A 56310-nucleotide genomic window follows, 5' to 3' on the forward strand; every position below is an offset into this window, starting at 1 on the left:
GCCACGTGGCCCCGGCGATGCGCTTCGCGGTCGATGCCTACGTGAACTTCGCGCGGCGCGCGCCCTGGCAGGAGGCTGTCTGCTCGTCGCTCACCGAACTCTTTGCCCCCGAGATCCACAAGCAACGGCTGGCGAACTGGCCCGAACACTATCCCTGGATCGATCCGGAGGGGATGGCGTACTTTCGTGATCGGGTGAGCCAGGCGCGGCGCGACGTGGAACAGGGACTGGCGATCACGCTTGCCCATTTCACGACCCGGCCGTTGCAGGAACGGGCGCTGGAGGTGCTGCAGCTCAAGCTCGACATCCTGTGGGCCATGAACGATGCGATGGCGCAGAAATACGGAGTGGCTTCGTGACGCCGCCGAGCACTTCCTCCCGGCCTCGCGTCGGTACGGGCTTCCGCCTGCAGTGGGAGCCGGCGCAGAACGCGCATGTGCTGCTCTACCCCGAGGGCATGGTGAAGCTGAATCAGAGCGGTGGCGAGATCATGAAACGCTGCGACGGCGAGCGCAGCGTGGCGGCCATCGTCGGCGAGCTGGAGCAGGCTTTCTCGACCGGCGATCTGAGTGACGATGTGCTGGCCTTCATCGAACTCGCCGGCAAGCAACGGTGGCTCGCATGGGACTGATGCAACACGCACCGCCGGCGTCGCCCGGGCCTCCGCTGTGGTTGCTCGCGGAACTGACCTACCGCTGCCCGCTGCATTGCGTCTTTTGCTACAACCCGATCGACTTCGCGCGCCAGGAGGAAGAACTCAACACGGACGACTGGCTGCGGGTGTTGCGACAGGGGCGCGAACTGGGCGCGGTGCAACTCGGCCTGTCGGGCGGCGAGCCGCTCGTGCGCGACGACCTCGAGACCATTACGGGCGAAGCGCATCGGCTGGGCTACTACACCAATCTGCTGACCTCGGGCGTTGGCCTGACCGCGGCGCGCGCCGCGGCGCTGAAGGCAGCCGGACTCGATCATGTTCAGTTGTCCTTCCAGGATTCCACGAAGGAGATGAACGACTTTCTCTCGCACACGAAGACCTTCGAGCTGAAGAGCCGGGTCGCGAAAATCATCAAGGACCAGGGTTGGCCGATGGTGATGAACGTGGTGATCCATCGCATGAACATCGACCACGTCGATCGCATCATCGCCATGGCGGCCGAACTCGGCGCCGAGTATCTCGAACTCGCGAATACCCAGTACTACTCATGGGCGTTCCTCAACCGCGACCAGTTGTTGCCGACGCATGAGCAGTTGAAGCAGGCCGAGCGCACGACCGACCTCTGGCGGGCGCGGATGGGCGAGCGCATGCGCATCTTCTTCGTGGCGCCGGACTATCACGAGGGCACGCCCAAGCGGTGCGTCAATGGCTGGGGCAGCACCTTCCTCAACGTCACGCCGGACGGCACAGCGCTGCCGTGCCACACCGCGAAGATGCTGCCGGGCCTGAGCTTTCCCAACGTGCGCGAGCACAACCTGCGCGAAATATGGTTCAACTCCGAGGGCTTCAACCGCTATCGCGGCACTGGCTGGATGAAGGAGCCGTGCGTGAGCTGCGAATTCCGCGAGAACGACCTGGGCGGATGCCGCTGCCAGGCCTACATGCTGGCCAACGATCCGGCCGTTGCCGATCCCGCTTGCGTGAAGAGTCCGCACCACCATCGGGTGCTGGAGGCCGTCGAACGCGCCGGTGCCTTGACCTCGGCGCAGGCCGTGGAGCATCCGCTGGTGTTTCGCGAACCGGCCAACTCGCGCCGGCTCAGTGCCATCTCTTGATTTGAGAAGCGGCTTGGCGCCAAATGAGCGCCGCGTCCTGGCGCTGAGGTGCCAATTGAGTTCGCCCGCCAAAACAGGAGGTCGTCATGAAGCGTCGAGACTTCATCACCACCACGCTTGCAGCGCAAAATTTGCTGCTTGCTTCTTGCGCAAGCCCGACACCGCCCGACACCAGCCGCTCCACGAAAGCGCAAATCACGGTGCTCTACGACGCTTTCAGTAGAGATCCGGCGCTGCAGAAGGACTGGGGCTATGCCGCGTTCGTGGAGGTCGACGGGCGGCGCATCTTGTTCGACACCGGCAACAACGCCGACGTGTTGGCGAAGAACGCGGCGGTGATGGGCGTGGATCTCGCGAGGCTCGACTTTGTCGTGATGTCGCATCGGCACGGCGACCACATGGGAGGCATGGGCTACCTGCTCAGCGTCAATCCGAAGGTCAGGATCTACGCGCCCAAGGAAGGCTTCGGCGTCTATGGTGCCGACCTCCCGAGCACGTTCTTTCGCAAGGACGAGTCCTTGCCGGCCGCGCAGCGCTATTACGGCGGCAGGCCGCCTGACGTGATGCGCTTCGGAAGTGCTTGGCCGAAAGCAAATATCGAACTGGTCGACAAGCCCACGATGATCGCGCCGGGAATCCACCTGATTTCACTGGTGTCCGACAAGCCCGGCACGCTCGAGTTGCGCGAACTCTCGTTGGCGGTGGAGGCACCCGACGGCATGGTGATCCTGGTAGGCTGCTCGCACACGGGCATCGACAGGATCGTCAAGGCGGCTGTGGCGATCCAGCCGAAGATCCAGTTCGTCGTCGGTGGTCTCCATCTCGTGGTCGCCAAGGATCCGGAGATCGAGACCACCATCACGACGCTGCGGGACACGTTCAAGGTCGCCTATGTGGCACCAGGCCATTGCACCGGCGAACCGACATTCACTGCGCTACAGAAGGCCTTCGGTGAACGTTGTCTCTACGCGGGGCTGGGAAGCACGATCGCGTTGGGCGCGCAGCCTCTTGCGGCCGACAAAAGCGGACTCGCCGTGCCGACGGCGCTGACTGACGACGATCTGAAGAGTTACCGGACGTTGCTCACCGCCGGCGGCGAACGCCGAAGCGGACTGTTCGCCGACCTGCAACGAATGCCGACGCCAGGCGGCGCCTATCTCGGACAGTGGCGACGCAGCATGGTGGGCTGCTGTTGAGGCGGGTCTCGCTCCTCATTGTTCCAATTGCGCGCGTTGCAGACGCACGAACAGGATCGACGCATTGCGCCGGTGAAGGCTCTCGTACTGGTCCCAGCGCGCGAATTCCGGTAGTGCCGCCGCATCGGGAACCTCACTGAGGGCGGTGCCGGCGCGCAGCAATTCCTGCACGCGCACCTGCAGTTGAGCAAAGTAGCGAAGCTGTGCGTCGATGTCCCCGATGGATGCCGGAGGCCCGTGGCCGGGCACGATGACCTTGACCGGCAGCGCTCTCAGGGCCTGCAGCGCGTTCGACCAGCCTTCGAGATCGCCGTCCTGTAGGTCGGGGATGCGCCCATGGTCGAGCAGGCCGCCGGCGAACAGCACGCCGGAAGCCGCATCGAGCACTGTGACGTCGCCCGGGCCGCTGGAGTGCCCGAAGTACATCAACCGGAGGGGCCGGTCGATCACATCGATGCTCTGCGTGGCCTCGAATTCCTGGTCCGGCGTGAACATCACGGTGCCGCGCATCTCCTCCTCGCCGAGCGTTTCCTTGAGCATCTTGAGGCAGCGTTCGCAGCGCGACGCCATCAGCGCCGCGGCTTGGCGATGCATGAGGATCGGGATTCCGTGCTCGCGATAGGCGGCTGCGCCGAAGAGGAAGTCTTTCTGCGCGTGGGTGATCAAGACCAGCCGCACAGGCTTGTCCGTCGCGCTGCGAATGGCCGCCAGCAGCTGCTCGCCTTGACGATAGGAAGTGCCGGTGTCGATGGCCAGCACGCCGTTGCTGCCGACGATGAAGCCCGCATTGCCGACACGGCCCAGGTTGCGGGTGTCGACCCCGCCGGGCGCACCCTGCACCATGTAGACGCCGGCAGCGAGCGCCACTGGCTCTGCGACGGCGGGCGCCTGTGCCGCTCCGGACGCCGCACAGGCGGCGAGCAGCGTCGTGGCCGCTGCTGCGGTGATCCATGCGGCCAGCCACATGCGCATGCACCTTCCGGTCATTGCGCACGCCGGTACTTCAGCGTGCTCTGGAATCGCAAGTCGTGCGAGTCGATCACCTCGGCCTTGAGCTCGCCGTCCCCGCGCGGCAAGAAATAGAAGCGGAAGTTCGGGTTCTCGCTGATCGAGAAGTCGACATCTGCCGACATCACCAGCACCCCTGCGTAGCTGACGTTGACCTGCCGCACGAAGTACGCCGGCGTGTAGAGGCGGGAGACTTGATCCAGCGCCAGGCCTGAGTTGTTGGGATGGCTGATCATGAGTTGCGCGAGCTGCGGCTGGTTGTCCTCTGCATGGCCCTCGACGCTCAGTCTCATGCGGCCGAGGGTCGCGAGCGCCGCCTGCGCGTCCTTGCCGGGCGGCGCCGAACAGCCGCCCGAGGCCTTGACGAAGGCCGTCGCCATGTGCAGCCGGCCGTCGTTGGTTTCGGCAATCGCGCGCACGTGGGTGTACTCGTCGACGCGCACGCGCGTCTCGATATCCGCCCGCCCGCTTTGCGGCGTGAACTGGAAGATCGCCGAGATGGGCGAAGGGTTGTTGTCGATGATCAGATAGACCTTGTCGATGTAGCGCGTGGGCGTCTGCAGTAGCCGGGTGTGGATGGCAATCGGAACGATGGCGGCATCTTCGGCCCGCGCGGGCACGACCAGCGAAATCACATCGTCGCTGGCAGCGGCGATCGGCCGGGACTTGAACAGGCTGGCGCGCACCTTCTGCCACACGGGATTGGCCTCTGGGCTGTCGGCTGTCTTGATCTCCGCCCAGGCTCCGGTGCAGAACAGGCCCGCAGCGAGCAGCGCGAAGCTCGCTGCCGCGCGCATCAGGAAGCATCGGACGACCCAGCTTTTCATGGTCTCGACTTCTGCGGGCTGGAAGGCGATCGAGGCGGCGCCTCGGCGGTGGTGGGTGGAATATCTTCCCATTCCAGTTCCGCATAGGCGGCAGTGACGTTTCGACGATGAAAGCGTTCGCCAAGCAGCCAGTGCGAGCCGGCGGGAATCTTGATGCTGTCGACCGCCTGCTGAATCGTCCGATGGTCGTGGATGGCAGAGCGCGTGTCGCGCGCGAGGGCCTCCAGATAGCTCGCCTGCGTGGCCAGCACGGCCGACTCGTCGGTGCTGACGCTCCCATGGCCGGGCACGACGGTGTCGGCCGGTATGCGCGCGAGGTCCGCCATCACCGCCAGCCAGCCGCGAAGGCTGCCGTCGATCACGGGCAGGTGCTGCACGAACAGCAAGTCGGAGGTGAAGAGCGTGCGTGTGCGCTGGTCGTAGACCGTGAGGTCGTTGTCGGTGTGCGCCGTGGGCCAGGCACGCAGGGTAAGGACGCGATCGCCGAGGTCCAGGTCGAGCGACGTCTCCACCACCGTGTCCGGGTAGACGATCGAGGCGTGGGTGAGGCGAAGGCCGAAGTCGCGTTCCAGCGCGTTCAGGTAGTAGGTCTCGCGCGTAGCCAGCGCGCGGGTGAAACGCGCATGGGCCACGAAGTGCGGAGCCGTCGAGCCCGCGTTGACGAAAGCCGCATTGCCGAGCACATGGTCGGGGTGGGCATGCGTGTTGATCACCCAGCATATGGGCAGCGGTGTGGTGCGTTCGATCGAGGCGAGCAGCGCCCGGCCAACCGCCGGCGTGCCCCCGGTGTCGATCACTGCGACGCAACGCCGGCCGACGATGAAGCCGAGGTTGGCCACGTCGCCGCCGTTGCCGGGCCCCCAGTCCTCCAGCATGCCGGCATGCACGAACACGCCGGGCTTCACTTCGGTGATTGCCAGCACGGCCCCGGAGTCCGGCGCCGGCGCGGCTGCGCAGCAAGCGCCCAGCACCATCCCGGCAAGCAGGAGCGGCATCGAACGCGGGATGCCCGGCATGATGCAACTACTTCGGGCCGGCGGTGATGAAGCAGCCTTTCTCGGCCTTGGCCTGGAGCTCGCGCAAACGCTTGATCTCGGGCTCGTACGACGGCACGTCGCGGATCGCGCCGCCACGTTCGCCGCCGATGGACATGGCCTTGGTGATCGTGCTCATCGTCACGTAATCCTTGTACTTCACGGCGCTCGCGATGGCGTCGAGCGCGCATGAGCACTTGGACGTCATCTCGTACGTCGGCCCGGGGTGCGCGCGCATGCACTCCTGCACGTATTGCACCCGGTCCAGCGTCGGAAAGTCATTGACTGGAGTGGGGGCGGCGGCCATCGACAAGGTGCACCAGCCCAGCAGGGCGATTGTCGTGATTGATCGTTTCATGGGAGTTCCGTCAAGGTTGGCGCCCGGCGCCTTCGAGAAGCATCTCCTCGACCATCAATGGTGCTGCTTCGGCGGATTGCGCGTCAACCCTTGTGCGAATGCCGTAGAGGCCGCCCGGCACGGCGTCCGACAGCAGGAAGACGTAGGACTTGTTGGCCAGTTTCTCGAAACGCGGACGGTTTGGATCGTCGAGGTAGGGAGAGACGCTGATCTCTCGCACCGCCACTGGCTGCCCGCGATAGGGCAGGTTGACGTTGCGCACCGTGGCGCCCTGGTACACCGCCATGCGGATGCGCTTGCGAAAGTAGCTCGGCTGGCCCTTGGTCAGGCGTTGCATTTCGCGAATATCGCGTTCGAGGAAGTACAGGATCGCCGGGTTGCCTCGGGCGCTTTCCACCTCTGGCTGTTGCACAGCGCGGGCGCCGCTGAAGAACTCCGCGCGAACGGCGCAGCACTTGCCGTCGGGCTCCGCAGTCAGCAGAAGGTTGACCTTGTCGTCGAAGGGCTCTTCCAGCGTTCCGGTCTTGCGGAAGACGTAGTGCAGGGTGAGCGGCGGCCGCAGCTTGCCGAGATGGTCGTCCATGAAAATCGCCTGCTCGGCGACCGAGTAATCGGTCGCCGCGAAGGCCAGCCACGGCATCCCTAGGATCAATGCGAGCGCCAGTCTCAGCACGGGGTTTGCGTTCATCGGGAGAGGGAAGCGCTATTGCTTCGGAGGAACGTAAGAGTAAGAGGCGTCGACGACCGGTACGCCGTAGTCCTTCAGGATTGCCTGGATCTGCGATCGGTTGGATTCGATCAGGCCTTCGACCTGCTGTTTCCATTCGCGCTCTCCGTAGCGCACGCCCATGGCGATCTGATAGTCGAACTGCACACCGGGCTCGGACTTCAGCGGGACCACCGCGAGCTCGGGCGTCTTCACGCGCTGGGCGTAGTAGCCGGCAATCGGCCCCCAGACAATCGCGACGTCGATCTTGCCCGCCGCGAGGTCCTTTTCGATGATTTCGCCGGGGTATTGATCCGGGTCTGCGTTCATCACGGGGTAGGGAACGCCCTGGTCGACGAGCTTGTGTTTGGCGAGCCAGGCCGATGCGGGCGAACGGTCGTAGATGCCGATGCGCATCTTGCTCAGCTTCGCCGGATCGACCTTCAGGAAGTCCTCGCCCGATGCCACCTGGTCCAGGCCCTTGCCCTTCGGAAAAACCAGCGCGTACGTCGATCGGTAGTAGGGCTTGGTGGCGGAAACCTGGTCATATTCCGCGGGCACACCGATCACGATGTCGCAAGGATATTCCTGGCCTGGAAGCTTGAACTTCAATGTGTTCCGGATGAAGGCCAGGCGCTGCGGAAACGAGTAATAGATCACCGGGAGACCTAGCGACTTTCCGAACACTTCGGCGATCTTGTTCTCGATGCCCTCGCCCTTGACGTTTGAAAAGGGCAGGTTGTTCGGGTCCTGGCAGACGCGCAATGCGGTGCGTGCCGCCGGCGGATCCTGCGCGGCAGCGCCGGCCGTCAGCGCTGCCAGCCCGATGGCGATGGCGATGGCCGCGAGCATGCGTTGATGAGAGCCTGCGTGGGTCATTTGATCTCTTCGACCTTCGCGCGCGTGATTGCGCCGTCGGACCTGCCTTTGAGATAGGCGTAGAGCTGGTTGATGTTGTCCATGACCATCGGACTGTTGCCGAAGCTCTGCATCCCTTTTTCCAGCCGGCCGTTGGTCACGGTCTTGATGAAGTCCTCCTTCGACAGAGTCTTCAGGCTGATCACCAGCGACGGCCCGACCAGTCCTTCCTGGTTCGCGCCGTGGCAACGGTCGCAAGCGGCCGCTCGCCAGGCGCGGAAGCCCTTCATCGTCTCGCTGTCCACCTTGTAACCATCGACCACCTTGTACAGGGGCGGCTTGTCGTCGGAATGAGCAGCGCCCGACAAGATCAGCAGTGCGCCGGCGATAAGCAAAGCCTTCCTTGAACTCATGTTGCGAGATCCTTGTTTTCGTCTGAATGAAGAGATGGCAACCCGTCGGCTGCCATCTCCGGATCTGGCCCTACGGGCCTCTCACGTTCAGTTGCCGCCGGGGTTGCCGCCGGGCAGGGCGAACACGGTCAGGGAGCCTCCGAGTTCGGTGTACTGGTTGAGTTCCCTGTAGCCACCCACGGCGCCCAGGCCATCCTGGTCTTTCTCGAGGCCTGCGGCCATGCCGATGCCGGCCCAGCCACCGATGCCGGAGAACACGCCGATGAACTGCTTGCCCTTGTGCTCGTACGTGAACACGTTGCCGATGATGCCGGAGGGGGTCTTGAACTTGAACAGTTCCTTGTTGATGTTCTTCTTGTCCACGCACTTCAGGTAGCCCTCGAGCGTGCCGTAGCAGGAGATGCCGCCAGCCGTGTTGAGCGGACCGCTCCAGACCGAGAACTTCTCCGGATGGCTCTGCACGATCTTGCCGGTGCTGGCGTTCCAGGTGATGTAGTTGCCCATGCCACCGTGGCTGTTCGGAGCCGGATACATGGAGAGCGTGGCACCGACGTACGGTTGGCCTGCTGTGTACTCGACCTTGAACGGCTCATAGTCCATGCACACGTGGTTCGTCGGCACGTAGAAGAGCTTGGTCTCCGGGTCGAAGGCGGCCGGCTGCTGGTCCTTGGAGCCAAGCGCTGCCGGGCAGATGCCCTTGCTGTTGACGTCCGGTCCGTTCTGCGCGGTGGAGTACTTGGACACCACTTGCGGGCGGCCTGTCTTCATGTCGACCTTCGTGGCCCAGTTCACTTGCGGGTCGTACTTCTCGRCCACGAGCAATGCGCCGGTCACGCGGTCCAGCGTGTAGCCGAAGCCGTTGCGGTCGAAGTGCACGAGCGCCTTGGTGGGCTTGCCCTTGACGTCGATGTCGGCCAGGATCATTTCGTTGATGCCGTCGAAGTCCCACTCGTCGAAAGGCGTCATCTGGTAGGCCCATTTGGCCATGCCGGTGTCGACGTCACGCGCGAAGATGGTCATGGACCACTTGTTGTCGCCGGGGCGTTGCGAGGGGTTCCATGTCGACGGATTGCCGGTGCCGTAGAACACCGTGTTGAGGGCCTTGTCGTAGCTGTACCAACCCCACGTGGTCCCGCCGCCGAGCTTCCACTGATCGCCTTGCCAGGTCTTCAGCGACGAGTCCTTGCCGACGGGTGCCATCTTGCCGTCGGTCCAGGTCATGGTCTTGTCCGGGTCCATGAGCATTTCGGCATCGGGCCCGGTGCTGTAGGCCTTCCAGACTTGCTTGCCGCTGTTGATGTCGTAGGCCGCCAGGAAGCCCCGTACCCCCCACTCGCCGCCGCTGATGCCGGTGATGACCTTGTCCTTGAAGACGTGCGGCGCATTGGTGTTGACGGCGCCCAGCTTCGGATCCCCGTTCTTCACGGTCCAGACGACCTTGCCGGTCTTGGCATCGAGCGCGACGAGATTGCTGTCGGCCTGCTGGAGGAAGACCTTGCCCTCGGCATATGCGACGCCACGGTTGACCGTGTCGCAGCACATCTGCGGGATCACCGCCGGGTCCTGCTTGGGTTCGTACTTCCACACGATCTTCTGCGTGTCGAGATCGATCGCGAAGACCTTGTTGGGGAACGGCGAGTGCAGATACATCATGTTGTCGATGACCAGCGGCGAACCTTCATGCCCGCGCAGCACGCCGGTGGAGAAGGTCCACGCGACCTGCATCTTGCCGACATTGCCGGCGTTGATCTGCTTGAGCTTGCTGTAGCGCTGGTTGTACATGTCCCCAGCCTGCATCGCCCAGTTCTTCGAGTTGGCGATGTTTTTCTCGACATCGGCGTTCGCAAATGCCAAGGCTGGCAACGCGAGGAGCGACGGCGCCAAACAACGCCAAAGGCGCCCGTGGAAATGCCCGGAAATTCGCATCGAAGTCTCCTTGTTCTGAGCCACCAGAGTCGCCCGAACGGAACCTCCGACAGGGCGACTGCCGCACGACGCAATGAAGTCGGCGACGGCGCTAAATGCAAGATGCGCGCCCGCTCGAACGAGCCTGATGAGCGCGTCCAGCCGAGTGCCTCCGCGTTTGCCGCGGGCCCCTCTGGAGGGGCCATTCCTTTAGGGGCAAACCCTATTCGTGCATGCATCCGACAGGCCCGTTGCAACCTTGCCGAGGCTGTTTGCGGAACGACGCAGTGGTAGTGGCGAGAAACCGAAGTATCAGCGGGGGAACCAGGAGGGGCCGCTGCGTCGAAACTGTGGCAACCACTTTCGACACAGAGTGTTTCACCGTCAGGCGAAGCATCCCGAACCCTGTGCCATGCAGGGGCGCGACCCGCTTGCGCCGATGGGCGCGTGTATTGCATGCTCGAAGTTATTCATGCCACACACGCTCCCATCGACGACCATGTTGCGGACCACGGGCCTGACCAAGCGCTACGGCACTCGGGCGGCGTTGAAGAGTCTTTCGCTCGCGATTGGGTCAGGTCAGTTCGTGGCCCTGCTGGGGCCCAACGGCGCTGGAAAGTCGACGCTGTTCCAGGTGCTCACCGGGCTTTTCGCGGCGGACGAAGGCGAGGTCGAAGTCGCTGGTCATTCGCTGCGCCGGTCCGCGACCGCGGCGTTGCGCCACATCGGCGTGGTGTTTCAGCAGATATCGCTCGATCTGGATCTCAGCATTCGCCGGAACCTGCTGTTCCAGGCTGACCTGCACGGCCTGCCGCGGCGGCTCGCAGTGTCACGCATCGAGGTGGGCTGCGCGCAGCTCGGCATCGACGCCGACCTCGATCGCAAGGTGCGTGAACTGTCCGGCGGCAACCGGCGCAAGGTGGAACTCGTGCGTGCATTGCTGCATCGACCCTCCGTGCTGCTGATGGACGAAGCCACCGTGGGCCTGGACCCGAAGTCACGCCAGGACCTGATGCGCGCGCTCCATGCGAACGTGCAGGAGCGCGGAGTCTGCGTCCTGTGGGCAACGCACAGGGTGGAGGAAGCCGAAGGCGCCGATCGCGTATTGGTGCTGCACAAAGGGGAACTGCTGGCCGATGGCACGCCGTCCGAGGTGACCCAGGCGCTTGGAGAGCCGTCGCTGGAAGCGGGCTTCATCGCCCGCACGAGTTGACAGGTTGAATGCAACGCTGAACCAGATCAGGAGAAACACCGACATGAATGCAGTTGCCCACGTCCTGAAGCGCGCAGCGTGTTCGGTTGCGGCCGTGTGGTGCGTGTGCCTCTGCACGGCGGCACTGGCGCAAGGCACCGCCTATGTGTCGAGCGAAAAGGACCAGGCGCTCACGCTGATCGATCTGACGACCCTCAGCGTCAAGGGCACCATCCCTACCTGCAAGCGTGGGCGACACATCCAGCTCACGGCGGATCACCTCATCATGCTGGCCTGCAGCGATTCGAACGCCGCCGATGTGATCGACCCCGCGACGGGAAAGTCGGTGCGCCGCATTCCGCTGAGCGACGACCCCGAGGCCTTCGATGTGTCGCCGGACGGCAAGACCCTTTATGTGTCCAACGAGGACGAAGGCGCGGTCAGCTTCATCGATGCGGCGGACGGCAAGGTGCTCAAGTCGATCAAGGTCGGCAAGGAACCCGAAGGCGTGAAGATCAGCGCCGACGGCAAGACGCTGTACGTGACCTCCGAAGTCGCCAGCCTCGTGCACGTGATCGATGTCGCCAGCGGCACCATCGTCAAGAATGTGAAAGTTGGCAAGCGGCCGCGCCGCATGGCCTTCACCCCCGACGGCAAGGAACTGTGGGTCACCAACGAGCTCGATGCCAGCGTCAGCATCATCGACACGGCCACCCGCAATGTGGTGGGCGGCCTCAAGTTCGAAATCAAGGGTGCGCGCAGCGAGGACATCACGCCGGTGGGCATCCAGATTGCGCGCGACGGCAAGCGCGCTTATGTGGCACTGGGGCGCGCCAACCACGTCGCGTTCGTCGATGTGCCGCAGCGCAAGGTCACGAATCTCGTGCTGGTCGGCAAGCGCGCGTGGAATGTCACGCTCGACAAGGCCGAAGCCCGGCTGTATGTGGTCAACGGCCTGAGCGACGACGTCACCGTGGTCGATGTCGCAGCAGCCAGGCCGATCAAGAGCGTCCCCGTCGGCCGCGTGCCCTACGGGCTGGTGGTGGTCGAATGAAGAGGATCGCCTGCTCCGTCGGCGTGTCGCTGCTGCTGGCGGCCCCGGCGTCCATGGGACAGGCGAAAGGTGCCATCACCCCGCTGAAGGCAACGTTGATCTCGCCGAGTCCGGACGCGCGGCTCGAACGCTCGCGCGTCGAGCGACATTTTCTGGGCCACCCCGACGGCCCTGCAAGTGACGGCCTGGAGGTCGCGTTGGACGAAGGTCAGTTCGAGATCGAGGCGGTCGATGCCGCGGTCGCGCTGGCGAAGCAGTCCGCAGACTCGCTGGAGGCGGCACGCACCGTCGCGCAGGCGGCCGAAAAATCAGGCGCTGCGGTGATCGTGACGGATCTTCCTGCGGATTGGACGCTGGCCGTGGTCGACGCGGTGAAGTTGCCGGTGATCAACGTCGGCGACGCCGCCGATCGTTTGCGCGAGCAAGACTGCCGTGCGCGCCTGTTCCATATTCTCCCGAGCGAGCGCATGCGTGCCGACGCCCTGGCGCAAACGCTCGTGTCGCGCAAATGGAGCAAGTTGCTCCTGCTCGTGGGCCCGAGCGAGCAGGACCAGTTGCGGGCCGCCGCGGCGCAGGCTTCGATCAAGCGCTATGGCTTGCAGGTGGCCGCGACCAAGTCTTTCAAGCTCTCCGGTGACCCGCGCGAGCGCGACCTGGCCAATCCGCTCCTGCTGACAGCGGGCAGCACCTACGACGCCGTCTGGGTGGTCGACAGCGACGGCGAATTCGCGCGCGGCCTGCCCTACCGGATCGTTTTGCCGCGCCCGGTGGTGGGCGATGCAGGGCTGGTGGCGCTGGCTTGGCATGCGCAGTTCGAGCGCTACGGCGCGCCGCAGGTGTCGCGCCGGTTCGCAAAGGCGGTTGGCCGGCCCATGACCGACGTTGACTGGTCGGCCTGGATGGCGGGCAAGGCGCTCGTCGCAGCCGCCATCGCTGCTCCGAAGGGACCTGCCAGCGCCTGGGCGCAGGCGCTCGCCAAGACGCCCCTCGATGGCTCCAAGGGCACGAACCTGACCTTCCGTCCGTGGGATGGGCAGTTGCGCCAGACCGTGCTGCTCACCGACGGACAGGGCGTGATTTCGCAGGCGCCGGTGGATGGCATGCTGCATCCGACCAACGTGCTGGACACACTGGGCGCGGACGCCCCGGAGAAGCGATGCGAGACGACGCAATGATTCCGGTCGAAGGCGCCGAGGCAGCGCGTGCGCCGCACCGCGGCATCGCCCATGCGCTGCAGGCCATGCAGGCGATCGTCATGCGCGAACTGCTCAAGTTCTCGCAGCAGACCGGCCGGTTGGTCTCGGCGCTGGTCCGGCCGCTGCTGTGGCTGGCGGTGTTCGCAGCGGGTTTTCGCAACGTGTTCGGCGTCGCGATCGTCGAGCCGTACGACACCTATATCCCCTACGACGTCTACATTGCGCCGGGCCTGGTGGGCATGGTGCTGTTGTTCAACGGGATGCAGTCGTCTCTCGCGATGGTCTACGACCGCGAGATGGGCCTGATGCGGCTGCTGCTCACGGCGCCGTTGCCGCGAGCATGGCTGCTGTTCTGCAAGCTCTGCGCAACGGCGCTGCTGTCGGTCTTGCAGGCCTTGGTCTTCATCGTCGTCGCGACCCTGATCGGCACCGATCTGCCACTCTTCTCGCTGCGCGGGCTGCATGCCTTGCTGGCGCTGGTCTGCGGGGCACTGATGCTGGGTGCGCTCGGCCTGCTGCTGTCGGTGCACATCAAGCAACTCGAGAACTTCGCCGGCACGATGAATTTCGTGATCTTTCCGATGTACTTCATTTCGACTGCGCTCTACCCGCTGTGGAAGCTGCAGGAGTCGGGCGCTGAATGGGTCTATCAGCTCGCTCGCTTCAATCCGTTCACGCATGCCGTCGAATGGATCCGGTTCGCGTTGTATGGCAAGGACCCCGGCGAGGCACCCTGGATCGTGCTGGGTTGCCTGGCGGTGTTCTTCGTGTTCGCCTGCTGGGGCTACGACCCGCAGCGCGGTTTCGGCGGATTGACGAAGCGCGGCGGAGGCCCCACATGAGCGCCGCGCCGGACCGCTCCAAGCAAGCTCGCACCGCAGTGCGAAGCACGGAGGTTGCTGAATGAATACCGGCCGCCGCCGCTGGCTGCGCAGTGCGGGCGCGCTCGCGTTGGCTGCGCAGCCCATGGCGCGTGCGTTGGCCGCTGACGCCTTTCCGTCCCGGCCGATCACGATGTGGGTCCCGTGGGCCGCGGGTGGCGCGACCGATCTGTCGCTGCGGCTGCTGGCCGAACTTGCCGCGCAGTCGCTCGGCCAGCCGGTGGTGGTCGCCAACCGCGCCGGGGCCGGCGGCACGATGGCGATGCCAATCCTGCTGCAGGCCGAGCCCAACGGCTACACCATCGCGCAGATGCCGCAACCGGTCTTTCGCATGCCCTTCATGCAACAGGTCATCTGGGACCCCGTGCGTGACGTCACGCCGATCATCCAGATTTCGGGCGTCACTTTCGGCGTGCTGGTGCGCGCTTCCAGCCCGATGCGGTCGCTGCAACAGTTGTTCGACTTCGCCCGCGCGCGGCCGGGCGAGTTGAGCATCGCCACCAACGGCATCGGCACCACGCCGCACCTCGTGCTTGAAGCGCTCTTCACCGATCGTGGTCTGAGCTACATCCATGTGCCCTACAAGGGGACGGCCGAGCTAACCCTGGCAGTGGCATCGGGCCAGGTGATGGCGGGCGTCAATTCCTCGGGCTTCGCACCGGAGGTCGATGCGGGCCATCTGCGATTACTCGCAACCATGGGGCCGAAGCGCTCGCCACGCTGGCCGCAGGTGCCGACCCTGCGCGAACTGGGCTTCGATATCGTGGCGATGTCGCCCTACGGATTGGCCGGCCCCCGCGGGTTGCAGCCGGACGTGCTGGCCATCCTGCATGACAGCTTCAAGAAGGCGCTTTTCGACCCACGCTTTGCCGAGGACCTGGCAAAGTACGACCAGGAGATCGCCTACCTCGGCCCGGACGACTACGCGCAGTCCTGTCGCGAAGAGTACGCCAAGGAACGTGCGATCGCCGAGCGCATGAAGGCCCCGCGCGGCCCGGGTGGCTGAGTACAACCGTGGAGGACCTCGAATGGACCGAGACGATGGGGTGATGAGCGACTGGCGCCAGCGGGCGCTGATGCTCGAAGCCGAGGTCGCCAAGGCGGTGATCGGCCAGGCGCGGGCGATCCGCCTCATCAACACGGCCATCTTCGCGCGCGGCCACGTGCTGCTGCAGGGCGATGTCGGCGTCGGCAAGACAACGCTCCTGCGGGCCTTCGCGCAGGTACTGGGCGGCAATTTCGCGCGGATCGAAGGGACCATCGACCTGATGCCCAACGACCTGATCTACTACACCTACATCAGCGCCGAGGGCAGGCCCGCCGTCGAGCACGGGCCGTTGATCACGCACGGCGAGAGCCTCGCGATCTTCTTCTTCAACGAGATCAACCGGGCGCGGCCGCAGGTGCATTCGCTGCTGCTTCGGGTGATGGCCGAGCGCAGCGTGGCGGCGTTCAATCGCGAATTCCGCTTTCCGCACCTCCTGGTCTTTGCCGACCGCAACCGGGTCGAGCGCGAAGAGACCTTCGAGATCTCGGCCGCTGCGCGGGACCGCTTCATGCTGGAAGTGACCGTCGATGCACCCGCTTCCGATGCCGAACGACGTCAGTTGATGAGCGATCCGCGCTTTCACGACACGGACCGCCTGGTCGGCGGGCTGGCCAGCGGGCTGGTTGCCTACCAGGAGCTGAATCAGGTCTCGGAGTTGATCCAGCGCTGCGTGCAAGCCTCGGAGACATTGCAAACCTATGCGCTTGATCTGTGGCGTGCGACGGCGGCGCCCGCCGATTACGGCGTGCGCGTGCCGGACCTGGACACCGCGCGGTTGATGCTCGCGGGCGCCAGTCCACGCGGCATGAGCCTGCTGCTGCGCGGCGCCCGCGTTGCGGCCTGGCTCGACGGGCGCGACTACGTCACGCCCGAGGACGTGCAGGCGGTCTTCCTTGAGGCCGTCGCGCATCGACTGTGCTTTCAGCCGGTGTACGAGATGCGGCGCCAGGAGATCTCCGGGCCTTTGATCAGCGGCATCCTCTCAAGCGTGGCTGCACCGTAGATGAACTCGCCCCCAGTCTTTGCGCACTTCGTGTCGCTTCGCCAACCCCCTACCGGGGGCACTACCGGTGGCCCGGCGAAGCCGGTTCCACGGTATTCCTGTGCTTGGGCGTGAAAGGGGGCTTGATGATGCAGCGGGCTAAGGTGCAGGAACTTCATTACCGGGTCGGGGTGCCGGTATTGGGGCACTTTCCGGGGCATCACCGGAGTTCGCGTGGTGAGAGCGGCTTCGAGTTTCGTGGCCATGCGGGGCTGCTCGACGCACCGGATCCGCGTCGGCTCGATCTGCACGCGAGTCTGCGCGACCCGTTCGGCAACTGGATCGTCCGGGTCTTCAGTCAGCGCAAGGCGATACCTGTCGTGATGGTGGCGGACCTCTCGGCGTCCATGGGATTTGTCGGCACGCACCGCAAGCTCGATGTGCTGGCGGACTTCGTCGACAGTCTGGCCTGGTCGGCTTGGCGCACAGGTGACAGCTTCGGCTTCGTCGGTTGCGACGATGCGGTGCGCGAGGATGTGCTGCTGCCCCCCACGCGCTCGCGCGGCATGGGGGGCACGCTGGCGGGGACGCTTCGCAGGCTGCAGCTTCAAGGCCGTTCGGCCCATGGCCTGTCGATGGCGCATCGCCATCTCGGCCGGCAGCGTTCGCTGGTGTTTCTCGTCTCGGATTTTCATCTGCCGCTGCCGGAGGTCGATGCCGTCATGGCCTCCATGGCTCACCACGATCTCGTGCCAGTGGTGCTGTGGGATCCGCTCGAATTCGGCCTGACGCCGCGACGCGGCCTGGCGCAGGTGACCGACCCGGAATCCGGCGTCACGAAGTTGCTGTGGTGGCGTCCGGCGTTGCGCGAGAAGTGGCTGGCGGCCCACCAGCAGCGCCGCGATGCGCTGTTGGGGATCTTTCGATCGCACCGGCTCAAGCCGCTGTTCATCGATGGTGCCTTCGATGCTGACGCGGTCACGCGGCATTTCCACTCGTGAGCGCGATCCATGTCGATCTGGCGAATGCATCTGGCCCCACGCGGACTTTGCGCCGCGATGCTGGGCTGGCTCGCGTCGGCGGCCTGCGCCGTGGTGCTGCCGGGGCAGCTCAATGCCACCTTGAGCGAGCCGCGCGCCTTCGGCTACCAGATCGGGGACATCGTGTCGCGCACGGTCACGGTCGATGCCTCCGACGGCCTGGTGCTTGATGAGTCCAGCGTGCCGCAAGCCGGTGCGCGCGGCAACGCGCTCGAGTTGCGAAGCGTGGAGCAGCGCAGCAGCGTCGAGACCGGGGGACGGCGCCATGAACTGACGCTGGCCTACCAGGTGTTCCTTTCGCCGCCAGAGTCGCGCACCCTGGAGATGCCGGGTTTCACCTTGCGCTTCCAGGGTCAGCCGCGAGCGCAGGAGGTCCACGTCGAGGCCTGGCCGGTGACCGTGTCGCCGTTGGTGCCGGTGGACGTCTCGCCCCGGCGCGGCCTTGGTGAGCTGCAGCCTGATACACCCCCGCCGCTGATCGACACACGCTTCGCGCGTTGGCGCCTCATCGTCTATGGGATTGTCTCGCTGGTGCTGCTGGCCTACCTCGCCCATGTGTACATCGGCTTGCCGTGGTGGACGCGCGCGCATCGGCCGTTCACATTGGCATGGCGCGCGATGCATGGCCTGACGCCGGCGAGTTCCGATTCGCAACGGCGCGACGCGCTCAAGCATCTTCATGAGGCCTTGAACCGCACGATGGGGGAGGTCGTCTTCGAAGAGCGCGTCGATCGCTTCGTCCGTGCGCGGCCGCACTTCGCGCATCTGCGCGACGACCTTGTCAGGTTCTTCCGGCAGTCGCGTCAAGAGTTCTTCGGCAGTGAGACTCATGAGGGGAATCAAGTCCCGGCGCATGCAGATCGAAGCTGGCTGCTTGAGTTCTGCCGCCGTTGCCGCGACGCCGAGAGGGGCGCCCCATGAGCTTCGACCACGCCTGGCTGCTGTGGCTGTCGCCCCTGTCCGTGCTGCCGCTGCTGGCGCGGTCGAGCGGCGCGCTCGACAACGCCTGGGCCGCGCTCATGCCGCGGGACCGGAGCTCCGAACTGTTGGAGTGGGCGCTGCGCATCGTCGGCGTGCTGGCGCTCGCCGCCCTCACCATCGGCATGGCCGGCCCCTACTGGCCGGAGTACGACGTGGAGCGCATTGGCAAAGGCGCCGAGATCGTGCTGGTGCTCGATCGCAGCCGCAGCATGGATCAGGGTTTCGGCGGCGCGCGGCCTCCGCCCTGGGCGAAGGGCACCGGCCCGGCAGCGATCGATTACTACATGACCCAGATCAGGACGCGCGAGTCCAAGGGCAAGGTCGCGCGGCAGTTGTTGTCCGAGTTCATCGCCAAGCGGCAGGAGGACCGGTTCGGGATGATCGTCTTCAGCACGCTGCCTATCCGGGTGCTGGATTTCACGCAGAAGAACGAAGCCATCCAGGCTGCCATCGTGGCGGGCGACGTCGGCCGCGGGCTTTCGGAAACCAACATCGGCCTGGCGATGCAAGCGGCGCTGTCGTCTTTCATCGATCGGCCCTATACCGGCTCGCGCATCGTGATGCTGGTGTCCGACGGTGGCGATCGGCTCGACCCGCCAGCCCGTGAGCGCATTGCCTATCTGGCGCGCAAGCACCGTGTCGCGATCTACTGGATCTACCTTCGCTCCGCCAACAGTCCGGGCCTGGTCCTTGAAAAAGGCGAAGCGCCGGAGAACGTTGACGCGGTCCCGGAGTACGCGCTGCATCGCTTCTTCGAATCCCTTGGCAACTCGTACCGCGCCTACGAGGCCAGCGATCCCGAGGCCTTGAAGAAGGCCATCGAGGCAGTGAATCTTCTCGAAAACCTGCCAATCACCTATTTGGACACCGTGCCTCGGCGCGACCTGTCCGGACTGGTGCTCGGAGTCGCGTTCTGCTGCGTCCTGCTGCTGGCCGCAGCGAATTTGGCGGAGATCCGGCGATGGGCATGAACCGGCAGCGATGCACACGCGCGGTGCTGGGCCTCCTCGCGCTGGTCGCGGCCGCGGCGGCGATCGACGGCGCGCGTACCTGGCGCTTGCATCAGTGGAATGAATTGATCGTGTCGGGGCCGCTGCCGGCCGAAACCAGGGACATCCCGCCGCAGGTGCAATTCGCGCAGGCCTATGCACAGGCAGCCAGCGGTGCCGACGAAGCGGCCCTGCGTCTGTATCGCAGCCTCGAGAACGATTCGCCGCTTGGCCGGGCGGCGCGCTACAACAGCGCGAACCTGCTGATACGCCAGGCGGTGGTGGTGCAAGCCGGCACCGAACCCGGCAAGGCCATCGCGCTGATCGAGTTGGCCAAGGAGATCTACCGGGACGTGTTGCGCGTCGATCCTGGGCACTGGGACGCGCGCTACAACCTGGAGCGTGCCCAGCGGCTGCTCCCCGATCCCGACGAGATGGACGCCGCACCGCCCGAGAACCGGCGCGACTCCGAGCGTGCCGCCACCACGGTGCGGGGCCATTCGCCCGGCCTGCCATGAAGCCGTGGCAACGTTGGCGCGCCTCGTGGCGGCACAGCACCGACCGTTGGCTGCTCATGCTGGCGGCGCTGGCGCTGGCTGCAAGCCTGCTCGATCCGGCGGTGGTGATGGAGCGCCCGCTGTTCGATCATGTGATCGTGATCGACGTCACCCAGAGCATGAACGTCACGGATGCGGACATCGACGGCCGGCCGGCCTCACGGCTCGATTTCGTCAAGCACGCCTTGCGTCAATCGCTTCTGCAACTGCCGTGCGGCTCCAAGGTGGGCTGGGCGATCTTCACCGAGTACCGTGCGTTGCTGCTGATCGCACCCATCGACGTATGTGCAAATCTGAGGGAGCTGCGTTCGACCTTGGCGCAGATCGACTCGCGCATGGCGTGGTCCGGCAACAGCGAGATTGCCAAGGGGCTGCACAGTGCGATCGGCGTTGCGAAGCAGTTGCCGGACAAGCCGTCGCTGGTGTTCGTCACCGACGGGCAGGAGGCGCCGCCGCTGCACGCGCGCTACCGCCCGGCCTTCGACGACAAGCCTGGGGAGGTGCCGGGGCTCATCGTTGGCGTCGGTGACCTGCTGCCATCGCCGATCCCGAAGTCGGATCCCGAAGGTCGGCCCCTGGGCTTCTGGCGCGCCGATGAAGTGGCGCAGGGCGACCCGCGCAGCCAGGGGCGCGGCGCGAGCGTGCGTGGCGAAGCGCTGGTGGACGAGCAGTCGGCGCCGCCTGCGTCCACGCTCGGCGCCACGCCGGGACTCGAACACCTGTCGTCATTGCGGGAAGGCTATCTGCGCCTGCTCGCGAGCGAACAGGGCATGGTGTTCATTCGCCTGCAATCGCGCGAAAGACTGGCAGAAGCGTTGATGTCGCCTGCGTTGGCCAGGCCGACGCCGGTGCGTACCGGTGGGCGCATCTTTCTGGCGGGGCTGGCGTTCTGTCTGATGCTGGCGCGCTATGCCGCGCCGTGGCTGCGAAAGACGATGGTGTCGAAGAAATAGAACTCGGCGTCCAATGCCCACCGGATGTTCGAAGACTGGCGGAAGCCGTGCTGCTCGCCGGCGAAGAGCAGGTACTGCGCGGTGATCCCCTTCTGGCGCAGCGCCGTGACCATCAATTCGGTCTGCCCGGGCGGGACGATCTTGTCCTCGGCGCCCTGAAAGAACGCGACGGGTGCCGACAGGCGTTCGGCATTGCGCACTGGCGAACGCTCGAGATAGGCCTTGCGATCCGTGTACGGCGCGATCAGCCAATCCAGGTAGCGCGACTCGAACTTGTGCGTGTCCCGGGCGAGTGCCTCCGGATCGCTGACCCCATAGTGACTTCCGCCCGCCTTGAACATGCTGCGAACCGTCGGTTCTGCGCAGGTGAGGCAGGTCAGGGTCGTGAATCCGCCCGCACTGCTGCCGCTGACCACGGTTCGCGTTGCATCCACCCATTTTTTGTCAATGAGGTACCGGGCGGCGGAAGCGCAGTCGGCCGCATCCACGATGCCCCACATTCCATGCAGGCGTTCGCGGAATGCGCGTCCGTATCCGGTGCTTCCGCCGTAGTCGACGTCGACGACTGCGATCCCTCGGCTGGTCCAGAACTGCGTGCGCAAGTCGAGCGTGCGCGAGGCCGACGAAGTGGGTCCGCCGTGGCACTTGACCAGGAGCGGCGGCAATTCGCCGTCGGGCGCGACATGGTCGGCGTTCTTCGGCGGGTAGAACAGTCCGAACGCCGTCTGTCCGCCGGTTGTCGGAAACTCGATCGGCAAGGGGATGGAGAAATGCCGGTTTGTCGAGGGATCGTCTGCGACGGTGGTGGATTTCCGGATCGTGCTCACCGTGCCGCTTTGCGCGTCGAGCAGAACGATCGAGGCGGGGATGGTCGGTCCGCCAGCCTTGAAGGCCACCTTCTCGCCTCGGGCCCTCACAGAAGAAAACTCGGTGAAAGGCAGCTTCACTTCTGTCAGCTTGCCGCTTGCGAGATCCAGCAGAGCAAGCTTGCCGAGTCCTCCTTCGGTGTACGTGCACACGGCTTGGTCCGCCGATAGGAAGGCGTATGTCGACATCCCGAAAGTCCATTGGGCCCGACCGAATTCCGCCGCCATCGGGCAGACATTGACGCAGGCCCCGTGAGCTTCCGCTCGATAAATGTTCCACCAGCCCGAGCGGTCGGACACGAAGTAGAGCGTGCCATCCGGCGACCATTCCGGCTGGAACACCGATTCGGCTGGGCCGCCTGCAATCCGGGTCGGGTTCTCCACACCAGAACCGGTGAACTCCGCCACCCATAGCTCCGTGCCGACCCATGGCATGCTGGGGTGGCTCCATGACAGCCAGGCTAAGCGCCGGCGATCCGGACTGAGCCGCGGCGATGCGTAGAAGTCATCTCCCTCGACCCAGACTGTGCCGGCGCCGCCTGAGCGCAGGTCCACGCCCACGATTGTGTTGACGGCCTCCTTGTCCGGATTCCGATGATCCTCGCGAACACCGATCCAGAGATGGCTCGGGCGGTCAATCTGCCCGTCTGCGTATCGAAGTCCGGCGTCTGGATGGCCTGAGGTGGGGGCGGGGGTCAGAGGTACAGGGCTGCTGTCGTTGCCGCCGAGGCGATAAAGCCGCTGGTCCTTGAAGTTGCTGAAGTAGCTGACCTCTCCGGCAACCACGACCCCGGCACCGCCGTACTCGTGCACCCGCGTGCGCGTGGAAAAAGGCCGGGGCGTGACATCGATCGTCGTCCCGTCAGTATCGCGTCGAACCAAGACACGGCGGCCGGCCTCTTGCGGGCGGCCTTCGACCCAGTAGACATCGGTGCCGTCGAGCAGCACATCGACGAGTTCGACCGTGGCAGTCGCCACGAGCTCGGACGTGATCGAAGATTTCCAGGTGCCGAAGGGCGCTGTTGTCGGGCGGGGCATGGGAGACCTCGGGTTTGCCTCGCACTGTATAGCCGTAAGGGGGCACCCACATGGCAAGGCGCCCAGTGCGTACAGGTGTTGACCGATAGGGGGAGCCAAAAGGTGATCTGGACTTCCTCTAGGAGACACACCATGAACACAGCACACACATCGCTATCGGTGGCCGTCGCAGCCATCCTGGCGCTGGGATGCAGTTGCGCGACAGCTCAAACGGCCGCTGCGCCTGCTGGCAGCGGCGCTGCTGGTGGCAACGCTCCCACGAGAAGCGAAGGCACCAGTCCGCAGAACCCTTCCGTGAACGGCTACAAGGACTCCAAGCCCGACAACTCGGCTGGGAACAAGCAGCGCCCGCAGCAGGACACCACCGCCGCAGGTGCTTTGCCCAGCGACCCGACGAGCAAAGACTCGATGACCAAGGACAACCGGCCCAGACACCCCGCCGCGGACATGCAGAAGCCTGCTGATCCGAAGTGAACGGCGCAAGTGCTGACCGCAGATCAGGCAGAGGCCGATGCCAACAGAGACCCGGTAGACGAGCGTCTCCGCATGAAAGGCTAGGCGCAGATGAGCACCTTGCAAGCGCGGAACTGCTTGAGAGGCATCAAAGGTCAAGGCAAACTCGTCTGCCTCGGCCTCCATCTTCTTGCGGCTACCCCCGCAGCCGGCGACCTCCGCCTGCGAGCAAAGAAACTCTTCCTGCAACGCTCGGCGCACCAGAAAGTGACCCAGCTCATGCGCGTGGGTGAAGCGAATACGACCAGGCGACTTCAAGCTTTCGTTGTACAGAAGCGCCCACCGGCCATCTTCTATTTCAAACTTCAAACAGCCCGCCCTCGAAAGACCTCAGATTTGCCGCCTGAGCTTCGGGAATCTCCGCCCTGAGGCGAAGCTGACTGCCGACAGCCTTCGCTGGCTCGACCACGTCCACTCGAAATGGCGTCGTCTCACCGAAAGCTGCATCGAGGAGATGCGTCTGCCGGATTGCTTCCTTCGCAGGGGCAACTACTTCATCGGTGGATGCCATCGTCAGCCGCCTTTCTTCAGTGCCTCTAGGATCGCACGGAGTCTTTCCCTATCCCCGGGCTCGAGCTTGGTGTAGTTCCGAAAGAACTGTCGGTCCTTCAGGTCCTCTTCCGAATCTTCAATGCTGTCGTCCATGAAGAAGGCGACTTCGATATCCACTAGCCATGCGCCGACCGCGACTCACATCGGCTCGTGGTCTCGCGCTTGGCCGGTTCGCTGCAGGTGCCTAGCGTTGACATATCGGATCTATCTGAGGTGGAAGCCGAGGTCCCGGGACGGCAGAAACTTGTGTGCGGATAACCCGATCCTTTGCGACGTCGACTGTCTGGAGGGTTTTCAGATCCTTCGGACCAACTTAAGCAAGCTGGTTGGCCTGGTTCTGCCCCAGGCGCAGTAGCGCCATACGACGAAACTCACTGGGAGTGTCTCCGGTCTGCTTGCGAAAGAGCCGCCCAAAATAAGCTTCGTCGGCAAAGCCAAGAATGGCTGCAATCTGCTTGATGCTCGATGTCGAATAGGCCAATTCGCGCTGTGCCTCGTGAATGATTCTGGCGTTCAGCACATCAAGGCTGGACATGCCTAGCGTGTCTTGGCAAAGCCGATTGAGCTGGCCCGCGGTGATGCCGAGTTGCTGCGCGTACTGCGAGATCGGCAGGCGCTTGCGAAAGTTGGTGTCGACGAGCGCGCGAAATTTTTCGATCTGCGTCGACTTGCGCGAACGTGCGCGGCTGTCGCGGGTCTCGCCCGGACGCGGCGCGGCATAGGTGCTCAGGCGCTCGATCTGCACGAACAGCGCGACGAGCAAGGCGGTGCCCGCGGCGATGTGGCCCGCGGCATGCACACGCGACTCTCGTTCGACCGCTTCGAACAGCGGCATCAACGCCTGCGCGTGACGGGGCGACAGGGTCGTGTCGACAACAGCGGGTGTCCGGATGGTCGTCAGTAGCTCGGGCGAGGCGACCGCTGCGAGCGATTCCAGCGGGCGCTGCGCGGCGGTAACCACGGGCCCGTCGATGTCAGCGCTGAAATCGAAGCTGTGCACCGATCTGGCCGGCACGACGATCAGACTGCCGGGGCGAACCGCCCAGCGCATGTCGTCGATGAAGGTCTCGCCGCCACCGTGCTGCACATACAGCAGTTGAAAAAGTCCGCTGTGCACATGCGGCGCGATCTTGTAGTCATGCAGGCAGGAACGCTCGTGGATCTGCTCGTAGTGAACCTGGTTTTCCCAGGCCGGCTGCGCGTCCACGCCGTACAGCGCGTAGTTGGGAATGGTCGAGGACGGGTTTTCCCTTATCAAGGCATTCATGCATGAATTGTCCGAGTAATGGCCGCTTTTGTCGATTGAGCGGACAACGCGTCAAACCTACGATCCGGGGCAAATCATTCGGAGACACCTCGACGAACAAGCCGCATGCGGTGCTGCGGTCTCTTGCCTTGCATTTCGCGCGGCCGGAATTGTCGGGTGCTCCATGGAGCCCCATTCATGCAGTTTCCTCTTTCCGACGGTTGGTTGGGCTTGGCTCGCCGGGTCTGCGTTGTCACCGGTGCGGCCAGCGGCATCGGCGCCGCCATTGCGACAGAACTGGCCCGCGCAGGCGCCCACGTCGCGCTATTGGACCGCGACGGAGATGCCGTCGACGGTCTCGCGCGAACCTTGACTGCCGCCGGCGGCACCGCCGTCGGCCTGGCGTGCGACGTGGCGGACGAAGCTGCGGTGCAAGCTGCGGCGCAACGGGTGCACGACACGCTGGGACCGTGCGCCGGCTTGGTCAACAACGCCGGCGTGCTGCGCTCCTCGCCTCTTGAAACGGTCTCGCTGGACGCATGGAACCAGGTGCTGGCGGTCAACCTGACCGGCTACCTGCTGTGCGCCCGAAGCTTCGCGCCGCAGATGCGCGCGCAGGGCGGTGGCAGCATCGTGCACACCGCCTCCATTTCCGGCTTGAACCCGCAGACCGGGAGCGGCGCCTACAGCGCCAGCAAGGCCGGCGTGCTGTTGCTGTCGCGGCAGATGGCCGCCGAGTGGGGGCCGCAGGGCATCCGCAGCAACGCCGTCTGCCCCGGAATGATCCGCACGGCGCTGTCCGCCAAGTTCTATGAGGAGCCCGGTTTCGAGCAAAGGCGCGCGGAAGTGACGGCGAGCCGCCGCATCGGCGAACCCATCGACATCGCCAACCCCGTGCTGTTCCTGCTGAGCGATCGCGCGAGCTACATGAACGGCGCCGAGATGCTGGTCGACGGCGGCATGGACACCATGCTGATGGATCTGGTTCCGCGCCCGGGCTTCAACCAGAGCGCGGCAACGACCGAGGGAGTTTCCGCATGAACACGAGCGCCAACGAGATCCACTGCGATCTGCTGATCATCGGCGCAGGCGCTGGTGGGCTGTCCACCGCCATCACCGCCAGTAAGCACGGCCTGGACGTGATCGTGGTCGAGAAAGAGCCGGTCTTCGGCGGCACGATGGCTTTCTCCGGCGGTGTGCTGTGGGTGCCGGGCAATGCGGTGTCGGCGCGCGCCGGCGCGAAGGACGGCATCGACGCCGCGCGCACCTTCATGCGCCATGAAGCCGGCGCGCATTTCGATGCCGAGCAGGCCGAGGCTTTCCTTGAAGAGGGACCCGGAATGGTCGACTTCTTCGAGCGCGAGACCACGGTCAAGTTCGTGCCGACGCTCTATCCCGACTACCACCCGACGGCGCCGGGCGGCGTGGATGTGGGGCGCTCGATCCTCGCTGCGCCCTACGATATTCGCGAACTCGGCGAAGACATGGCCAGGCTGCGCCCGCCGCTCAAGACCATCACCTTCATCGGGATGATGTTCAACTCTTCCAACGCAGACCTGAAGCACTTCTTCCGCGCGACGAAGTCGCTGACCTCGGCCGTGTACGTCGCCCGGCGGCTGCTCAACCATGTCAAGGAACTGATCCTTTACCGCCGCGGCACCAACGTGACCAGCGGCAATGCGCTCGCGGCGCGGCTGGCCAGGTCGGCACTCGACCTGAAGATCCCGATCTGGACCTCGACGCCGGGCAAGGCGCTGATCCAGGAGAAAGGCGGCGTGGTCGGCGCCGTGGTGCAAAAGGACGCCAAGGATGTCCGCATCCTGGCCCGCAAAGGCGTGGTGCTGGCTGCGGGCGGCTTCTCGCACGATGTGCAGCGGCTCAAAAAGGCCTACCCCCATGTGGCAAGAGGAGGCGAACACGTGTCGCCCGTCCCCACGGGCAACACGGGCGACGGAGCATGCCTGGCCGAATCGGCCGGCGGCACCGTGCCGATCCGCTACCGGCAGGCGGCGGCCTGGATGCCGGTGTCGCGCGTGCCCCTGGGCGGCGGCAAGTTCGGCGTGTTCCCGCATCTGCTGGACCGCTACAAGCCCGGCGTCATCGGCGTGACGAGGAACGGCAAGCGCTTCACCAACGAATCCGACTCGTACCACGATGTCGGCGCCGCGATGATCGAGGCCTGCAAGGACCAGAAGGAGACGGCGGCCTGGCTCATCTGCGATGCGGCCACCATCGGGAAGTACGGCCTGGGCTACGCCAAGCCTTCGCCCATGCCGCTGGGCGGCCTGGTGCGCAACGGATACCTGAACAAGGGCCGCACGCTGGCAGAACTCGCGGCCAGCGCGGGCATCGACGCGGCCGGGCTGGAGGCCACCGTGCGTGACTACAACGTGCATGCGGTTCGCGGCGAAGACCCTGCCTTCGGCCGCGGCGGCAACGCCTTCAACCGCTACCTCGCGGACCCCGAGCACAAGCCCAATCCGGCGGTCGGCCCGATCGGGCAGGGCCCGTACTACGCGCTCAAGCTCTGGATGGGAGATCTTGGGACCTTCGACGGGATCCGCACCAGCGTGGCAGGCGAGGTGCTGCGCGAGGATGGCGAGGTGATCCCGGGGCTGTTCGCGGTGGGCAACGACCGCGCCAGCGTCATGGGGGGCAACTACCCGGGCGCCGGCATCACCCTGGGACCCATCATGACCTTCGGCTACATCACGGGACGCTATGTCGCGGGCGCCTGGACGCCGGCGTTGCGCACGGAGATCCCGGCCGTTGCCGGCCTGCGGGCGACGAGCGAAGCGAAGGTGGTGCGGCATGCGCGCTGAATCCATCCTCGACGCGCATGCGCTGCCCCTGGTGGACCATCGCATCTACACGATCGCGCTTCGCAAGATGCCCGAGTTCCTGGAAGTGTTCGATCGCCTCGCCATGCCCGTCCTGCTGGAGACGCTGGGCAACCCGGTGGGCATGTATGTGAGCCAGGTCGGCCCGCAGAATCAGTTCGTGCACCTCTGGGCCTATGCGAGCCTGGGCGACTACGAGGCGCGCTGCGGCGCGCGCGACGCCCATCCGGACTTCCCGGCCTACCTGCAGGCATCGGGACATCTCATCACTGCCCAGGAAACGCGGTTGATCAGGCGCGTTGCCATGCCCAGCGTCCGGGCGAAAGAACGCTGAGCGCCCGATGGAACCCATGAAGACAACGCAAGACCCGCGAAGGGGTCATGAATCGGTCGCGGTTGTGACGGGCGCTGCCGACGGCATCGGTTGGGCCGCCGCGCAGCGGCTGGCGGAGGAACACGCGCATGTCGTGCTCATCGACCTGCGGGAAGAAGTGGCGCGCGATCGCGCCGCGCAGCTGGGGGCCGCGCATCTGGGCCTGCGTGCCGACGTGACATCGGCCGACGATGTGGCCTCGGCGCTGGCTGCCGTGACGTCGCGCTTCGGCCGCGTCGATGTGCTGGTGAACAACGCGGGCATCGGCGAGCAGGCCGCGCCCACCGTGGAGCAGAAGGTCGAGCTTTTCGACCGGGTGCTGTCGGTCCACTTGCGCGGAACTTTCCTGATGAGCCGCGAGGCCGGGCGCACCATGCTGGCGCACGGCAGCGGCTCCATCGTCAACCTCGGGTCGATCGCCGCGTTCGGCGGCATCCCCTCGCGCAACGCCTACGGCGCGGCCAAGGCGGGCATCCTGGCCATGACGCGGGCGATGGCCTGCGAATGGGCGCGTCGAGGCGTGCGTGTCAACGCGGTCGCGCCGGGCTATGTCCGCACCGCGCTGGTGGAAGAACTGGAGCGCAAGGGAGCGCTCGACATCCAGGCGATCAACGCGCGCACACCCATGGGACGCCTCGCGGCGCCGGGCGAGGTCGCCGAAGCGATCGCGTTCCTCGCCTCGGCGCGGGCCAGCTTCATCACCGGCACCACGCTGCACGTCGACGGCGGCTGGCTGGCGCTGGGAGCACCCGAGTCGGCGCTCGCTGGCTGACCCGAATCACAAGAAGAGGAGAGACATGAAATGCTGACGATCAACATCTTCAACGGCCTGGTCTACGGCGCGTTGCTGACCGTGATGTGTTCCGGGCTGGCGCTGATCTACGGATTGCGCCGGGTGGTGAACTTCGCCCACGGCTCGCTCTACATGCTGGGCGCCTACCTGGGCTACAGCATCGCTACCTATAGCAACTTCTGGGTCGCGCTGGTCGCCGCGCCGGCGCTGATGGCGCTGCTGGGCGTGTGCCTGGACCGGTTCGGTTTTCGTCTGCTGCAGGACCGGGATCCGCTCACCGTGGTGCTCGTCACGTTCGGCCTGCTCATGATCATCGAGGACGCCGTGCAGACCCTTTGGGGCAAGGACAACCTGTCGGTGCCGGCGCCCGCGCTGCTGAGTACCTCGGTCGACCTGTTCGGCACGCCCGTGCCGGCCTACCGTATCGGCGTCATGGCCGTCGGGCTGCTGGTGGCGCTCGGCCTGACGCTGTGGATGCGCCATTCGCGTGCCGGGCTGTTCGTGCGCGCGGCCAGCACTGATCCCGCGACGACGGCCATGCAGGGCGTGAACACCGATGCGCTCTCTGCCACCGTGGTCGGCGTCGGCACGGCGCTTGCCGGGCTGGCCGGTGTCGTGGCCGCGCCGTTTCTCGCGCTGTCGCCCTCCATGAGCAGCGACGTGCTGATCGACTCCTTCGTGGTCGTCGTCATCGGTGGCCTCGGCAGCCTGTCCGGTGCATTCGCAACCGCGCTGGTGCTGGGGCTGATCCAGTCGATCGGTGCTGTCTACCTTCCCGACGCTTCGGCGATCCTGCCTTTCGCTCTGATGATCGCCGTCCTGCTGTGGAAGCCCGCGGGCCTGGCGGGCAGCCGCACCTGAGGAGCGCATTGCCATGACGATCTCCCTTTCCCGCATCGCGGCGTACGCCGCAGCCGCGCTGCTCGTGGGCGGCGCGGCTGCAGCGTACGCCGGTTCGGCCACTCTCCTGTCCCTGTTCACGCAGGCCGTCATCTTCGCCGTGTTCGCCCTGGGCGTCGGCCTTCTGTTGCGCCAGAGCGGACTGGTCAGCTTCGGCCACGCGGCCTTCTTCGGCTGTGCCGGCTACAGCGTGGCCGTGCTGTTGGAAACCCGTGTTGTGCCGGCGGAGGCCGCGATCGTGCTCACGCTGCTCGGCATTACCGCTGTGGCCTTCCTGCTCGGGCTGGTGTTCGTTCGCGTGCCCGGCATCGCATTCGGCATGCTGACGCTGGCGGTGGGCCAGATGCTGTTCCTCACGGCCGCCCGCTCGCGCGGCCTGACGGGCGGCGCCGACGGCATGAACATCAATTGGCCGAACACCTTGTTCGGTGTCTCGACCTCGGCGCTGACCGAGCCGCATGCGATGTTCGCGCTGTGCTGGTCCGTCCTGGTGCTGACCCTGACCGCGCTCACCCTGCTGCTGCGAGGGCGCTTCGGCGCCATCACCGAGGCCGTGCGCGACAACGAGGAGCGCGCCCGGTTCATCGGCATCCGCACCTTGCTGCCCAGGGCGGCGGTGTTCGCCTTGTCGGGCGGGGTCACCGCGCTGGCCGGCGTGCTCGCGGCGTTGAACACCGGCTTCGTCTCGCCGGAGAACCTGCACTGGAGCGTGTCCGGCGTCGCCTTGATGATGGTCGTGGTGGGCGGGCAGGGCGCGTTGTGGGGGCCGCCGCTCGGCGCGATCGTCTACTTCGTGCTCAAGGATCTCCTGGGCGGCTACGCCGACCACTGGATGGCCATCTTCGGCGCCGCGCTGATCGCCACCATCGTGTTCTCGCCACGCGGGCTTGTCGGTGCCCTGCAGCGCCTGGTGCGGCGACGGACCGGGACCTCCGCCGCCGCGTCCGCCGCTTCGCGCGGAACGGCATTTCGTTGAGGGCAAGACATTCATGACGGAACTGATACTGCAAGCCCGCGACGTGGCCATCCACTATGGCGGCGTGAAAGCGGTCGACGGCGTCGAACTGACGCTGGAGCCGGGGCAGATCCGGGGCCTCATTGGCCCCAACGGCGCCGGAAAGTCGACAGTGATCGACGCCATCACCGGACGCCGGCGGCTGACGCGCGGCAGCATCGCGCTGCAAGGCGAAGACATCACGACGCAGGGCGTCGAACAGCGGCGCCGACGCGGGTTGTCGCGATCGTTCCAGCGCACCAGCATCTTCGGCCAGATGCCGGTGCGCAAGCAGGTGGTGCTGGCGTCGCAGCAAATGGGAATCGCCGGAGCGGCGCAGGATGCGGACGAAATCCTTTCCGAGCTGGACCTGCTCCCGCTGGGCGCCACTCTCGCCGCCGACCTGGGCTACGGCCAGCAGCGCCGGCTGGATCTGGCGCTGGCGCTGGTGGGTCGGCCGGTGGTGCTGCTGCTGGACGAACCCATGGCGGGGCTTTCGGTGCAGGAATCCCGCGACCTCGCGCATCACCTCCAGGCGCTTACCGAACGGCGCGGGGTTTCGGTGCTGCTCGTGGAGCACGACATGGACGTGGTGTTCGGCATCTCCGACGCGGTCACGGTCTTTGAACTCGGCCGCGTCATCGCGAGCGGCACACCTGCCGAAGTGCGCGCCGATCCGCGCGTACGTCAAGCCTACCTGGGGAGCGCGGCATGAAGAGCCTGCTTCAATTCGAACGCGTCAACGCCTGCTACGCCGCGGCGCACATCCTCCATGACCTGAACCTGGAGATCGGCGCCGGCGAGCGAGTCGCATTGATTGGACGCAACGGCGTGGGAAAGACCACGGTGGTCAACACGCTCCTCGGCGTGGCCAGCCTGCGCGGCGGTACGGTGAGAGTGGCGGGCAAGACGTTCCTGCGTCCCAAGGCATACGAAGCCGCGCAACTTGGCGTTGCTGTGGTGCCGCAAGGCCGTCGCATCGTCGCCAACCTGACCGTCGAGGAGAACCTGCGGCTCGGTGCTGCCGTGCGTCGAAAGGGGCCGTGGACCACGGACGCCATCTACAAGCTCTTTCCGATTCTGCTGGAGCGCGCGCACACACCGGGCACCGCCTTGTCGGGCGGCCAGCAACAGATGCTGGCCATCGGCCGCGCGCTGATGTCGAACCCGGCGCTGGTGCTGCTGGACGAACCCACGGAGGGGCTCGCGCCCGTGATCGTCGATCAGCTCGCCGAGATCTTCGGCCAGGTGGCGGACCAGGGCACCGCGCTCTTGCTAATCGAACAGAACATGAGCCTGGTCGTGCGCGTCGCGCACCGGTACCTGGCCATGGCCAAAGGCTCGGTCATCGCTGAAGGGCGCGTGGCGCCCGAAGGCATCGAAGAACTGCATAGACACGTGATGGTCTGACCCGCGCAGCCGCCGCGCATCCCGCATTCCGTATCCACCGTACGCCCCCATCCGGGCTCATTTTTCAAAGGAGACATTCGTAGTGTTCAGAAGAATTCCCCCTCGAGGTGCCTTGACGGCACTGGCCGTCTGCGCCGCCTTGCCCTTGTCTGCGCTCGCGCAGGACAAGCCTCCCATCAAGATCGGCCTGGTTTCCTCCCAGTCGGGTGTGTTCGCTCAGCAGGGCGCCGAAGTGATCCGCGGCGTGCAGTACGCCATCGAAGAGGCCAACGCGAAGGGCATCGACGGCCGCAAGGTTGAAGTACAGCTCGGCGACGACGAGAGCACGCCCGACGCGGGCCGCCGCGTGGCGGAGAAGATGGCGCGCGACGGCTACAACCTGCTGATCGGCGCGATCCCTTCGTCCATCTCGCTGACCATCGCGCAGAACCTGCAACGCTGGGATGCGGCCTATTTCGTCGTGGCGAGCAAGTCCGACAAGCTGACCGGCGACAGCTGCAAGCCGCGCAGCTTCCGGACCAATCACTCCGATGCCATGGACCTGGCCATGATCAAGGAATGGGCGCCGACCTTCAAGGAGAAGAAGTTCGCCGTGCTTGCCGCCGACTACGTGTGGGGGCGTGATTCCGGCGAGTCGTTCACCAAGGCCGTCAAGTCGCACGGCAAGGACGTCGTCCTGGCGCTTTACCCGCCGATGGGCACCAAAGACTTTTCTCCCTACATCGCCCAGCTCAAGGCTTCCGATGCCGAAGCGATCTGGGTGGCGGAGGTCGGCCGCGATGCCATTGCCTTCGCCAAGCAGGCGCAGGAGTTCGGCTTGACACCGGGCAAGCGCCTGATCGGTCATGCGCTGATCATGAACTTTATGATCGACGGCAGCGGCACCGCGCTGGAAAACGTTCAAGGCAATACGTCCTACACCGCGGACATCGATACCCCGAAGAACAAGGCATTCGTTGCCGGATGGCAGGCCAAGTACAAGCGCGTGCCCACCGACAATGAAGCCCAGGCCTACAACGGCGCCCAGGTGATCTTCGCGGGTGTGGCCAAGGCCGGCAGCGTGAAGCCGGCGGATGTGAGCAAAGCGCTGCGCGGCACCACGATCGACACCATCTATGGTTCGGTGCGGATGCGTTCCGAGGACAACCAGCTCGTCCTGCCCAACTACGTGGCGCGCGTGAAGAAGGTGGACGGCGCGCTGCGGCCCGTCGTGGAACAGCGATATGACCCGGCGCTGGTGCCCGCTGCGTCGCTTGACTGCAAGATGTAGGCTTCGTTGCCAATGCCGCCAATGCGGCTGACAAGATGCCATTGGGCGTCATAGCTCCGCGTCACTCTGAAGCAGGGGGCGCGGCAGCGCCGTCAAGCTTGAAACCGCTCTTGATGCAGCGTTCAGCGCTTTCGCATCATTTGGGACGTTGCCGGGCGCCAAGTCACTCGAGCGGCGGAGCGGCTGGAGATCAGTCAGTCGTCAATGAGAGTTGCTCTCGCCAAGCTTCGCGACCTGCTCGACGAGTTGCACCGCCATGACGACGGTGTGCGTCACGCACGAAATGGGTTTCGCCCGAGCCATAGCTGACCGCGGCATCTTCGTGGCCGACGGGGCGCCATCTCCAAGTCCGCTTCGCCGCGGGAATTTTTCAGTAGCCCTCGCGCCGAGCGGGCACAAAAATTTTCGCCCAGACTCTTCACCATTGAACGGCCGGGTCTCGGCATGCGTCATGGAAGCTGTCCCCCTGCCGCCCATGTTCTGCGACCAAGCCACCGCAATGGGGCGTTTACGTGCCGTTGGTTGTCGTCAGTTGGCTTCGGCCAGCTGTCATTGGTGGATGCTTAGGAAGAGCGAAAGTGTCGACAAACGGCACCATCACGTCGGTGGCCCGGTGAAGCGCATGCGTAGAGCAAGCGCTGTCTGGCCTGGCTGCGAGTCCAGCCTCAGTTCGCCGCCGAGCCGGCGCGCTCGCGCGTGCATGCTGCGAAGGCCGGCGCCGCTTCCCCGTCGCGCCGCGTCAAGCGTGAAGCCTTTGCCATCGTCGCGCACGCCCACGCAGAGTTCTGCCCCCGATCTGGAAAGCGACACATCGGCTCGCTTGGCACCGCTGTGCTTGAGCACGTTGGTCAGCGCTTCCTGCAGAAATCGCAAGATTTCGAGGTTCTGCGAAGGTGCGAGCACCAGAGTCTCGATGCCCGACAACCGCCACCGGCAATCGATGCCGTTGGCATCCAGCAGTTCGGTGAGTCGATGGCGCAGCGGCACAAGCAGGTCTCCCAGCGCGGGGGTGCCGTCGTCGTGACTACTGGCATCGATGATCAGTCGCAAATCATCGCGCAGGCTCGTGAGCATTGCCAGCAACTGGGGTGCCGAGAGATTCTCCGGTGTGCGCTCCAGTGTCGCGATGCTGCCAATCAGCATGCCGCCCAGTCCGTCGTGCAGGTCGCTGACCAGGTTCACGCGTTCGCCGATACGCGCGTGCGCCAGTTCCAATGCGTGCCGCTGAGCCAGCGTGGCGGCCAATTCGGCCTTGGCGGCGTTCACTTCCTCGATCAGTTCGGTGTTGAAGTTCTCGATGCGCCTGAGGCTGTTCACGAAGCGGCCGGCCTGGATCAGCGCCATGCCGAGCAGCAGCGCATACGAGGACATGGTGCCGTAGTAGATATTGCTGTCGATCACCTGCGTGTACGCCAGCAGGTCGTGCGTGGCGGCCGAAGCGGAAACCGCCATGAACGGAGCCAGCGCGACGAGGGTGCGCTCGCGCGTTCTCCAGGCCTGCACGATTGCTGTGCAGCCCACGGCGATCGTGATCAGGCCACCGACAAGCGTCCAGACGGCGCGGTGCGTCGCCAATGACGGCGGGCCGATCAACCAGAGGTCGGCCCAGCCCACGGCCACAAGAAGCAGCGCCGCGATTTCGAGTCGCCGCATCCGCCGCCCGCAAAAGCGCAGCGTGAAGACCATGAAAGAGATGGCGAACGCCAGCAACAGCGAGGTGTTGAGCGCCTGCCACGCGTCGTTGGTCGCAAACGGCCATGGGCTGGTCGCGACCTGGTTGAAGCCGAACAGGAGCCACAGAACCGACATCAGCGCGAACCAACCATACGCTGTCTCGCGTCGGCGCATCAGCCACAGCGCACCGAAAAAGGCCGAGACTGCGGCGCTGATGGCCAGCCCGAGCACCTGCAGGTCGCGACGCAGCATGCGCTCGCGCTCGTACTGCGCCTGCATGACGGCGGGCGGGCCGAGGCTGACGGGGCCCAGCCCCGCCTGGTAGGCGGACAGACCGGACACGCGGACCAGCAGCGTATTGGTGCCCTGTTGCAGCAGCGGCGGCGCCAGGAGCCAGTAGCGCGGCGTGTTCCAGGCGCGAGTGAGCGGCTCGACGAGGCTGTTGTCGCGCCAGATCGACATGCCGTTGAGAGACACAACGCCGGCCATGTTGAGGTAGACCAGCAGCAGCCCGGTCTCGTGCACCGGGGCCGGCTGGTCCCAGGTCAGGCGATACCAGACCACACCGTCAAAGCCGGGCCAGCGCGAGGCCCAAGTGTCCGGAAGGGTGACCGGGGTCCAACCGTCGGTTGGGGGTGTCGCATCGAGCCAGCCCGAGCCGCGTGCCGCCTCGACGTGCAGTGCCGGCGCGGGCTGCGCGCGCACTGTGCCGGTTGCGCACAGGGCGATGCAGACGATGCAGGCGCCGATCAGCGCAGCAAGCCATGCCTTCGCGCTTGATAGACGGCTTCGGTGCGCGAGTTGACGGCGAGCTTGCGATAGATGTTTTTGGTGTGGCATTCCACGGTCAACCTGGAGATCGACAGTGTCTCGGCCATGTCGCGGTTGCTGAGGCCTTGGGAGACAAGTTCGAGGATCTTGCGCTCGCGGGGGGTGAGGACCGCGGCGGGAGGCACTGCGAGGGGTTGCGGTTGTGGCGATCCCGGACTGGCCGTGAGCCATGAAAGGATGCGCCGTGCAATGGAGGGATCGATCGGTGCGCCGCCTTGTTCGATATTGCGCAGTGCGATGCCGAGTTCGAGGTCGTCGCGCTCTTTCAGCAGATAGCCGATGGCGCCCGCGCGCAAAGCCGAAAAAATCACTTCGTCAGTGCGCCAGGCGGAGATCACCACCGCTGAAACGTCGGGATGGTGAGCCTGCAGCCATGCAATCAGTTCGACGCCGCTGCCGTCGGGCAGGCCAATGTCGACGAGGGCGATGCTGAACGATTGCTTCCTGAACAGTTCTTGCGCCGCGGCGACGCTATCTGCGACGGCAATCTGCCGGTCGTCGCCGCCGAGACCGGAAAGAAGCAGGCGCAGGCGGTCCCGCATCAGCGGGTCGTCCTCCACGATCAGGGCCGGACTCAATGCGACCGGTTGGGCATCTTCGAGTGGGGCTGTGGCATGGGATTGCATGGAGGAACGGCGGGGCAACGCTTTTACCTATTCTCGGGGATTGAGGGAGCCTGTGACTATTGGTTACGCTTGTGTGGTTACCGGTCGACAGAGATGCAACGCCGATGTCCCGCCGGAGCGCCAACCGGAACTGATCATCGATGCATCCCCCCATTCCCCTCATTCCTCCGATTTCGAACGCACGACGCGTCGCGCTGAAGCTGACGGCCTCAGTGCTCGCAGCCCCCCTGGTGTCCGGCTGCGGGGGCTCCAGCGCTGAAGCCGCCGCAGTCACTGCGGCGAGCCCGGTCTCGGTGACGGAGGCGATCAATAGCTTCGGGGCGATGGCGCCCGACACCACGCATTGCCTCGTCCACGTGGACGCGCCCGGCGGGGCGTGGAGGGGCGGTTGGCAGCCAGATCGCCAGCTGTTTGTCGGCAGCGCCGTCAAGACCTTCGTGCTCGCGCAATCGATCATCGATACCGCCAATCAATTCAACGGCCTGACAGGAGACACGCAGCAGGTGGTCAGCGACGCGGTGCGCTCGCCCGGGAGTCCGGTGCTCCAGCACATGAAGGGGACGATGCCTCTTCGAAGCGTTCTCGAGGCGATGATCTCCCACAGCGACAACACCGCGACGGACATCGCATTTGCAGCAGTGCAAGCGTCCAGAGTGCGTCAGCTGATCACGCGGGCGGGCTTGGCGAACACGCAGATTCCGGGTTCGACGCGACTGTTCTTCTCGTACCTGTCAGGTGCGCCCCACGGTACCGATCTGGGTTGGAATGGCCTGAATGCGATCCCGGATCCAAATCCGAATGCACGGCCGGCGGTCAACGACACCGAATCGATGCGCAGCACAGCGACGGACATGGTGAACTGGTATCGACAGACGCTGGGCAGCCCGTATTTTCCGAACAGCGGAGCGTTGACCGAATACAAGCGGATCCTGGCCATGGCAGATGCCATTTCAGTCATCGTGCCCGCCGACATTGCGGCCTATGGCAAGGGCGGCAGCATCGACTGGGAAGGTTTCCACGCGCTGAGCTTTCCGGGCCGCATGGTGGTCGACGGTGTGCCTGTTTCGTTCTGCTTCACGTACAACTGGACGGGCGCGGAAGGGAGCACCGGAGCACCGTTCCAGCTGTTTGCCCAGCGCTCGAGTGCCGTCTTGCAAGCGGTCGTGCAGGCGTTGCGCACGCGATGAATTTCGGTCGCACGGTCGTGTGGACAGATGTCGTGCTGGTTGGAGCGGCGATGCTGGTGTTTTCGGGACCGGTGTCCGCGCAATCGGGCGCCATCTTCTGGGACCGGCGGGGCGCGAATGGCACCTGTTGCCGCGATAGCAATGGCTCCGACGGCGCCCCCGCGACGGACAACTTCATCCTCACGCAGTCGGGCCTGAACATCAGTGCAACCGGCAGCGCCGGCGTCACGGTCGACGTGAGCGGCGGCAATGGCGGCGACGGCGCTGAGGTCAGCACCAGCCAGAACCATTGGGGCGGCAACGGTGGCTACGGCCGCATCATCGACTACACGGTCCAGAGCAGCTCCATCCTCAGCACCGCCGGCGCGGGGCTTGTCGGCGTTTCGAAGGGCGGCGATGGAGGCAAGTGGGGGGACGGAAAAGACCACGGCAATGGGGCCGATGGACATGCCGTCCTGCTGACGCTCACGGGTTCGACGATCTTCGCGGCCGGCTACGGCATCTCGGCAGTGTCGATGGGCGGCACCGGGCAAGAGAGCGCGATCGCAACGTTCGGCGCCGAACGGAATGCCGGCAACGGCGGCAACGCTGGTGAGGTCCGCGTGACGCTGAACGGGAATTCCGCGCTCTCGGTCGGTGCCTCCGCCCGGACCGGTGCCTACCCGAACGAGCTTGGCGCGGGTATCGGCGCTCAATCGATCGGGGGACAGGGCGGACCCGGCGTCCACACCGGCGATTTCGGCGGCCACAGCTACACGGGCCGGGGCGGCGCGGCGGGGAACATCACCGTCACCACGCAAGACGGGACGAGCATCAGCACCCGTGGCGACAGGACGCTGGGAATCCTGGCCCGCTCGACCGGCGGCGATGCCCTGACCGTTCCCTCCGGCGACCCGGTGGACGTGGCGGCCGCGAATGGTGGCGACGCAGGCCTTGCCACCGTCACCAACGGCGCATGGATCTCGACCAGCGGGACGATGTCGCCCGGCATCCTGGCGGCGAGCACCGGCGGCAACGGCTCGAACGGTGGCCCTGGCTCCTGGGGCTCGGGACACAACGGCGGCGCCGGCGGCACGCCGCAGGGGGTCGTCATCGCGAACACGGGGTCGATCTCGACGAGTGGGGTCAATTCGAACGGCATCACCGCCATCGTCAAAGGTGGCAGCGGCGGCATCGGCGGGGCGAGCGGCATTTCGGGCCACGGCGGCGACGGCGGCGCCGGCGCAAGCACCAGGGCGACGGCCATCCAGATCAACAACAGCGGCTCGATCACGACATCGGGACAAAACTCGACAGGAATTCTTGCCCACGCAGTCGGCGGGGGCGGCGGGGCGAGCGCGGCCAGCAACGGCGCCTTCTTTGTCGGCGGCGGCAACGGCGGCAATGCGGGCACGGGCGGCGTCCTGGACATCGCGAACAGCGGCGGCATCACCACCGGTGGTGACCATAGCGATGCGATCCTGCTGCAAAGCATCGGCGGCGGCGGTGGTGCAGGCGGGGATGCCGACAGCACCGGCGTCATCACCGCCATGGCCATCGGCGGTCGCGGCGGGGCCGCCGGCGGCGGCGGCAACATCTCGCTCAAAGCGTCAGGACGGATCGTGACCACGGGCGCAGGTTCATCCGGCCTGACATTGCAGAGCATTGGCGGGGGTGGTGGCGAAGGTGGCTCGGCAAGCGCGGTTTCCGTCGGAGTGCTGACCGGCGTCGCCATGAGCATCGGCGGCAATGGCGGCGGTGGCGGCCAGGCGGGTGGGCTGGCCATCACGCTCGACCAGAACGGGGGCATCAGCACGGCGGGCGCGCTTGGCAATGCGGTGGTGGCGCAGGCGATCGGCGGCGGCGGAGGCAACGGTGCTTTCGCGGATTCGACGCAGGCCACGATCGCGCCCGACCTCGGCCCGGAAATGCCTTCCGGTGCAGCCAGCATCCAGCACACGGTCGGCGGTTCGGGTGGCACTGGCGGCATGGGCGGCACGATCGGGATCAACACCAGCGGCCAATTGGCGACCACGGGCGCCCGGGCCTTTGGCATCCTGGCGCAGAGCATCGGCGGTGGCGGCGGCAATGGCGGCACGGCGGCGGCACCGCTTCGGCCGACGGTGGTCGGCGCATCCGACATCTCCATCAGCGCCGGCATCACAGTCGGTGGCAATGGGGGTGCCGGCGGCCAGGGAACGACGGTCAACATCAGCAACCGCAGGTCCGGCGCTATCAGCACCACCGGCGACCAGTCGATCGGCGTTCTGGCGCAGAGCATCGGCGGCGGCGGCGGCAGCGGCGGTCTCGTGCAAGAGGAGAATTCGCACTCCTTCTCTCCGACCATGGGATCGCCGCAGGCCTTCCTGGGCGCCGTGAATCAGGTCGCGAACTGGCTGGAGACGGCCCCCACCGGCCTCAAGCTGGCGTCCTTCACGTATGCCGTCGACGCGAGGGTCGGCGGCGATGGCGCAGGCGGCGGCAATGGCGGCGACATCACGCTCACGAACGACGGCCGTGTCGTCACCAGCGGCGCCAGCGCCCCGGCCATCGTCGCGCAGAGTATTGCGGGTGGCGGCGGCCAAGGTGGCGCGATCAATTCCTCCGGCGTGTCGAGCTTGCTGTCGAGCATCGACAGCATGGTCGCTGCGGCCTCTGGCGCTGTCAGCGGCGCCTTTTCGCTGTCGCCGAACATCGGTCTCAACATGGCGATCGGCGGGCTCGGTGGTTTCGGCGGCAATGGTGGAAGCGTCACGATCAACAACACGGGCACGGTCGCCACGAGCGCTTTCGCCTCGCCAGCCGTGCTGGCCCAGAGCATCGGCGGCGGTGGCGGCACCGGCACGATGGCCGACCAGAGCCTCGAAGCCGTGGTGAAGCAGCAGGGTGGCGCGTCTGCCGAGCAGATCCTCGACAGGATCACAACGATCCTCGATCTGTTGGGAAGCAAGGGACTGTCCATGGCAAGGAGCGTCGCTGTCAATGTCGGCGGCAGCAACGGCGCGGACGGCAACGGCGGCCCCGTGCTCGTCGATGCCTCTGCCGGCACGAGCAGCATCTCGACCCGGGGCGGCGCTTCTCCTGCCGTGCTGGCGCAAAGCGTCGGCGGGGGCGGCGGAACAGCCGATGTCTCGACCGACGCGATCGGCGCCGGGGGATTCTCCGCGCTGGCCGGCGGCGCGGAGAATCCGTTGTCGATTGCGCTTGGGGCAACCCGAACCTTCACGCCAATGTTCCAAGGCGACATGAATGGCGGCACGGTCACAGTGCTGACCGGCGGCGCCATTCGCACGCAAGGCAATGACTCGGTCGGCGTCCTGACGCAAAGCGTCAGCGGCGGCGGCGGGGTTGCCTTGGTCAACGTCGACAGCAGTGCCGCAACGAGTCTGGGCGCCGATCGGCAAAGGCAATCGCCGAGCATCTCGCTCGGCGGGAAACTGAGCAGGGAGGATTACTTCACCGCAACACCGCATATCCAGGGCGGGGACGTTACGGTGAAAGGGAAGGGCGACATCACGACCACCGGCACGCTGTCTCACGCGATCGTGGCGCAAAGCGTGGGCGGTGGCGGCGGCATCGCGAGTCTCGCACTCAGCCCTCAGGCAGGCGCCTTGCTGGCCGCGCCGAATGTCAGTCTCGGCGTCACGAGCGGTCAGTTCGGCGCGCCGACCGGCGGCGGCGCCGTGAAGGTCACCCTCGATGGCGCGGCTTCGACCAGCGGCAACCTGGCTTTCGGCGTGCTGGCGCAAAGCATCGGCAATGGCGGCGGATACGTGGCGCTGACCAGCGCCGGCCAGGCGTACGCGGGTCCCACGACATTGACCTTCGGCGGGGGCGGCGATTCATCGGGCTCTGGTGGTGCTGCGTCGGTCGTGCTCAATGGCGCGGTTCGAACAGCCGGGCAGGACTCGCACGGCATCGTGGCACAGAGCGTTGGCGGCGGCGGTGGCATCGCGGGGCTCACAACACAGCCGGGCACCCTGACGCTGCATGGCACGAGCGCGAACGAGCTCGAGTACAGCAATGGCGGACAAGTCACGGTCAAGGTCGCGGCAGGCGGCCACCTTGAAACCGCGGGCCGTGGTGCGATCGGCATCCTCGCGCAGAGCGTGGGCGGTGGCGGCGGCATCGCGGGAGACGCGGCCTCAGTCAACTATGGGCTGGGCATGGTGCAGCGCTCAGACGTGACCAGCAGCGTCGGGAGCGGTGGCAGCGTCGCGGTGAATGTCGGTTGTGCGCCGGGCGAGACTTGCGCCGGCCTGGCAAGCGTTGTCGCCACCAGTGGCGCCAACGCCCCCGCGATTCTTGCGATGAGCCTGGGCGGCGGCGCTGTTTTCAGGGACGGCGGTGTTTTCCTGAACACCCCGCCCCATCTGAACCCTTCTTCGCCCATCAATGCCGGCGCGGCCGTGGAGGTCAATCTTCACGCCGGTGCGACGGTTTCCGCGATGGGGGCCGGCTCCCCGGCCATTGCGGCGATCAGCATGGGCAGCAGGGCCGGCGGCGACGCCTTGCTCGGGAGCGCCGTCGACATCTCCATCGACAAGGGCGCGAACGTGATGGCGGATCGCAGTTCAGGCATCGGCATCCTGGCCATCACCACGGATGTCACCACCATCAACAACGCCGGAACCGTTTCTGGCCGAACAGCCATCGCGACCGACCGGCAAACCGTGGTCAACAACGATGGGCTGATCGCAGGCAATGTCGACATCGGACGAGGATCAGGCATTGGCAGCAACTTCAACAATCGCGCAGGGGCCACCTTCCAGAGCGGGGACAACCTCTATATCACGTGGGGCGCACTGAACAACGCTGGCACGCTCAGCCCCGGTGGCCCCGGCGTTTTCACGACCACCCGGCTGACCTACGGCAAGTTCAACCAGACCTCGTCGGGCACCTTGGCCGCCGATCTCGACTTCGCCAACAGAAAGAGCGATCGTCTCTCGAGCAGCGAGGCCTCCTACTTCGGAGGCACCGTCACGCCGCTCACGCAGAACCCGGTGCGCGATACCGCGCTGACGATCATCCATTCGGATCCGGTGATCCCCGCCCATTCTGTCGAGTTGAGCGTGGCCGATCGTTCTCCGGTCTTCGCCTATCCATTGCGAATCAGTGAGGACAAGCACGACGTGCTGATTTCGGTCAACGCCAATTTCAGGCCGCAGGGCATCGCTCTCAACAGTGACCAGGCCGCCGTTGCCGGCCATCTGCAGGCGCTGTGGGATACCGGCAGTGTGAAGGCGGCGCCGCTGTTCGGCACTCTCACGGGCATCAAGGACTCGACCGCCTACGTGCATGCGCTCGGCACCATCGCCTCCGACGTCTCCCTCGCTCGGGCAAGCGGCCGCGGCCAGGAGAACTATGCATTTCTCAATCGGTTGATGAGCTGTCCCTCCTTTGTCGATGGCAGCACCCGACTTGCCGAGGGCGAATGCACGTGGGGGCGCGTGCTCGGCGCGAGCGCCGACCGTTCGACCACGAGCGAGGACGTCGGATATCGCAGAAACCAGGCCATCTACCAGATCGGAACGCAGAAGAAGATTGCCCCCGACTGGTTCTTCGGCGGCTCCCTCAACTACACCCGGACCCACACCACGTCAAGCGACCATACTGTGGCGGCGTCGAGCGACGGCGTGCAAGGCGGCATCACATTGAAGCGGCAAGCCGGCTCCTGGCAATTTGCCGGAGCGCTGCTTGCCGGCTACGAAAGCTCGACCCAGACGCGCAGCATCGTTCTGCCCGGCTTCTTCGCCAGCGCAACCGGCAAGCCGGAGGCCTACTTCGGGGGCGCTCGCGCCCGCGTTTCCGATCAGATCGACTTCGACACCTGGTACCTGAAGCCGTATGTCGATCTCGACGCCACCTATGAGCGCAACTCTGCCTATCGCGAAACGGGGGCCGGGCTTTTCGATCTCGCCTATCGCTCGACCGGCAGTACCACGTGGATGGCGACGCCAAGCGTCGAGATCGGGGGTCGCGTCGACCTGGACGACGCCACATTGCGGCCCTATCTGGCGTTCGGCGTCAGCTCAGTGTTGAGCGGCGATGCCAAGGTGAGCGTGAGCCTGGCCGAGTTCCCGATGCAGCCGTTCCAGATCACGAGCAACATGCCAAAGGTCTACGGCGACGTGACCGCCGGCCTCGAACTCTTGAAGAATTCGGGTTGGGAGTTCAGGGCCGAATACCGCCTGCGCGCCGCCAAAGGCTATGTCGACCAGAGCGCGATGCTCCGGCTGGCAAGGCATTTCTGACGGGTTCATCACGCCGTCGCCGGGTCAGGCCTCAGCGCCTCATCGATGCCCGCGAGAGCCCAGCCATTGCCTGCCGCAACCGCCGTCGCGCGAACGGCCCTCAGCCGTGCGGTGGCCGCCGCGTCAGCGCCCGATACGGCCGCCCCGACGATGGCCCGCGCCCGCTCGACCATCAACTCGACCCAGGGCAAGATCTCGACCTGGAACATCCGCTCCAGCGAAGCTGCGTGTTGCAGCGCGCACTGCCAATCGCCGGCTGCAAGGCAGGCCTCCATCGCGTCGCGATAGAACCAGAGGTGGTTGTGGGCGAGCCCGGTGTCCTGCAGCAGGGCTTCACCAGCGGCAAGATGCGCAACCCGCTCTTCGGCGGATTCCGCCATGCGCGCAAACCGCCCCATGAGCGCGGCACCGATGAATCCGAGACCGGTCTGGCGTGCCAGCTCGAGCGCCAGTTCCAGGTCTTTGCGCGCCTGCGCGCGATTGCCCTTTCGCAGATGGTGCTCGGCAGAGAAGTACAGCACGGTCGCTTCGTAGCGCCTCGATCCAGCAAGTCGCGCGAGTTCAAGCGCTTTCGTGACTGACACGCCAGCCTCTTCAAAGAGGCCAGCTTCGGTGAGCACCTGAGTGAGCGTGGCCTGCGCGAAGACCCGCACGGGCACGACTCCGAAGCGCTGCGCGTCGTCGCAGACCGAATGGGCATGAGCCACGGCGTCGTGCAGTTCGTTGGCATACCAGAGGCAGTGAGCGATCATGCAGCGGTTGGGCCCGGTGATGCGAATCTGCTCCTCCCCGCACAGCGCGACACAGCGCCTGAAGTAGTCGAGCGCACTGGCCATGCGGCCTTCGGCGTAGCGTGCATCACCGAGGCCGCTCAGTGCCCGCGCCTGGCCCTGTGGTTCGCTGCATTGCTCGGCCAGCGCGAGCGCGATCACGTGCTGAGCGTCGCACTCGGCCGTGCGGCCCTGGGCGAAATAGAGGTTACCCCTCGTGTGATGGATGCGAGAGCGTTCGACGGTCAGCGCGAGCCGTTCGGCAATCGGCTGGGCCTCGCCGAGTGCCTGCATCGCCGGGGCGAATTCGCCGGTGACGCGATGGCCGTCGGCGATGCCCATCCAGGCACGACAGCGCAGTGCGTCGTCGCCGGCGAGTTCGAGCGCACGCTGGAAGGCGGCGACCGACTCGGTCGAGCGTCCGAGCTCGCGCAACATCTCGCCGCAAAGCAACGCGAGTTCGCAGCCGACCGTGGCGTTGCCTCGCGCCGGATCGGCCGCCAGCGAGTCGCCGCGCTCGGCCAGGCGCAGCGCACTTTCGAAGCGCAGCCGCCCGGCTTCACGAGTCGCTGCACGCAGGTAGGCCGCTGCGGCCTCCGTGTCCTCTGCGCGGTCGAGATGCTCCGCCTTCAATACCAGATCGTCGTCGCCGAACCATCGTGCGGCGGCCTGATGCAATTCGCGCCTCCGGCTCTTGAGCGTCGACGCATAGACGGCTTCCTGGATCAGTGCGTGTGCAAACAGAAAATCCGCACCGTCGGGCCGCACGATGTCGGCCGCCACCAATATGTCGCAGCTCGCATTCGGCGCGCTCGCGACACCGCGCAGGTTGGCAAGCGAGAAGCGCTTGCCGATCACCGCGGCGGCCTGGAGGTTGGCGCGATCGGGCGCGGCGAGGCGGTCCATACGCTCGAGCACCAGACTCTGGATGGTCGGCGGCACGGCGGGCGCGAGCCCCGGTGTCTCGCCGGCCCGCGCGGTTCGCAACAACTGCTCGAGAAACAGTGGATTGCCTTCAGCGCGTTCGATGCACATCAGTGCAAAGCGGCTCGACGCTTCCACCAGCCCGCCGGCGAGCAAGCGCGCTTCCTGCGGGCGCAGGGGCGCAAGATCGATGGTCATGAAAGCGCTGCCGTGGATCGACGCCCGCCATGCCTTGTCGATCGGATCACCCTCGATGCGCGAGGTCAGCAGCAGGACCATCGGTGCCCGCGCAGCCGCACGGGCTGCCGCCGCCACCAGTCGCAGCAACTCCGGCGAGGCCCAGTGGATGTCCTCGATCAACACCAGTTGCGATCGAGTCGCAGCGGCCCGCTGCAACAGGGAACGCAACGCCTCGCTCGCGCGCTGCAGCCGGGTGGCGTTGTCCATGGCCTCGAAAATCGCCTCCAGCGGCTTCGGCTGCGGCAGATCGAGCCACTCATTGACGAACAGAATCTCGTCGTCAGTCACCAGGCCGCGCGCAGCGGCATCCAGCACCGCTGCGTGGCGTTGCGCTTCGTCGTCGCATGCGCTGACCTGCAGCAGGGTTTTCAGCAGCGACGAGACGGCGTCCTGGCCTTTGGCGACGCCGAAATCCAGAACCTGCCCTGAGGGGGTGTCGAATCCGACGTCGCGAGCGCGCGCTTGGTACTCTTCGACCAATCTTGATTTGCCGATCCCTGCATCGCCGCGAACAAGCACCGTCACTCCGACGCCGGTGTCGCGCACTGCGTTGAGCGCCCCGACCAGTTGCCCCAGTTCGGCTTGCCGGCCCACAAAGGGCATGCGTTCGCCACGGGCCAGGCGCAAGCCGAGCAAGCGCCAGATCTCTACCGGCACTGCGAAGCCCTTGACCATTTGGCTGCCTGCGGACTGCACTTCGACGCTGGCGGCGACTTCGCGGTACAGCGCGTCAGAAATCAGGATCTCGCCTGGCTGGGCCAATGCATCGAGCCGGGCGGCCAGATTGACCGAGTCGCCGGTGACCGAGTATTTGGCCTTGCCGCCGCCGCTGATCACCGCGGCCACGACCTCGCCCTTGGTAATGCCGATGTGCAGCCGCAGCGGCACGCCTTTGCAATCCGGAACCCCCGCAGCCGCGCGATGCATCGCAAGCGCGGCGTGCAATGCGCGTTGCGCATCGTTGCCATGGGCCACCGGCGCGCCGAAGACCGCCATGACGGCGTCACCCGCCCGGTCGATCACCCGGCCGCCGTGAGATTCGACCACTTTGTCCATCGCATCGAAAAAGCGCCCGAGCATCTCCTGGATTTGCTCCGGATCACTGCCGGCGCACAGTGTGGTGTATCCGGTGATGTCGGCGAATAACACGGCCGCCTGTCGCCGATCCGCGGTCGTCGCGTCGGGCGGCGGCCGGGCATCGCGTGCGAGTTCGCGAGGCGCTTCTGCTTCTGTTACCGAGGGGGCCGGCGCGAAGACTCGCGCCGGCGTGCCGCATTGGCTGCAGAACTTCGCCTGTGCCGCAAGCTCGTAGCCGCAGGTCGCGCACTGTCGTGCGAGTGCGCTGCCGCATTCTTCGCAGAATTTGGCCCCTTGCAAATGAGGATGGCGACACCGTGGGCACTGCATTCGGCAAGTTTCATCCCTGTCGCGCACTGTGTCGAGGGCCGCGTCGCGCCCGCTGCACGGAACAACCGGTTCACCTCGAGGGCGTCTCGCCGAGTTCGGCGGAGGCGCTTCCTCAGTGAATGCTTCAGTGGCCTGGATAGTGGCCGGCCGCGATGTCTTCCAGCAGCATCGCATGTGACGGCTTCCAGCCCAGCAGTTCGYGAGTCTTCATGCTGGACGCGGGGGCGTCGGCGCCGAAGAACATGCCGATCCATCCAAAATGCGCGGCTGCGCGATCGGCGGAAATGGACTCCACAGGCACATTCAGAAACTGCCCGAGGGCCGCAGCGATGTCGCGCGTAGCGATGCCTTCTTCCGCCACGGCGTGCAGCACGGTGCCTGGAGTCGCCTTGTCGACCGCCAGTTGCACGAGCTTGCCGGCATCCAGCCGGTGGACCGCAGGCCAGCGGTTCCGGCCCTCGCCGATGTACGCGGAAACTCCCTTCGCGCGTGCGATCTTCGCCAAAGTGGCGACGAACCCGTGGTCACCTCCAGCGCCGTGAACTGTCGGGGCGAAGCGCACGACGATGGGACGGATGTCCCGTTCTGCCAAGCCGAGCGTATACGCGGCGTTCGCGAGGCGCGGATGCGCCGCAGGGTCAGGCATGTCGCCTTCGGTGCCCACGCGCCCGGGCGCCAGGCTCAATGTTCCCGAGGCGATCATCAGAGGGGCACCAGTGCCTTGCAGGACGTCGGCAAAGGCGGCAATGGCCGCACGGTCGGTTTGCGCCGCCACGGCCATCTGCGAGAAGTCATGGTTGTAGGCGAGGTGCACCACGCCCTCGGCGCGCGCGGCTGCGGCGCGCAGGCTGTCCGGGTCTTCGAGGGTGCCGCGCACTGCCTCGGCGCCGAGTCTCTTGATCTTGGCCGCGGCCTCGTCGTTGCGGGCAAGGCCCAAGACCTGATGTCCGGCGGCAATGAGTTCGGTGACGGCGGCCGAGCCGATCCAGCCCGAAGCTCCGGTAACGAGAATTCGCATGGAGGGTTCCTTGATGTCATTGAGTGACATCAGTATAGGCCTATGATGTCACTTTGTGTCAACACCATGGGGATGTAATGGGTCGATGGGAGCCCGATGCGGAAGGCCGTTTTCGCCTGGCGGCCTTGGAGTTGTTCGCGGAGGTGGGTTATGAGCAGACGACCGTCGCGGCCATCGCCGAGCGGGCCGGCCTCACCTCGCGGACGTTCTTCCGCTACTTTTCGGACAAGCGCGAGGTGCTCTTCAGCGGGCCGCAGTTGCTGCAGGAATCGATGGTCAGCGCGCTCGCCGGTGCTCCGGCGGACGCAACGGCCATGGACGCCATTGCCTTCGCGCTGCAAGCGCCCGGCGACTTTTTCGACGAGGATCGCCGTGGGTACGCCCGCCTGCGCGCATCAGTGATCGCGGCCCACAGAGATCTCTACGAACGCGAGTTGATCAAGCTGGCGAATCTATCCGCGGCACTGGCGGAGGCCCTGCGGGCGAGGGGAGTCGGTGAGCCCGACGCGAGCCTCGTCGCCGAGGCGGGTATCGCTGTCTTCCGCGTGGCTTTTGCGCGGTGGGTCGGAGCGACCGAGCGACGTAGCTACAGCGACATCGTCGGCGATTCGCTGGCGCGTCTGAAGGCACTCGCGAGTGCTCAGTGAAGCCAAAGGCGGTCGTCGTTGGTAGCGGACTGAAGAAGACCGAAGCTCCGGATCTCGACAAGCGGCCTATTCGACCGCTGCCGCTTCGATGTGCCGCTCGAATCTCTCCAGCAGCAGATGCATCGCCTTTCGAGCACTGGCAAATTCATCGCACTCCGCGCGCGCGGCCATGTCCGCCTCATAAGCTGCATGCGTTTCGAACGCGCATTCCCATCGAACGTCGGGGCCTGGCCCTTCCAGCTTTTTGAAGATCCGCCCGGCCGGCAAGCCCAGACGTGTCCTGATCGCACTGGCATGCAGGCGTTGCGACAGCACGTCTTCAATCTTTCCCGGCAAAGCGTAGTAGTTCGTGATCTCGACAATCATATTGCGCTCCTGAATGCATTGGCGCGGTCTCAAGGGCTTCGCGTATTGACAAGAATTCTACTTGATCACAAACTGTGATCACAGTATTCTTCGCAACGTCGGCAGATGGTCTGTTCGACATGCGTAAGTTGATACGTGAGGAGCAGGCAGATGCCAACCATTCAAACCATAGAGACATTGCTCGTCCAACTCCCGACGCGGCGCGAGCACAAATGGACCGGCCTGACGGAATCCATTGGCCGTTACTTGCTCATCAGGATGACCGACAGCGACGGCCGAGTGGGGTGGGGAGAGGCTCCGGCCCTGAAGGACTGGGGCGGCGAGTTCGGCCGCTACTTCGGGGAGTCGACTGCGATTGCCAAATTGGTCATCGAGAAGTACCTCGCGCCATCATTGATCGGCCTCGAACTCGGTAACTTCGCAGAGATGCACTCCCGCATGGATGCCGTGATCCGCGGCTATCCCTACGCCAAGGCCGCAGTCGACTTCGCTGCTTACGACATCACAGGCCGCTGGCTCGACTTGCCGGTGCACATGCTGCTGGGTGGCAAAGTGCGGTCCCATATCCCTGTCACGCACTCCATCGGACTGATTTCAATCGCTGAAGCGGAAAAGGAAGTGGCGCAGGTCGCCGCGGAGGGCATCAAGACGATCAAGATCAAGATCGGTGTCGATGCGAAGCGAGACATCGACATGGTCCGCACTGTTCGTGCCGCAGTTGGCGATGAAGTCGAACTCTGCGTGGATGCCAACGAAGGCTATCGCACACCCGGAGAGGCGATCTCGACGGTGCGCGCGATGGAAAAGTATCGGCTCAAGTACGTCGAGCAACCCGTGATGGGCATCGAGCGCATTGCCGAAGTGGCTCGTGCCATCGACGCACCCGTCATGGCGGACGAGTCCGCATGGAACGCCCACGACGTCATCCAGATCAGCGAACACCGTGCCGCGCAGATCGTGTCGATCTACACGACGRAGCCCGGCGGTCTCTACAAGGCGATGGAAGTGGCCGCTGTTTGCAGGGCCGCCGGCATTGTCTGCAACGTCAACGGATCCGTTGAGACCGGCGTCGGCAATCTCGCAAATATCCATTTGGCCGCCGCGGCGCCGGCGGCCACTTTGTCGTGCGTCGTCCCCGTGTCAACGCCGGCCGAATGGCAGCAGGGGCAGGTGGGCGGCATCTATTACCGCGACGACCTGATCGTCGCCCCCATGAAGCTCGTGGATGGCGCCATCGAGGTTCCTGGCGGTCCCGGCATGGGCATTGATGTCGACCTCGGAAAGATCGACAAGTACCAGGTACGCGACTGATCGCGACCGGCCACTCTTTCAACACCAGGAAAGTTAAAGATGCGCAAATCAATCATCGAGCGGCAAGTCAAGGCAATGGCCGAGGGCGGACTCGACGCCATGGTGTCGTGCTCGCCCGAAAACTATGCCTATGCCACTGGCTTCGTCGTCCCGTCGCAACCGTTGATTCGACACCGGCACGCGATGGCCATCATCAGCGCCGATGGCACGGCCGAGTTGTTCTCGGTCGATATGGAAGCCAGCACGGTGAAGCGGCGCGCGCCGAATGTGCCGACACGCATCTGGGCTGAATTCACGGACGACGCGATGCTGGTTCTCGCGGACCAATTGAAGAAGCTCGGCCTGGGTCAGTCGCGCATCGGCATCGAGATGGACTACTTGCCGGCAGGAGATCTCGCACGCCTTCAGAAGGCACTGCCAGAGGCCCGTTTCGAACCCTGCGAACACATTCTGGCGCGTCTTCGCCAGATCAAGACACCCGAAGAGGTTGCCCTTCTGCGGCGTCTGTCGCGCATCGCCGACCAGGCCATCACCGACGCGCTTGCATCGGTCAAGGCAGGTGACTCGGAGATGGACATCGCGGGCCATCTGACGCGCAATGTCTATGCATTGGGCGCGGAGCACTTCAAGCTCATGATCATTGCCACGGGCGAACGCAGCGTGCTGCCGAACGTGGGCCCGAGCGAACGCAGGCTCAAGCCGCGTGACGTCTGCCGCGTCGAGATCTTCTCGGTGATCGACGGCTACCAGGCCGGAGTGTGCCGCACCGCTGTTGTGCAGGAAGCCCCTCCCCATGCGGAACGGATCTGGCAGCACCTTGTCGACTGCAAGTACCAGATCATGGAACTGGTCAAGCCAGGCGCAAGCTGCCGCGCCATCTACGATGCTTTCATCGCGAAGCTCGCAGAACTCGACTTGCCGCCGATTTCTTTCGTCGGGCACGGCATCGGCCTGCATCTGCACGAAGATCCGTACCTCGGAAAGACCCCGATCCTCGGCAAGCCCGGAAGCGATGCTGCGATCGAGGAAGGCATGGTTCTGGGCTTCGAGCCACTGTGCTACGAAACGGGCTTCGGATTCGGCATGCAGAACAAGGACATGCTGCTCGTTACGGCCGATGGTTGCGAACTGCTGTCCGACTATGCCGACACCGACAAGCTGTTGGTTGTCAAAGGCTGAACATCAATACTGGAAAGAGCACCCATGCGCACGCTGATCGAGCACCTTGAATTCGCGTTCCTGGTCGACGCCAAGGACACTGTCCTTCGCGATGCCAGCATCGTCATCGAGAACGACCGCATCGTCGACATCGGCGCGGCAGAGCAGGTCGCCGCGAGACATAAAGGCGGCAAGTTCGACCGGGTGATGGATGGCACGATGCTCGGCATATGCCCGGGCTTCGTCGATAGCCACGTCCATTTGTCCGAGACGCTGTCGCGCGCCGTGTTTCCGGACAACCTCAATACGCGGGCATGGGTCTTTCACTGGGCGAAGCCTTTCTACGCGCACATCACCGAGGAAGACGAGTATTGGGGCGCGTTGCTCGGCATCACCGAGATGCTTCGCAACGGGACGACTTGCTTTATCGACATGGGGTCGCAGTACGACCCTGGGATCACCGTCCGAGCCATGGAAAAGACCGGCATCCGTGGCGTCACGGGGCGACATGCCGCGGACAACCCGCCGGCCGAATTGCCACGCGGATGGACCGAGGAGATGGCGCGTCATCATTTCTTCCCAAGCGCCGAGGCTGCCCTCGCCGAGCTGGAGGCTTGCGTCCGCAAATACGACGGTGCCCTCGGCGGCCGCGTCCGCTGCTGGGTCAACATCGAGGGCAAGGAGCCTTGCACGCTGGAGCTGCATGTGGGCGCGCAGAAGCTCGCGGAACGCCTTGGCGTGGGTACGACCTATCACCTCGCCACGTCAATTGAAGAGGCAAAAGTCTGCGAAGGCAAATACGGCATGTGGCCGATCACGCGGATCGATCGCGCAGGTGGCATCGGCTCCAACCTGGTGATTGCCCATGGTGCCGCAGTCAGCGACGAAGAGGTGTCCCTCCTGGCTCGCCGAGGCGCCAAGGTGGCCTTCTGTCCCTGCTCATCGTTCAAGCTCGGCAAGGGCGCGACCGCGATCGGGAAGTACCCGGAGATGGTCGCCGCAGGCGTCACGGTCGGCCTGGGCACCGATGGCGTGTCCGCCGCCGGAAACATGAACCTGATGCGTCAGATGCTGCTCGTTGCCGGCATGTTCAAGGACGCACGCATGAAGCCGGACATCTTCACGGCGCGGCAGGCCCTCAGGGCTGCCACCATCGATGGCGCGAAGGCGGCCATGTGGGACCATGACATCGGTTCACTCGAAGTGGGGAAGAAGGCGGACTTCATTCTGTTCGACCTCGATCACATCGAGTGGACGCCATTTCACGACCCGCTGCAGGCGCTGGTGTTCTCGGCATCCACTGCTTCAATCTCGCAGACCTGGGTTGACGGGCAGGCGCTCTACAGCAATGGCAAGGTGCATGGCGTCGATGAGGTCCAGCTGCGCCGCAAGGCCAGGGAACTCGCGGCAGCGGCGGTGAAGCGGGCAGGGCTGCACGAAGAGGGTGTGGAGACCACGACGACCCTCTACGACAGCGGCAACTGATCGACGAAGTCCTGAGTTGGTGCACCAGTCAGACGAGGCTCGATTCGTACACCGAACGAATTGAGTTCTCGATGGCTCGGGCAGTCAAATCGCGTGCGATGAAGACAACCCATCCGGGCGAGGCTGTGCCATCGGGCCACGTCGGCAGCCGGTCCAATGGATAAAGGACGTGCTGCACGCCCTGTACCACCACTGGCCTTTCGTCGTCCGTCACGCCGAGCAGGCCTTTCACGCGCAGGATCGAATCGCCCCTGTTCGCGAGCAGCAATTCGAGCCAATCGACGAAGACGCTCCACTCCACCTCGCGCTCCAGCTGGACCGTGAACGTCCGGATCGCCTCGTCGTGACTGCCCATCAGCGGACCCAGCGGTGCGTCACCGTCACCGTCCTGTCCATCCTTGGCCGCCATTGGCAGGATCGGACCGGACCGCCGCCATTGCGCTTCAGATTCGTCGAAGATCGCGCGTGCCGGCAATCGGCCGTTGCGGGCACTGGCAAAGATGGCGCCCGGATTCGTCGCCCGCAGCTTCTCGAGCAGCACCGCGCAGTCGGACTCGTCGACCAGATCCGATTTGGTCAGGATCACCCGGTCGGCGGTCGCCAACTGCTGCCGGGCTTCCCGATGGCGGACCAGCGTCTGGTCGCCGTTGACGGCATCCACCGTGGTGATGACCTGCCCAAGCCGGAACCACGGCGTCAGGCTTTGCTCGCTGAGAACGGCTTGCATGATGGGTGCGGGGTCGGCCATGCCCGTGGTCTCCACGACAACACGCGCGAAGGCGGGGATGTCGCCGGTGCGCATCATGGCGTTGAGCTCGGCCAGCGTTGACACCAGGTCGTCGCGCACAGAGCAGCAAAGGCACCCTGAACCGAGCAGCACAACGTCTTCGGCAACCTCCCGCACGAGAAGATGGTCCAGGCCTGCTTCGCCGAATTCGTTGATGACCACCGCCGTATCCGACAGATCCGGATCAGCCAGCAAGTGACGCAACAGAGTCGTCTTGCCACTGCCGAGAAAGCCGGTCAGCACATGGATCGGCACTCGGCGATCGAGTCCGGCGTGGCTCATGTTCAGGCGATCTCGAAGATGGCGTCCACTTCGACCGCCACATTGCGCGGCAGCGAATTGCAGCCAACCGCCGCTCGCGCGTGCCGGCCCGCATCGCCGAACACTTCGACCATCAGATCGGAAGCGCCGTTGATGACCTTTGGGTGGTCGCCAAACTCCGGCGTTGCGTTGACGAAGCCGCCCAATCGTATGCAGCCCACCACGCGATCGAGGCTTCCGCCGAGAGCGGTGCGCAACTGCGCCAGGATGTTGATGGCGCACAACCGTGCCGCCTTCTGCGCGTCTTCAATCGACACGTCTCGTCCGACCTTGCCTACGTACTGGTCCTTGCCGCCAGCGCTGGGTACCTGACCGGCGATGTAGATCATCGAGCCACTCTTGCGAGCCGGGACGTAGTTGGCCGCGGGGGCGGCTGGGTTGGGCAACTCGATGCCGAGTTGTTCGAGACGAGCGTCGTGTCCTTGCTGAGTCATGTTTCTTCCTGGTCCTTGGGAGTCAGTTGCCGAAATACAGATCGTCCAGCGGCGCGGACAGCAGGCTTGCCGCGTCGGGCTCAACGAGCGCAGGTGCGAGGGATTGCGCGGTGTTGCGAATGTCGCGGAGAACGCCACGCTTGGCGATCGCAGGCTTCTTCGCCTGCAGGCCTTCAAGGATCTCGACGTGCGCCGATGCGTCCCACGGCATGTCGGGCGACAGCAGCGACAGGTACATCGTCGGCCCGAATTGCAACCAAAGAGACTCGACGAGCGGCATGATCACTTCGCTACCGGCGGCCTCATACAGGGTGAAGTGGAAGCGCTGGTTCGAGGACAGGCAGCCGATCAGATTGCGCTTGGCGATTGCATCGAGAAGCTCACCGTTGATGGCGGTCAGTGCCTTGAGCAAGGCGGGCGTGCAATTGCGGCATGCCATCTCTGTGGCAAGGCCTTCGATCAGTTCCCTGACGGTGAAAAGCTCATTGAGCTTCTTTGGGGTAAGCCGAGGCACTCGGACCGATCCGCTCGAAGTGTCCTCCAGCGCGTTGATGACGACCAATCGCGTCAGCGCCTCGCGAATCGGCATCGGACTCGTGCCGAAGCTGGCGGCCAACTTTCGCAGGCTCATGACTTGGCCTGGCACGAAGGCGCCCACCATCAATCCTCGTCGCAGCCTCTGAAAGACTTCTTCCGGGACGCTGCCGCGCGCCCGCCTGTTTGGCTCTTCCGCGGTATCCGAATCTGCTTGACGGCGGCTCGCAATCTTTTCCATGGCGTTCTCTTTGATGTTCTCTGTGAGGCAGTGCGGGTTAACCCGGTTGTTGGCGATTATATGTGTGATCACACTTCGTGATCAAGATATGAAAAGCAGAAGAAAAACATGAGATCGCCACCCTAGTCCCGGCCAGCCCCGCACGCAAGTTTCGGCCCCGGTTCACTCACTCAACCTTATGGCAGGTAATTCATGCGCACCCACTTTTCGGTTTGTTCATTGACTTCCGGCATTCGGGCCGCCGCCGTTGCGGCGGCGCTCACATTGACTTCGGCCGCGTGGGCCGCGGATGACGTCAACGTCCGGTTCAGTTGGAAACTCAAGGGCGAATACGCGCACATGTACCTTGCGCAAGAGCAGGGAATGTATGCAG

General features: G+C 65.2%; 51 protein-coding genes and 2 pseudogenes (2 of these 53 cut by a window edge). 32 read left to right on the top strand and 21 right to left on the bottom strand.

Annotated elements, in window-relative coordinates; translation table 11 throughout:
- From pqqC to AC1DMA_RS08650, 4 genes are all read left to right on the top strand, one after another.
- A protein-coding gene (gene pqqC / locus AC1DMA_RS08635) for a pyrroloquinoline-quinone synthase PqqC (protein ID WP_478128086.1) crosses the window boundary here: on the top strand, window positions 1-359 show its 3' portion. It extends 358 nt beyond the left edge of the window; only the last 359 of its 717 coding nucleotides appear in the window; the start codon falls outside the window, past its left edge; it ends in the stop codon at window positions 357-359.
- Entirely contained in the window at window positions 356-631 is a 276-nt protein-coding gene (pqqD, locus tag AC1DMA_RS08640; protein ID WP_478128085.1) for a pyrroloquinoline quinone biosynthesis peptide chaperone PqqD, read from the top strand. The genes pqqC and pqqD overlap by 4 nt, the downstream gene beginning before the upstream one ends.
- Window positions 622-1770: a pyrroloquinoline quinone biosynthesis protein PqqE gene (gene pqqE / locus AC1DMA_RS08645; RefSeq protein WP_478143924.1), complete on the top strand. Its 1149-nt coding sequence runs from the start codon at window positions 622-624 to the stop codon at window positions 1768-1770. The genes pqqD and pqqE overlap by 10 nt, the downstream gene beginning before the upstream one ends.
- An 86-nt stretch (window positions 1771-1856) precedes the next feature.
- Window positions 1857-2966, top strand: coding sequence for an MBL fold metallo-hydrolase (locus AC1DMA_RS08650; RefSeq protein WP_478143925.1), 1110 nt, complete (start codon window positions 1857-1859; stop codon window positions 2964-2966).
- A gap of 15 nt (window positions 2967-2981) precedes the next feature.
- Here the strand turns inward: AC1DMA_RS08650 and AC1DMA_RS08655 are convergent, their stop codons facing one another.
- The 8 genes from AC1DMA_RS08655 to AC1DMA_RS08690 form a co-directional block, all read right to left on the bottom strand.
- The gene (locus tag AC1DMA_RS08655) at window positions 2982-3938 is read right to left on the bottom strand and encodes an MBL fold metallo-hydrolase (protein WP_478143926.1); all 957 of its coding nucleotides are present in this window, start codon (window positions 3936-3938) and stop codon (window positions 2982-2984) included.
- An 11-nt stretch (window positions 3939-3949) separates the two neighbouring features.
- Complete coding sequence (locus tag AC1DMA_RS08660; protein ID WP_478143927.1) at window positions 3950-4801, bottom strand: quinoprotein dehydrogenase-associated SoxYZ-like carrier; 852 nt, start codon at window positions 4799-4801, stop codon at window positions 3950-3952.
- On the bottom strand, window positions 4798-5817 hold the full coding sequence (locus AC1DMA_RS08665; RefSeq protein ID WP_478143928.1) for a quinoprotein relay system zinc metallohydrolase 2: 1020 nt from the start codon (window positions 5815-5817) through the stop codon (window positions 4798-4800). The genes AC1DMA_RS08660 and AC1DMA_RS08665 overlap by 4 nt, the downstream gene beginning before the upstream one ends.
- Window positions 5818-5824: 7 nt before the next feature.
- The gene (locus AC1DMA_RS08670; RefSeq protein WP_478143929.1) at window positions 5825-6193 is read right to left on the bottom strand and encodes a hypothetical protein; all 369 of its coding nucleotides are present in this window, start codon (window positions 6191-6193) and stop codon (window positions 5825-5827) included.
- A gap of 10 nt (window positions 6194-6203) precedes the next feature.
- Window positions 6204-6881: a hypothetical protein gene (locus AC1DMA_RS08675; RefSeq protein ID WP_478128079.1), complete on the bottom strand. Its 678-nt coding sequence runs from the start codon at window positions 6879-6881 to the stop codon at window positions 6204-6206.
- A gap of 15 nt (window positions 6882-6896) precedes the next feature.
- On the bottom strand, window positions 6897-7778 hold the full coding sequence (locus AC1DMA_RS08680) for a substrate-binding domain-containing protein (RefSeq protein ID WP_478143930.1): 882 nt from the start codon (window positions 7776-7778) through the stop codon (window positions 6897-6899).
- A complete protein-coding gene (locus AC1DMA_RS08685; protein ID WP_478143931.1) occupies window positions 7775-8170 on the bottom strand; it encodes a c-type cytochrome in 396 nt (131 codons plus the stop codon). The genes AC1DMA_RS08680 and AC1DMA_RS08685 overlap by 4 nt, the downstream gene beginning before the upstream one ends.
- A gap of 87 nt (window positions 8171-8257) precedes the next feature.
- Window positions 8258-10096 (bottom strand): methanol/ethanol family PQQ-dependent dehydrogenase, encoded by a 1839-nt coding sequence (locus AC1DMA_RS08690; RefSeq protein WP_478143932.1) that lies wholly within the window; start codon window positions 10094-10096, stop codon window positions 8258-8260.
- A 478-nt stretch (window positions 10097-10574) separates the two neighbouring features.
- On the opposite strand from AC1DMA_RS08690, the gene AC1DMA_RS08695 reads away from it, so the two are divergent.
- From AC1DMA_RS08695 to AC1DMA_RS08745, 11 genes are all read left to right on the top strand, one after another.
- Window positions 10575-11288 carry an ABC transporter ATP-binding protein gene (locus tag AC1DMA_RS08695; RefSeq protein ID WP_478128133.1) on the top strand — a complete coding sequence of 238 codons (714 nt, stop codon included), beginning with the start codon at window positions 10575-10577 and terminating at the stop codon, window positions 11286-11288.
- Window positions 11289-11331: 43 nt separating this feature from the next.
- On the top strand, window positions 11332-12321 hold the full coding sequence (locus AC1DMA_RS08700) for a PQQ-dependent catabolism-associated beta-propeller protein (RefSeq protein ID WP_478143933.1): 990 nt from the start codon (window positions 11332-11334) through the stop codon (window positions 12319-12321).
- Window positions 12318-13496: a type 1 periplasmic-binding domain-containing protein gene (locus AC1DMA_RS08705; RefSeq protein WP_478143934.1), complete on the top strand. Its 1179-nt coding sequence runs from the start codon at window positions 12318-12320 to the stop codon at window positions 13494-13496. Before AC1DMA_RS08700 ends, AC1DMA_RS08705 begins: the two co-directional genes overlap by 4 nt.
- Window positions 13493-14359, top strand: a complete 867-nt coding sequence (locus AC1DMA_RS08710) for an ABC transporter permease (RefSeq protein WP_478143977.1) — start codon at window positions 13493-13495, stop codon at window positions 14357-14359. Before AC1DMA_RS08705 ends, AC1DMA_RS08710 begins: the two co-directional genes overlap by 4 nt.
- A gap of 61 nt (window positions 14360-14420) precedes the next feature.
- A complete protein-coding gene (locus AC1DMA_RS08715) occupies window positions 14421-15404 on the top strand; it encodes a Bug family tripartite tricarboxylate transporter substrate binding protein (RefSeq protein WP_478143935.1) in 984 nt (327 codons plus the stop codon).
- Between the two features lie 22 nt (window positions 15405-15426).
- Window positions 15427-16449: an AAA family ATPase gene (locus AC1DMA_RS08720; RefSeq protein WP_478143936.1), complete on the top strand. Its 1023-nt coding sequence runs from the start codon at window positions 15427-15429 to the stop codon at window positions 16447-16449.
- 128 nt (window positions 16450-16577) lie between these two features.
- Window positions 16578-17429 carry a DUF58 domain-containing protein gene (locus tag AC1DMA_RS08725; RefSeq protein ID WP_478143937.1) on the top strand — a complete coding sequence of 284 codons (852 nt, stop codon included), beginning with the start codon at window positions 16578-16580 and terminating at the stop codon, window positions 17427-17429.
- 9 nt (window positions 17430-17438) lie between these two features.
- The gene (locus AC1DMA_RS08730) at window positions 17439-18389 is read left to right on the top strand and encodes a hypothetical protein (RefSeq protein ID WP_478143938.1); all 951 of its coding nucleotides are present in this window, start codon (window positions 17439-17441) and stop codon (window positions 18387-18389) included.
- Entirely contained in the window at window positions 18386-19420 is a 1035-nt protein-coding gene (locus AC1DMA_RS08735) for a vWA domain-containing protein (RefSeq protein WP_478143939.1), read from the top strand. Before AC1DMA_RS08730 ends, AC1DMA_RS08735 begins: the two co-directional genes overlap by 4 nt.
- Complete coding sequence (locus AC1DMA_RS08740) at window positions 19417-19956, top strand: MxaK protein (RefSeq protein WP_478128068.1); 540 nt, start codon at window positions 19417-19419, stop codon at window positions 19954-19956. Before AC1DMA_RS08735 ends, AC1DMA_RS08740 begins: the two co-directional genes overlap by 4 nt.
- On the top strand, window positions 19953-20948 hold the full coding sequence (locus AC1DMA_RS08745) for a vWA domain-containing protein (protein ID WP_478143940.1): 996 nt from the start codon (window positions 19953-19955) through the stop codon (window positions 20946-20948). Before AC1DMA_RS08740 ends, AC1DMA_RS08745 begins: the two co-directional genes overlap by 4 nt.
- Here AC1DMA_RS08745 and AC1DMA_RS08750 read toward each other — a convergent pair.
- Window positions 20903-22852 carry a S9 family peptidase gene (locus tag AC1DMA_RS08750; RefSeq protein ID WP_478143941.1) on the bottom strand — a complete coding sequence of 650 codons (1950 nt, stop codon included), beginning with the start codon at window positions 22850-22852 and terminating at the stop codon, window positions 20903-20905. The genes AC1DMA_RS08745 and AC1DMA_RS08750 overlap by 46 nt on opposite strands.
- 132 nt (window positions 22853-22984) lie before the next feature.
- On the opposite strand from AC1DMA_RS08750, the gene AC1DMA_RS08755 reads away from it, so the two are divergent.
- Window positions 22985-23326, top strand: coding sequence for a hypothetical protein (locus tag AC1DMA_RS08755; protein ID WP_478143983.1), 342 nt, complete (start codon window positions 22985-22987; stop codon window positions 23324-23326).
- A 195-nt stretch (window positions 23327-23521) separates the two neighbouring features.
- Here AC1DMA_RS08755 and AC1DMA_RS08760 read toward each other — a convergent pair.
- The 3 genes and pseudogenes from AC1DMA_RS08760 to AC1DMA_RS08770 all read right to left on the bottom strand — a co-directional run.
- Window positions 23522-23674 (bottom strand): annotated as a pseudogene (locus tag AC1DMA_RS08760) (ImmA/IrrE family metallo-endopeptidase); the annotation flags it as partial.
- Window positions 23664-23876 (bottom strand): hypothetical protein, encoded by a 213-nt coding sequence (locus tag AC1DMA_RS08765; RefSeq protein ID WP_478128065.1) that lies wholly within the window; start codon window positions 23874-23876, stop codon window positions 23664-23666. The gene AC1DMA_RS08765 and the pseudogene AC1DMA_RS08760, both read right to left, overlap by 11 nt.
- 354 nt (window positions 23877-24230) lie before the next feature.
- Entirely contained in the window at window positions 24231-25184 is a 954-nt protein-coding gene (locus AC1DMA_RS08770) for a helix-turn-helix domain-containing protein (protein ID WP_478128064.1), read from the bottom strand.
- Window positions 25185-25361: 177 nt separating this feature from the next.
- Between AC1DMA_RS08770 and AC1DMA_RS08775 the strand changes: the two genes are divergently transcribed.
- The 9 genes from AC1DMA_RS08775 to AC1DMA_RS08815 all read left to right on the top strand — a co-directional run bounded on the left by AC1DMA_RS08775 (window position 25362) and on the right by AC1DMA_RS08815 (window position 33743).
- The gene (locus tag AC1DMA_RS08775) at window positions 25362-26204 is read left to right on the top strand and encodes an SDR family NAD(P)-dependent oxidoreductase (protein ID WP_478143942.1); all 843 of its coding nucleotides are present in this window, start codon (window positions 25362-25364) and stop codon (window positions 26202-26204) included.
- Window positions 26201-27985 carry an FAD-dependent oxidoreductase gene (locus tag AC1DMA_RS08780; protein WP_478128062.1) on the top strand — a complete coding sequence of 595 codons (1785 nt, stop codon included), beginning with the start codon at window positions 26201-26203 and terminating at the stop codon, window positions 27983-27985. Before AC1DMA_RS08775 ends, AC1DMA_RS08780 begins: the two co-directional genes overlap by 4 nt.
- On the top strand, window positions 27975-28337 hold the full coding sequence (locus AC1DMA_RS08785; RefSeq protein ID WP_478128061.1) for an NIPSNAP family protein: 363 nt from the start codon (window positions 27975-27977) through the stop codon (window positions 28335-28337). Before AC1DMA_RS08780 ends, AC1DMA_RS08785 begins: the two co-directional genes overlap by 11 nt.
- Before the next feature lie 16 nt (window positions 28338-28353).
- The gene (locus tag AC1DMA_RS08790; RefSeq protein WP_478128060.1) at window positions 28354-29148 is read left to right on the top strand and encodes an SDR family NAD(P)-dependent oxidoreductase; all 795 of its coding nucleotides are present in this window, start codon (window positions 28354-28356) and stop codon (window positions 29146-29148) included.
- Window positions 29149-29178: 30 nt separating this feature from the next.
- A complete protein-coding gene (locus AC1DMA_RS08795; RefSeq protein WP_478128059.1) occupies window positions 29179-30030 on the top strand; it encodes a branched-chain amino acid ABC transporter permease in 852 nt (283 codons plus the stop codon).
- Window positions 30031-30043: 13 nt separating this feature from the next.
- Window positions 30044-31045: a branched-chain amino acid ABC transporter permease gene (locus tag AC1DMA_RS08800; protein ID WP_478128058.1), complete on the top strand. Its 1002-nt coding sequence runs from the start codon at window positions 30044-30046 to the stop codon at window positions 31043-31045.
- A 13-nt stretch (window positions 31046-31058) separates the two neighbouring features.
- A complete protein-coding gene (locus AC1DMA_RS08805) occupies window positions 31059-31778 on the top strand; it encodes an ABC transporter ATP-binding protein (protein ID WP_478128057.1) in 720 nt (239 codons plus the stop codon).
- Window positions 31775-32473, top strand: coding sequence for an ABC transporter ATP-binding protein (locus AC1DMA_RS08810; protein ID WP_478143943.1), 699 nt, complete (start codon window positions 31775-31777; stop codon window positions 32471-32473). The genes AC1DMA_RS08805 and AC1DMA_RS08810 overlap by 4 nt, the downstream gene beginning before the upstream one ends.
- A gap of 112 nt (window positions 32474-32585) precedes the next feature.
- Window positions 32586-33743 (top strand): ABC transporter substrate-binding protein, encoded by a 1158-nt coding sequence (locus AC1DMA_RS08815; protein ID WP_478128055.1) that lies wholly within the window; start codon window positions 32586-32588, stop codon window positions 33741-33743.
- Between the two features lie 597 nt (window positions 33744-34340).
- Here the strand turns inward: AC1DMA_RS08815 and AC1DMA_RS08820 are convergent.
- Window positions 34341-36257 carry a sensor histidine kinase gene (locus tag AC1DMA_RS08820; protein WP_478143944.1) on the bottom strand — a complete coding sequence of 639 codons (1917 nt, stop codon included), beginning with the start codon at window positions 36255-36257 and terminating at the stop codon, window positions 34341-34343.
- Complete coding sequence (locus tag AC1DMA_RS08825) at window positions 36167-36874, bottom strand: response regulator (RefSeq protein ID WP_478143945.1); 708 nt, start codon at window positions 36872-36874, stop codon at window positions 36167-36169. The genes AC1DMA_RS08820 and AC1DMA_RS08825 overlap by 91 nt, the downstream gene beginning before the upstream one ends.
- Window positions 36875-37014: 140 nt before the next feature.
- Between AC1DMA_RS08825 and AC1DMA_RS08830 the strand changes: the two genes are divergently transcribed.
- Together AC1DMA_RS08830 and AC1DMA_RS08835 are read left to right on the top strand one after the other, a co-directional pair.
- Window positions 37015-38061, top strand: coding sequence for a serine hydrolase (locus tag AC1DMA_RS08830; RefSeq protein ID WP_478143946.1), 1047 nt, complete (start codon window positions 37015-37017; stop codon window positions 38059-38061).
- Window positions 38058-44294: an autotransporter outer membrane beta-barrel domain-containing protein gene (locus AC1DMA_RS08835; RefSeq protein ID WP_478143947.1), complete on the top strand. Its 6237-nt coding sequence runs from the start codon at window positions 38058-38060 to the stop codon at window positions 44292-44294. The genes AC1DMA_RS08830 and AC1DMA_RS08835 overlap by 4 nt, the downstream gene beginning before the upstream one ends.
- A gap of 8 nt (window positions 44295-44302) precedes the next feature.
- Here the strand turns inward: AC1DMA_RS08835 and AC1DMA_RS08840 are convergent, their stop codons facing one another.
- From AC1DMA_RS08840 to AC1DMA_RS08850, 3 genes and pseudogenes are all read right to left on the bottom strand, one after another.
- Window positions 44303-47377, bottom strand: a complete 3075-nt coding sequence (locus tag AC1DMA_RS08840; protein WP_478143978.1) for an adenylate/guanylate cyclase domain-containing protein — start codon at window positions 47375-47377, stop codon at window positions 44303-44305.
- Between the two features lie 132 nt (window positions 47378-47509).
- Window positions 47510-47809, bottom strand: a pseudogene (locus AC1DMA_RS08845) (double zinc ribbon domain-containing protein); the annotation flags it as partial.
- Complete coding sequence (locus AC1DMA_RS08850) at window positions 47760-48653, bottom strand: SDR family oxidoreductase (RefSeq protein WP_478143948.1); 894 nt, start codon at window positions 48651-48653, stop codon at window positions 47760-47762. The pseudogene AC1DMA_RS08845 and the gene AC1DMA_RS08850, both read right to left, overlap by 50 nt.
- A 77-nt stretch (window positions 48654-48730) precedes the next feature.
- Here AC1DMA_RS08850 and AC1DMA_RS08855 point away from each other — a divergent pair, with 77 nt between their 5' ends.
- The gene (locus AC1DMA_RS08855) at window positions 48731-49300 is read left to right on the top strand and encodes a TetR family transcriptional regulator (protein ID WP_478143949.1); all 570 of its coding nucleotides are present in this window, start codon (window positions 48731-48733) and stop codon (window positions 49298-49300) included.
- Between the two features lie 66 nt (window positions 49301-49366).
- Here AC1DMA_RS08855 and AC1DMA_RS08860 read toward each other — a convergent pair whose 3' ends face one another.
- Window positions 49367-49666 carry a hypothetical protein gene (locus AC1DMA_RS08860; RefSeq protein ID WP_478143950.1) on the bottom strand — a complete coding sequence of 100 codons (300 nt, stop codon included), beginning with the start codon at window positions 49664-49666 and terminating at the stop codon, window positions 49367-49369.
- Between the two features lie 150 nt (window positions 49667-49816).
- On the opposite strand from AC1DMA_RS08860, the gene AC1DMA_RS08865 reads away from it, so the two are divergent.
- The 3 genes from AC1DMA_RS08865 to AC1DMA_RS08875 are packed head-to-tail and all read left to right on the top strand — an operon-like array spanning window position 49817 to window position 53620.
- Entirely contained in the window at window positions 49817-50977 is a 1161-nt protein-coding gene (locus tag AC1DMA_RS08865; RefSeq protein WP_478143951.1) for a mandelate racemase/muconate lactonizing enzyme family protein, read from the top strand.
- A gap of 39 nt (window positions 50978-51016) precedes the next feature.
- A complete protein-coding gene (locus AC1DMA_RS08870; RefSeq protein ID WP_478143952.1) occupies window positions 51017-52156 on the top strand; it encodes a M24 family metallopeptidase in 1140 nt (379 codons plus the stop codon).
- A 24-nt stretch (window positions 52157-52180) separates the two neighbouring features.
- Window positions 52181-53620: an amidohydrolase family protein gene (locus AC1DMA_RS08875; RefSeq protein ID WP_478143953.1), complete on the top strand. Its 1440-nt coding sequence runs from the start codon at window positions 52181-52183 to the stop codon at window positions 53618-53620.
- Window positions 53621-53648: 28 nt separating this feature from the next.
- Here the strand turns inward: AC1DMA_RS08875 and AC1DMA_RS08880 are convergent, their stop codons facing one another.
- The 3 genes from AC1DMA_RS08880 to AC1DMA_RS08890 are packed head-to-tail and all read right to left on the bottom strand — an operon-like array spanning window position 53649 to window position 55937.
- The gene (locus AC1DMA_RS08880; protein ID WP_478143954.1) at window positions 53649-54689 is read right to left on the bottom strand and encodes a CobW family GTP-binding protein; all 1041 of its coding nucleotides are present in this window, start codon (window positions 54687-54689) and stop codon (window positions 53649-53651) included.
- 2 nt (window positions 54690-54691) lie between these two features.
- A complete protein-coding gene (locus AC1DMA_RS08885) occupies window positions 54692-55162 on the bottom strand; it encodes a RidA family protein (protein WP_478128042.1) in 471 nt (156 codons plus the stop codon).
- Between the two features lie 22 nt (window positions 55163-55184).
- Window positions 55185-55937, bottom strand: coding sequence for a GntR family transcriptional regulator (locus AC1DMA_RS08890; protein ID WP_478143955.1), 753 nt, complete (start codon window positions 55935-55937; stop codon window positions 55185-55187).
- Between the two features lie 192 nt (window positions 55938-56129).
- Between AC1DMA_RS08890 and AC1DMA_RS08895 the strand changes: the two genes are divergently transcribed.
- Window positions 56130-56310 carry the 5' end (the start) of an ABC transporter substrate-binding protein gene (locus AC1DMA_RS08895; protein WP_478143956.1) on the top strand. It continues 821 nt past the right edge of the window, so the window shows 181 of its 1002 coding nt (coding positions 1-181); its start codon is at window positions 56130-56132; its stop codon lies beyond the right edge, outside the window.

Source organism: Variovorax sp. 05N34 (assembly GCF_056397405.1).

Coding starts and splice junctions, on each gene's coding strand:
- AC1DMA_RS08695 (WP_478128133.1), top strand. CDS start 10,575: ATGTTGCGGACCACGGGCCTGACCAAGCGCTACGGCACTCGGGCGGCG.
- AC1DMA_RS08790 (WP_478128060.1), top strand. CDS start 28,354: ATGAAGACAACGCAAGACCCGCGAAGGGGTCATGAATCGGTCGCGGTT.
- AC1DMA_RS08735 (WP_478143939.1), top strand. CDS start 18,386: ATGAGCTTCGACCACGCCTGGCTGCTGTGGCTGTCGCCCCTGTCCGTG.
- AC1DMA_RS08885 (WP_478128042.1), bottom strand. CDS start 55,162: ATGACTCAGCAAGGACACGACGCTCGTCTCGAACAACTCGGCATCGAG.
- AC1DMA_RS08730 (WP_478143938.1), top strand. CDS start 17,439: ATGTCGATCTGGCGAATGCATCTGGCCCCACGCGGACTTTGCGCCGCG.
- AC1DMA_RS08855 (WP_478143949.1), top strand. CDS start 48,731: ATGGGTCGATGGGAGCCCGATGCGGAAGGCCGTTTTCGCCTGGCGGCC.
- AC1DMA_RS08880 (WP_478143954.1), bottom strand. CDS start 54,689: ATGAGCCACGCCGGACTCGATCGCCGAGTGCCGATCCATGTGCTGACC.
- AC1DMA_RS08800 (WP_478128058.1), top strand. CDS start 30,044: ATGACGATCTCCCTTTCCCGCATCGCGGCGTACGCCGCAGCCGCGCTG.
- AC1DMA_RS08650 (WP_478143925.1), top strand. CDS start 1,857: ATGAAGCGTCGAGACTTCATCACCACCACGCTTGCAGCGCAAAATTTG.
- AC1DMA_RS08725 (WP_478143937.1), top strand. CDS start 16,578: ATGCAGCGGGCTAAGGTGCAGGAACTTCATTACCGGGTCGGGGTGCCG.
- AC1DMA_RS08810 (WP_478143943.1), top strand. CDS start 31,775: ATGAAGAGCCTGCTTCAATTCGAACGCGTCAACGCCTGCTACGCCGCG.
- AC1DMA_RS08675 (WP_478128079.1), bottom strand. CDS start 6,881: ATGAACGCAAACCCCGTGCTGAGACTGGCGCTCGCATTGATCCTAGGG.
- AC1DMA_RS08710 (WP_478143977.1), top strand. CDS start 13,493: ATGATTCCGGTCGAAGGCGCCGAGGCAGCGCGTGCGCCGCACCGCGGC.
- AC1DMA_RS08780 (WP_478128062.1), top strand. CDS start 26,201: ATGAACACGAGCGCCAACGAGATCCACTGCGATCTGCTGATCATCGGC.
- AC1DMA_RS08720 (WP_478143936.1), top strand. CDS start 15,427: ATGGACCGAGACGATGGGGTGATGAGCGACTGGCGCCAGCGGGCGCTG.
- AC1DMA_RS08795 (WP_478128059.1), top strand. CDS start 29,179: ATGCTGACGATCAACATCTTCAACGGCCTGGTCTACGGCGCGTTGCTG.
- pqqE (WP_478143924.1), top strand. CDS start 622: ATGGGACTGATGCAACACGCACCGCCGGCGTCGCCCGGGCCTCCGCTG.
- AC1DMA_RS08835 (WP_478143947.1), top strand. CDS start 38,058: ATGAATTTCGGTCGCACGGTCGTGTGGACAGATGTCGTGCTGGTTGGA.
- AC1DMA_RS08750 (WP_478143941.1), bottom strand. CDS start 22,852: ATGCCCCGCCCGACAACAGCGCCCTTCGGCACCTGGAAATCTTCGATC.
- AC1DMA_RS08680 (WP_478143930.1), bottom strand. CDS start 7,778: ATGACCCACGCAGGCTCTCATCAACGCATGCTCGCGGCCATCGCCATC.
- AC1DMA_RS08700 (WP_478143933.1), top strand. CDS start 11,332: ATGAATGCAGTTGCCCACGTCCTGAAGCGCGCAGCGTGTTCGGTTGCG.
- AC1DMA_RS08870 (WP_478143952.1), top strand. CDS start 51,017: ATGCGCAAATCAATCATCGAGCGGCAAGTCAAGGCAATGGCCGAGGGC.
- AC1DMA_RS08770 (WP_478128064.1), bottom strand. CDS start 25,184: ATGAATGCCTTGATAAGGGAAAACCCGTCCTCGACCATTCCCAACTAC.
- AC1DMA_RS08860 (WP_478143950.1), bottom strand. CDS start 49,666: ATGATTGTCGAGATCACGAACTACTACGCTTTGCCGGGAAAGATTGAA.
- AC1DMA_RS08820 (WP_478143944.1), bottom strand. CDS start 36,257: ATGCCACACCAAAAACATCTATCGCAAGCTCGCCGTCAACTCGCGCAC.
- AC1DMA_RS08705 (WP_478143934.1), top strand. CDS start 12,318: ATGAAGAGGATCGCCTGCTCCGTCGGCGTGTCGCTGCTGCTGGCGGCC.
- AC1DMA_RS08830 (WP_478143946.1), top strand. CDS start 37,015: ATGCATCCCCCCATTCCCCTCATTCCTCCGATTTCGAACGCACGACGC.
- AC1DMA_RS08765 (WP_478128065.1), bottom strand. CDS start 23,876: ATGGCATCCACCGATGAAGTAGTTGCCCCTGCGAAGGAAGCAATCCGG.
- AC1DMA_RS08785 (WP_478128061.1), top strand. CDS start 27,975: ATGCGCGCTGAATCCATCCTCGACGCGCATGCGCTGCCCCTGGTGGAC.
- AC1DMA_RS08685 (WP_478143931.1), bottom strand. CDS start 8,170: ATGAGTTCAAGGAAGGCTTTGCTTATCGCCGGCGCACTGCTGATCTTG.
- AC1DMA_RS08875 (WP_478143953.1), top strand. CDS start 52,181: ATGCGCACGCTGATCGAGCACCTTGAATTCGCGTTCCTGGTCGACGCC.
- AC1DMA_RS08755 (WP_478143983.1), top strand. CDS start 22,985: ATGAACACAGCACACACATCGCTATCGGTGGCCGTCGCAGCCATCCTG.
- AC1DMA_RS08665 (WP_478143928.1), bottom strand. CDS start 5,817: ATGCCGGGCATCCCGCGTTCGATGCCGCTCCTGCTTGCCGGGATGGTG.
- AC1DMA_RS08655 (WP_478143926.1), bottom strand. CDS start 3,938: ATGCGCATGTGGCTGGCCGCATGGATCACCGCAGCAGCGGCCACGACG.
- AC1DMA_RS08660 (WP_478143927.1), bottom strand. CDS start 4,801: ATGAAAAGCTGGGTCGTCCGATGCTTCCTGATGCGCGCGGCAGCGAGC.
- AC1DMA_RS08775 (WP_478143942.1), top strand. CDS start 25,362: ATGCAGTTTCCTCTTTCCGACGGTTGGTTGGGCTTGGCTCGCCGGGTC.
- AC1DMA_RS08890 (WP_478143955.1), bottom strand. CDS start 55,937: ATGGAAAAGATTGCGAGCCGCCGTCAAGCAGATTCGGATACCGCGGAA.
- AC1DMA_RS08670 (WP_478143929.1), bottom strand. CDS start 6,193: ATGAAACGATCAATCACGACAATCGCCCTGCTGGGCTGGTGCACCTTG.
- AC1DMA_RS08740 (WP_478128068.1), top strand. CDS start 19,417: ATGAACCGGCAGCGATGCACACGCGCGGTGCTGGGCCTCCTCGCGCTG.
- AC1DMA_RS08745 (WP_478143940.1), top strand. CDS start 19,953: ATGAAGCCGTGGCAACGTTGGCGCGCCTCGTGGCGGCACAGCACCGAC.
- AC1DMA_RS08805 (WP_478128057.1), top strand. CDS start 31,059: ATGACGGAACTGATACTGCAAGCCCGCGACGTGGCCATCCACTATGGC.
- AC1DMA_RS08715 (WP_478143935.1), top strand. CDS start 14,421: ATGAATACCGGCCGCCGCCGCTGGCTGCGCAGTGCGGGCGCGCTCGCG.
- AC1DMA_RS08825 (WP_478143945.1), bottom strand. CDS start 36,874: ATGCAATCCCATGCCACAGCCCCACTCGAAGATGCCCAACCGGTCGCA.